Genomic DNA, 48,597 nt, shown 5'->3' on the forward strand with positions numbered 1-48,597 from the left:
TCTATCAGAGTCAGTCCCGCTCGCTTTCCAGGTTCTTCGCTTTCGCGTTTTCCCTTTCCGGCGATTCCGACTCTATCAGAAGTTTTCCACCGGATTTCCCGGCTTCAGATTCCTGGATGAGGAGTCGAGTGTGCCACCTCGGAATTCAATTCCTGGGGCGAGAAAGATTTTAAACCATCTCTGCCCGAACTTGTCCAGTTCGTGGCAACCGTTCAAATCTACCTCCCCACAGCAACCGTGTCAACAGTCTTTGCGGGACGACGAGAGACTAGCAGCTCAGCGGGGTCGTACGCACATCAGGCCGCCGTGGGGAGCGTCGCCGTCTGGTCCGCGGCCTCCACGTCGCCCACCTCGCCAGCTCGGGAGGCCCGGCCGCCCAGGACGTAGACGTAGAGGAGGAAGGCGGCCTCGGCGGCGATGCCGATCGTGATGCGGGCCCAGGTCGGGAGGCCGGACGGGGTGACGAAGCCTTCGATCAGGCCCGAGACGAACAGGACCGCCGCGAGGCCGATGGCCATGCCGAGGGCCGCGCGGCCCTGTTCGGCGAGGGCCGCGCGGCGGGTACGGGGGCCCGGGTCGATGACCGTCCATCCCAGGCGGAGGCCCGTGCCCGCGGCGACGAAGACGGCCGTGAGTTCGAGCAGGCCGTGCGGAAGGATCAGGCCGAGGAAGACGTCGAGCCGGTCGGCGGAGGCCATCAGGCCGATTCCGACGCCCAGGTTGGCCATGTTCAGGAAGAGGATCCAGAGCACCGGGAGCCCCAAGAACGCGCCCAGGACCAGGCACATCGCGGCGGCCTGGGCGTTGTTCGTCCACACCTGGGCCGCGAACGAGGCCGCGGGGTGGCTGGAGTAGTACGTCTCGTACTCGCCGCCCGGCTTCGTCATCTGCTTCAGCTCCGAGGGGGCCGCGATGGCCGCTTGGACCTCGGGATGGGTGGCTATCCACCAGCCCATGAGCACGCCGACGGCCACGGACAGCAGCGCCGTCGGTATCCACCAGCGGCGGCTGCGGTAGACGGCGGCCGGGAAGCCCGCGGTGAAGAAGCGGGCCGCGTCGCGCCAGCCGGCCCGGCGGGCGCCCGTCACCGTGGCGCGGGCGCGGGCGACGAGCTGGGTCAGGCGGCCCGTGAGCATGGGGTCCGGGGCGCTCGACTGGATCAGGGAGAGGTGTGTGGAGGTGCGCTGGTAGAGGGCGACGAGTTCGTCGGCTTCGGCGCCCGTCAGTCGGCGGCCGCGGCCCAGGAGCTGCTCCAGGCGGTCCCATTCCGCCCTGTGGGCCGTCACGAAGACGTCGAGATCCATCCGGTTACCGCTCCCCTGCCCCAGGTCCCCTGCTGCTGCCTACTCGTACTGTGGTCAGCTTGGCAGACTGGGTGCCGATGGGGCGGGGCAGGTCACGTGAAAGGTGTGCTGCGGTGAGCGATCTGGTGACGGGGGACGCGGTCGTCCTGGGTTTGCGGCCGGCGAGGCTGCCGAGCCGGGCACTGGCGTTCGTCCTCGACCTGGTCGTGTACTTCACCGGCTACATGATCATCTCGTTCGGACTGGTACTCGCGACGGCCTCGCTCGACGACGCCGCCCGAGCGGCCGTGACCATAGCGAGCTTCATCCTGGTGCTGGTCGGGGTGCCGATCGCGGTGGAGACGCTGAGCCACGGGCGGTCGCTGGGCAAGCTGGCGTGCGGGCTGCGGGTGGTTCGGGAGGACGGCGGGCCGATCCGGTTCCGGCATGCGCTGGTGCGCGGGGCCATGGGGGTCGTGGAGTTGCTGGCGACCTTCGGGTGCGTGGCCTGTATCGCCTCGCTGGTGTCGGAGCGGGGGCGGCGGCTCGGGGATGTCTTCGGCGGGACGCTGGTGATCCGCGAGCGGGTGCCCGGGGCCCGGGTGATGCCGGTGCCCGCGCCGCCGCCGTGGCTGGCGGGGCGGTTCACCGGGCTCGATCTGTCGGCGGTGCCGGACGGGCTGTGGCTGGCGATACGGCAGTACCTGACGCGGATGAACCAGCTGGACCCGACGGTGGGGGCCTCGATGGCGGCGAAGCTGGCGGATGAGCTGGTGGCCCGTACGGGGGCGCCGGCGCCGGCGGGGGTGCCGGCTGCCGCGTTCCTGATGGCGGTGGTGCACGAGCGGCAGTCGCGGGACGCGGCGCGGGCCTTCGGCGCCGCGGCTGCCCCGGGGGCCGCTTACGCCGCGGCTCCCGCTGCCGCTCCGGTTCCGTACGCCGGGCAGGCCGGGCAGGCCGGGCAGTACGCGCCTTCCATGCCGGTGATGCCTGCTGTTCCGCCCGCCGCCACCGCGGCGGCGCCCGTCGCGCCGGTCGCTCCGGCGCGCGTGGCGCCCGCACAGCCTCCCGCGACCGGGTTCGCGCCGCCTGCCTGAGCTACTCCTCGAAGGCCGTGGGCGGGGTTTCCAGGTGTTCGAGTTCGATGCCGGGGGCCGAGAGGACCACGTCACCGGCGATGTGGACGGTGTGGACCTCCCCGGTGTCCAGGGCGCTGACCTGGTACTCGTCCACCAGGAGCGGGCCGCTGTCCGTGGGGTGTTCCTCGCGCTTGCGCAGGGCCCACGCCTGGTCGACCGTACGGGGGGCGAGGACCGGGTCGGTGAGGGCGACGAGCCGGACCCGGGTGGCGGGGGCGCCGGGGGTCAGGCGCAGCAGGCGGGCCGTCGCGATGAGGAAGGCCGGGGAGGTGCCGGTGAAGCCGGGGGCGTGGACGTTTCCCTCGGTGGCCTCGGTGCCGGTGGGGTCGGTGCGGACCCAGGTGACGCCGTCGATGGCGGCGCCGCGGACCTGCCAGCTCGCGGCGTTGGCCTCCAGGCGGATGGGGCGGCCGAGTTCGTCGATGGCCAGGTCGATCGAGCCGCGGTGGTCGCCGTTCGGGGCGGTGAGCTGGGAGACGTACCGCCAGCCGGAGGGGCCGGGGGCGCAGTGGAAGTGCTCCTCGCCGAGCGGGGTGCGGTCGTGCGGGTCGTGGAGCGAGTAGCGGCCGCGGGGCATTGCGTACGTCCCCAATCAAGGATCAAGGGGGCAAGGGATCACGGGTGTCTTGCCAGCGTATGGGGCAGGCCCCCGGCACGTGTGCCGGGGGCCTGCTCGGTGCTGTGGATCCGCGGGGATCAGTAGCGGTAGTGGTCCGGCTTGTACGGGCCCTCGATCTTGACGCCGATGTAGTCGGCCTGCTCCGGGCGGAGGGTGGTGAGCTTGACGCCGAGGGCGTCGAGGTGGAGACGGGCCACCTTCTCGTCGAGGTTCTTGGGGAGCACGTAGACGTCGGTGGGGTACTCGGCCGGCTTCGTGAAGAGCTCGATCTGGGCCAGGGTCTGGTCCGCGAAGGAGTTCGACATGACGAAGGACGGGTGGCCGGTCGCGTTACCGAGGTTCAGCAGGCGGCCCTCGGAGAGGACGATGAGGACCTTGCCGTCGGGGAACTTCCAGGTGTGGACCTGGGGCTTGACCTCGTCCTTGACGATGCCCTCGATCTTGGCCAGGCCGGCCATGTCGATCTCGTTGTCGAAGTGGCCGATGTTGCCCACGATGGCCTGGTGCTTCATCTTGGCCATGTCGGCGGCCATGATGATGTCCTTGTTGCCGGTGGTCGTGATGAAGATGTCGGCGGTCTCGACGACGTCTTCCAGCGTGGCGACCTGGAATCCGTCCATCGCCGCCTGGAGCGCGCAGATCGGGTCGATCTCGGTGACGATGACGCGCGCGCCCTGGCCGCGCAGCGACTCGGCGCAGCCCTTGCCGACGTCGCCGTAGCCGAAGACGACCGCGACCTTGCCGCCGATGAGGACGTCGGTGGCGCGGTTGATGCCGTCGATGAGGGAGTGGCGGCAGCCGTACTTGTTGTCGAACTTCGACTTGGTGACGGCGTCGTTCACGTTGATCGCCGGGAAGAGCAGGGTGCCCTCGGCCATCATCTCGTAGAGGCGGTGGACGCCGGTGGTGGTCTCCTCGGTCACGCCGCGGATCTCGGACGCGAGCTGCGTCCACTTCTGCGGGGTCTCGCCGAGGGTGCGGTTGAGCAGGGTGAGGATGTGGCCGTACTCCTCGGAGTCCGCCGTGGAGGGGTCCGGGGCGGAGCCGATCTTCTCGAACTCGACGCCCTTGTGGACGAGGAGGGTGGCGTCGCCACCGTCGTCGAGGATCATGTTCGGGCCGCCGGTGGGGGTGTTCGGCCAGGTCAGCGCCTGCTCCGTGCACCACCAGTACTCCTCCAGCGTCTCGCCCTTCCAGGCGAAGACGGGGACGCCCTGCGGGTTCTCCGGGGTGCCGTTCGGGCCGACGGCGATGGCGGCGGCCGCGTGGTCCTGGGTGGAGAAGATGTTGCAGGAGGCCCAGCGGACGTCGGCGCCGAGGGCGACGAGGGTCTCGATGAGGACGGCGGTCTGCACCGTCATGTGCAGGGAGCCGGTGATGCGGGCGCCGGCCAGGGGCTGGGTCGCCGCGTACTCCTTGCGGATCGACATCAGGCCCGGCATCTCGTGCTCGGCCAGGGTGATCTCCTTGCGGCCGAAGGCGGCAAGGGAGAGGTCTGCGACCTTGAAGTCCATGCGTGCTGCTCCTCATGGTTCGAGAGGGTGGGTACGGCTGAGCCGCGCACCGGCCGTGCGTGAGCAGGGCGGTGCACCGAGCACAGTCCGTCGGGGGCCCTCTCTCCCCTCGGCCGGTCACGAGGACCGCCCGACCGCCATCAGCAGCGACGCCTGACACTGGCTCCGAATCTACACCGATCGGCGCAGCCTGCCCCAGTCGAACGGCGACCCTGAGGGACGAAGATCTCCTTACGATGCCAGGCAGTACACCGGAGGGGGCTGGATGGAACACGGGCCGGGGCGCAGGCGCGGGATCGCGGCGGGCGTCCTGCTGCTGCTCGCAGCGGTGTTGTTCGGCGGGGTGCGGGTGGCGATGGCGGTGGATCCGCCGGCCCGTTTCACGGAGGGCCGGCAGGCCGGCTTCACGATGACGCCGACTTACACGGACGGGGAGACCACCTATCTCGTGCCGGTCGGAGGGGGCGGGCCGCGGCGGGGGGACATCGTCCTCGCCTCGGTGCCGTGGTCCCTGGAGAAGACCCAGATGAACCGGGTCGTGGCGGTGGGCGGGGACCGGATCCGGTACTCGATGGGCGGCAAGGAGCACCAGCAGGTGCTGTTCCTCAACGGGAAGCCGCTGGAGGAGCCGTATCTGGAGGGGTGGAAGTACCCGTCCACCGTGGCCTTCGACGTGACGGTGCCGCAGGGTCAGGTGTTCCTGATGGCCGACAACCGGGTCAACTCCGACGGCTCGCAGTTCGCGAACAATGGTCCTGTTCCGGTGAGCGCGGTGGTCGCCAGGGTGGTGGTGTACCCGATGGCGCTGGCGGCGGTGTGGGCCCAGGCGGCGGCCGGGCTACTGCTGCTCGTGGGCGGCGGGCTGGGCGGCGCGGCATGGCGGGCGCGCGGGCGGGCGGTGCGCGCGCGGACCCCGGCGGCTCCGGCGGATCGCGTGGACGTGGCCGCGTAGCCGCGTGGCGCGCGTGGCCGGCGCGGTCGGCGTGGGCCCGTAGCCGCGTAGCAGCGCGGTGGCCGGCGTGGGCCGCGTAGCCCGCCTCGACACCGCGAAGGCCCCCGCGGCTGCGGGGGCCTTCGTGCTGGGCGTACGCGGGTCAGGTCACTTCCCGCCGGCCTCGGCGGCCTCGGCCTTGTAGATGTCCGGCTCCAGGTAGATCACACGGGCAATCGGGACCGCCTCGCGGATGCGGGCCTCGGCGGCGTTGATGGCGTCGGCCACCTCGGTCGCCGTGTCGTCGTACTGGACGGCGATCTTGGCGGCGACCAGCAGCTCCTCGGGGCCCAGGTGCAGCGTGCGCATGTGGATCAGGCGGGTGACGGTGTCCCCGTCGACGACGGCGGCCTTGATCTTCTCGACGTCCTCGGTGCCCGCGGCCTCGCCCAGCAGCAGGGACTTGGTCTCGGCGGCCAGCACGACGGCGATGACGATCAGCAGGACGCCGATGCAGAGGGTGCCGATGCCGTCCCACACGCCGTCACCGGTGGCCAGCGCGATGCCGACGCCGCCGAGGGCGAGCACCAGGCCGACGAGCGCGCCGAAGTCCTCCAGCAGGACCACCGGCAGCTCCGGGGCCTTGGCGCGCTTGATGAACTGGCCCCACGACAGCGAGCCGCGGATCTCGTTCGACTCCTTGATCGCCGTGCGGAAGGAGAAGCCCTCCGCGATGATCGCGAAGACGAGCACGCCGACCGGCCAGTACCAGGCCTCGATGGCGTGCGGCTCCTTGATCTTCTCGATGCCCTCGTAGATGGCGAACATGCCGCCGACGGTGAAGAGCACGATGGAGACGAGGAAGGCGTAGATGTAGCGTTCACGCCCGTACCCGAAGGGGTGTTGGGGCGTCGCCTCGCGCTGGGCCTTCTTGCCGCCCAGCAGCAGCAGTCCCTGGTTTCCCGAGTCCGCCAGCGAGTGGACGCTTTCCGCGAGCATCGACGACGAGCCGCTGAAGATGAATGCCACGAACTTGGCTACAGCGATGGCGAGATTGGCGGCGAGTGCCGCCACGATCGCCCTGGTACCGCCCGACGCGCTCATGGGTGCTCGATGTCCCTTCCTTCGGTACGGCATCCCTGGCCGGGGCGCCGCGCTACGGCCGCACATTGTTGCAGCCGCCGATACGGACGGTACGTCAGACCACCACGGTGGCACGGAAAACTGTGCCGGTTCCGGACAGTTCGGGCTTTTCGGACGCCGGGACGAAGACGGACTCGCCCGGGGAGAGAGTCAGTTCGCCGGCCTTCGGGGAGCCCGCGGTGCACAGAAGGATCTGCGGGGCCCCGGACGGGAGGGTACGGGCGCCCGATCCGGGGGCCAGGACGAAGCGGGAGAGGCGGAATTCGTCGATGGGGGTCTCATACACCTCTTCGCCGTTGCCCTCGGGCCGCAGCACGGCCGGGTCGCCCGGCTCGAACTTCACGATCTTCAGCAGCTCCGGCACGTCCACGTGCTTCGGGGTGAGCCCGGCGCGCAGCACGTTGTCGGAGTTGGCGAGCAGTTCGACGCCGAGGCCGTCGATGTAGGCGTGCGGGATGCCGGCGCCGAGGAACATCGCCTCGCCGGGCTGGAGTTGGACGTGGTTGAGCAGCATGGCCGCGATCACGCCCGGGTCGCCCGGGTAGTCGTGGACGAGTGTGGCGTACGGCTTGTACGGGTCCCCGAGGCGTTCGGCGGCGGCCGCGGCCTCGGTGACCGTACGGGCCATCTCCACGCGGTCCGCGGTCAGTACGGCGGTGAGCATCTCGCGCAGGGCCGCCTCTTCGGGGTGGGCCCGCAGCAGGTCGACGTAGGGCTTGAGCGAGTCGACGCCGAGGCCGGCGAGCAGATCGGCGGCCTCCTGCGGCGGGCGGAATCCGCACAGCCCGTCGAAGGGGGTGAGCGCGCAGATCATCTCGGGCTTGTGGTTGGGGTCCTTGTAGTTGCGGTGGCCCGCGTCGACCGGGATGCCGCGGCGCTCCTCGTCGGCGAAGCCCTCCTTGGCCTGCGCCAGATCGGGGTGGACCTGGAGGGAGAGCGGGGCGCCGGCGGCGAGGAGCTTGAACAGGAAGGGGAGCCGGGGGCCGAACTTGGCGACGCAGGCCCCGCCCAGTTCGCCCTCGGGGTCGGCGGCGATGACGTCCGTCAGGGTGACCTCGCCCGCGCCGCGGTCGATACGGGAGGGGGCTCCGGGGTGGGCGCCCATCCACATCTCGGCCTGGGGCTCACCCGTGGGCTCGACCCCGAGGAGCGCGGGAATCGCGGTGGTGGATCCCCACGCGTAGGGGCGGATCGTGTTCGTCAGGCGGTCCATCGTCGTCTTCCTGGATGAAGGGCCGGGCACGGACGTGCGCTCAGCCGTGTCCCCTGGACGCCAGCGCCAGGTAGGCGGTGGCGAAATCCGTGACGGCGAGAAGTTCGGCGAGCTGTTCCAGCTCGACGCCTTCCTCCGGTTCGAGTTCGCTGATGGCCGTGTCGTGGCTGAGGGCCAGCTCGCGCGCGGCCGGGGCGGCGGTGAGGCCGCCCGTCGGCCGGTCACGCAGCAGGACGATGCGGGCCCGGAGGGCCTGGGGCTCCTCCACCCGGTCACGGAAGAAGTCCTCGGGGTCGGCGCCCGCGGCGAAGGCGCCTGCGAGCAGGACCCCGTGGGCGGGCAGCGCCTCGGGGAGTTCGTGGGCCAGCGCGGGGCGGCCGGCGAGCTCGGCGAGGGTGGCGGCGAAGCGGCGGCCGGCCGGGCCGGCTCCGGCGCCCTCGCTCCAGATGAGCGGGAGGGAGTCGGCGAGCTCGGCGGCGAGGGTCTTGGCCGGGTTGGAGTACGTGGCGATGGCGGGCCCGCAGCGCTCGGCGGTCCGGTCGAGCCGGTCCGCGACGAGCTGGAGGGTGTCCGGGGCGGCGGAGATCAGCCCGAGCTTGTCGAGGAGGACCAGCAGCGGGGTCAGCAGGGCCCACAGGGCACCCGGCCCGGCCGCGGCGGACTCGTCGTACTCCTGGTACGGGGCCCGTGCCATCGGTACGAAGACCCCGTGCGCGCCGTCCACCGCCTCGCTCAGCGGTGACCGCTCGGGCGCGACGGCGACGACGGTGCAGCCGCGCCGGTAGGCCTGCTCGGCGAGGACGGCGAGGCCGGGCTCGGTGCCGTCGGTGGTGGCGATGAGCAGCAGGTCGACGGGGCCGGCCCAGCCGGGCAGCGCCCACCGCAGCGCTCCGGCGGCCTGCGCTACTCCGCTGGGGTGCAGCCGGGTGACCGGGGCGGAGGCTCCGGCGAGCGCGCCGAGCAGGTCGGCGACTCCGCTGGCGGCGGTCCCGGGCCCGGCGATGAGCAGGGCTCGGGGCCTGCCGTCGGGGCGCAGGTCGGCGAGCCCGGCCTCGGTCGCGTGCCGGACGGCGGTGCGCACTCTTGCCCCGGCGTCGGCGGCGCCGCGGAGCAGGCCGCGGCGGTCGGCACGGGCGAGATCGTCCGGTGCGTCGAGGAGCGACTCGTCGAGCATGGCGGCCTCCGGCAGTGTTCGTGACGGACCGAGGAGTGTGGCGGAACCGGTTTCGGCTTCTGGGGCGGGGCCCGGGCGGTGCGGCCGAGGCCTTGCCTCAGGCCGGGCGGCGGGCCTCGTCCACGAGGAGCACGGGGATGCCGTCGCGGACCGGGTAGGCGAGCCCGCAGTCCTGGCCGGTGCAGATCAGCTCGGGAGCCGTCTCGTCGGCCGACTTGTCCTCAAGGGGCGAGTGGCAGGCGGGGCAGGCGAGGATCTCCAGAAGACCGGCTTCGAGCGGCATGGGGCGCTTCCCTTCGAACATGCGGATTGGGCGAGGTCAGCGTACCGCCGGGCGCGGTGCGGTGCGCGGCCCGGCGGCGCCGGTGTCAGGCCCGGACCAGCGCGAGGACCTCGTCGCGGATCTTGGCGAGGGTGGTCTGGTCGCGGGCCTCCACGTTCAGGCGGAGCAGGGGCTCCGTGTTGGAGGCGCGCAGGTTGAACCACCAGTCGGCGGCCGTCACGGTGAGGCCGTCGAGCTCGTCGAGGGTGACTCCGTCGAGGGCGCCGTACTCCGCCTTGACGGCGGCGAGCCGCCCGGCCTGGTCGGCGACGGTCGAGTTGATCTCGCCGGAGCCGGCGTAGCGGTCGTAGGAGGCGACCAGCTCGGAGAGCGGGCCGTCCTGGCCGGCGAGGGCCGCGAGGACGTGGAGCGCGGCGAGCATGCCGGTGTCCGCGTTCCAGAAGTCCTTGAAGTAGTAGTGCGCCGAGTGCTCGCCGCCGAAGATGGCGCCGGACTTGGCCATCTCCTCCTTGATGAAGGAGTGGCCGACGCGGGTGCGGACGGGGGTTCCGCCGTTCTCCCTGACGACCTCCGGGACGGACCAGGAGGTGATCAGGTTGTGGATCACGGTGCCGGTGCCGCCGTTGCGGGCCAGCTCGCGGGCGGCGACGAGCGCGGTGATCGCGGACGGGGAGACGCCCTCACCGCGCTCGTCGACGACGAAGCAGCGGTCGGCGTCGCCGTCGAAGGCGAGTCCGAGGTCGGCGCCCTCGGCCTTCACGCGGGCCTGGAGGTCGACGATGTTCTTCGCGTCGAGGGGGTTGGCCTCGTGGTTCGGGAAGGTCCCGTCGAGCTCGAAGTACATGGGTACGAGGTCCAGCGGGAGGCCCGCGAAGACGGTGGGGACGGTGTGGCCGCCCATGCCGTTGCCCGCGTCGACGACGACCTTGAGCGGGCGGATGGCGGCGAGGTCGACCAGGCCCTTGAGGTGTTCGGCGTAGCCGGTGAGGGTGTCCTGCTCGGTGATGGTGCCGGGGACGGTGCCCGCGGGGACGGCGGGCGCGCCCTCGTCGGTCCACTTCTCGGCGAGCTCGCGGATGGTGGCGAGGCCGGTGTCCTGGCCCACGGGGGCCGCGCCGGCGCGGCAGAGCTTGATGCCGTTGTACTGGGCGGGGTTGTGCGAGGCCGTGAACATGGCTCCGGGCAGGTTCATCGACCCGGAGGCGTAGTACAGCTGGTCCGTGGAGCACAGCCCGATCAGGGTGACGTCCACACCGCGGGCGGCGGCGCCGCGGGCGAAGGCTCCGGACAGGGCGGGCGAGGAGGGGCGCATGTCGTGTCCGACGACGATCGCCGTGGCTCCGGTGACCTCGACGAACGCAGCACCGAACAACTCTGCCAGGGACTCGTCCCACTCGTCCGGGACGACGCCGCGTACGTCGTATGCCTTGACGATGTTCGAAAGATCTGCGGCCACTGCCTGCCCTCCTGAAGGTCCTGTGCGCTGAAGCAAACCTACCGTGCAGGGGGTGCCGTTTTTCGGATGATCGGGTGTCAGGAATCCGGCGAGCGGAGGACGCGCAGGTGTCCGCGACGGGACTGCCCGTTGGCGGGGCCCTTGGCGGTGGGGCCGCCGCCCGGGCCGGCGCCGGCCTCGGCCGCGCGGTCGTGCGGGCGTGCGGCCTCGCGGACGGCGTTGGCCAGGGCTTCCAGGTCGTCACCGCTCGGGCGCGAGGGCGCCGAACCGTCGGACAGGCGTACGACGTCCCAGCCGCGGGGGGCGGTCAGGCGCTCCGAGTGCTCGGCGCACAGGTCATAGCAGTGGGGTTCGGCGTAGGTGGCGAGCGGGCCGAGAACTGCGGTCGAATCGGCGTAGACGTACGTCAGTGTTGCGACGGCAGGGCGGCCGCACGCAGTGCGCGAACAGCGACGTACAAGGCTCACGACGTTGGACGGTACCGCACTCTTGACCGGGCCGCGACGACTCTCCCCCGGGTCACTCCCCCGTGTCGTGGCGTGAACTCGCCCAAGGGGGCCTGAAAGGTGTGGAACCTTGGCCGGATTGATCGGGGTGTGGCAGCGGGCCGTGGCCGGGGCGGGGACGCGGGTGAGGGCTACCCTGCGGGGGTGACGGACAGCCCTCTGCCTCCCAGCCCTGCCGGACCTGCCGGATCCTCTGCGCTTGGGCCTGTTGGGCCGGTTGGGCCTGTTGGCCCGGCCGGTCCTAATGGGCCTGGCGGGCCTGGCGGGCCTGCTGGGCCTGACGGGCCTGCGGGTCCTGGCGGGCCTGCGGGTCCTGGCGGTCCTGCGGGTCCTGGGGGGACGCCGCGTGAGCCGTGGCCGCGGCGGCGGGACCGGCACGGGCGGGGGATGCGCGGGCCGCTGGCGCCGCCTCAGGTGCCGCTGTCGGCCAGCCGGGCGGAGCTCTTCGGGGACCTCGTACGGGATTCGGTGGAGCGGCTGGAGCGGCGCTGGCCGCAGCTGGCCGAGGTGGAGTTCGTGGTCGCGGACGTCCCTGGGCCGCCGGGCGGCCCGGACGGCGGCTGGAACGACGAGGCGGTGCCGCTGGGCGGGCTGGTGGAGGCGCGGGACGGGCGGCCGGCCCGGATCGTGGTCTTCCGGCGGCCGGTGGAGATCCGGACCAAGACGCGGGACGAGAAGGCGCTGCTCGTGCACGAGATCGTGGTGGAGCAGGTGGCGGAGCTGCTGGGGCTCTCCCCGGAGACTGTGGACCCGCGGTACGGGCAGGACTGAGCCGGGTGGCTCCGCCGGGTGGCTCCGCGGGTGGGATGTGCCGCTGCGCGGAGCCTCTCCCCGCCCCGCCCTTTCTCCGTTCCCCGGGCTCCGCCCGGACCCGGTCCTCAAACGCCGGACGGGCTGAAGCTCCCTGGGGCTCCGCCCCAGACCCCGCGCCTCAAACGCCGGCGAGGCTATTTTTAGCGCTGGCCCCCGGGAACGGCGCCGCAGCCGGACTCGCCCGGGGCCGAACCGCGGTGGGTCAGCGGGTGGGGATGGAGAGGTCCTGGACGGCCTTCGGGACCAGGACTGTGGAGTGGTCGTCCGACAGGGGCTGGACCGTGAACATCGGAACGCCCTCATGCGGGAGCGTCAGGGTGCGCGCGGCATACACCGGGCCGCCGGAGAGGGTTTCTACGGTCAGGGCGTACGGGCCCTTGCCGCCCGACGGGGCCGGGGGCGGGGACACCGCGAGGGTGGTGCCCGCCTTGACCTCGAACTCCTTGACCTCCGGCTCGCCGCCCTCGGTGCCCGGCGAAGCCGTGACGCGGACCTTCGCGTCGGCCTTGCCCGGTGCGGTGAGTGAGAGCACCGTGACGTTCTCGCCGGGCCGGTTGTCCGCGACGGTGGCCCGCGCGCCCACCGGGCCGGTCGCCGGGACGAAGCCCAGCTCCTGTTTGGCTCCGCTGCCGCGGACCACCCGTACCGCGGCGACCACCGGTACGGCCTTCTTCTCGTCCGCGGGGGCCAGCAGCAGCGACCCCGCCTCGCCGCGGGTCACGTCCTTGAGGTCGACGCTCGCGGTCATGCCCGCCTTGACGTGCAGCTGCTCGTTGCCCGCCGGGCTGATCGAGCCGCCCGGGCCGGCCAGCCGGAGCGTCAGGTCGGCGTCCTCCTCGCCGGGTGCGAACGCGACCAGCTTCACGGAGGTGGCGTCCGCCGGGATCCCGGGGAGCACCAGGGAGCCCGCCGGGTCGGCCGAGGCGGGCAGCCAGTCGGCGCCGACCCCCTCCTCGGCGACCTGCACCGAGGCGCCGACCCGCCCCGAACGGGTCGTCACATGGGCGGTGATGTCATCGAGCTGGGTCTCGGGGGCGAGCGTGGACAGCAGCACCTTCTGGCTCGACCTGGGGGCGATGGTGATGCTCTTGTCGCGGCCCGGCTCGGTCTTGACCGGGCCCTCCGGGCCGAAGAGCTTCACGTCGACCTCGGCCGCGGTGTCGTCCGGGTTGGTGAGGTGTACGTAGTCCTCGCGCCCCTTGGCAGTGCTCGCGGCGGGGAACCAGAAGTCGGTGCCGGGCACGGTGCAGCCGACGCCGAGCACACCGCGCGCGCGGCCGACCGACACCTTGGTGGTCTGCTGGACGGTCCAGCCCGGGGCGAGGGAGCCCTCGGCGATGCCCGTCAGCGCGGGCGCCTCGGACCCGGAGGAGGCGGCCCCGACGGGCTTGCCCGGCTCCTTGGGCTCCAGTACCACCTTGGCGTCCTTGGTCGCGCCCAGCAGCCGGGCCGCGCCCTTGCCGGCGTCCGCGCCCTTGCCGGGGGTGAAGGACGTGTACGCGGTCTCGGCGATGTCCGAGGCGCTGGGCGCCGGGCACACCAGCACGGACCGCTCCACCGGCATCCGGGCCGCCGCGGACTTCTTGCCCTCGGCGGCCGGGGCGCCGGGCGCGGTGAGGGCGGCGATGCCGGTGACCGCGGCCAGCGCGGCGGCGACGGCCGCCAGCGTCATGGGTGCACGCTGCTGCTTCACTGCTGGGGGCTCCCGTCCGGACGCGGGTCGTGCTGTCCGTAGGTGTCGTACGGCGCGTACGGCTCGTACGGGTGGGGGTGCTGCGGGTCCGGAACCGGCTGCTGCTGCTGTGGCTGGTCGTAGCCCTGCTGGGGGTACTGGTACGGCTCGTACTGCTGCTGTTCGTATTCCTGCTGGGGCTGGGGCTGCGGCTGGGAGCCGTCCTGCCGGCCGTACGCGTAGCCCTCGTCCCCGTACGCCTGGTACGCGTACGCGTCGTCCCCGTACACCGGCTGCGCCGGGATCTCCGCGTACGGGTCCGCGGCGGCGGCGTCCTCCGCGGGCGTGGGTGCGGCCGGGGCCGCGGCTTCCGCCTCCGCGCGGAGCCGGCGGGCGCGGCGGCCCTCGCCGGGCTCGCCCGGGCCGGGCTGCGCCGGGATCGCGGCCTCCTCCTCGGGGAGGTCGTCGTCGAGCCGGGTCCGGCGGCCGGGCAGGGCCATGACCAGCAGCACCAGCGCGAGCAGGCCCTGCGTCCAGTGCCAGGCGGTCCGGGTGAAGGAGTCCTCGTGGACGAGGTCGAGGCGGCCGCCGGCGGCGGGCAGTTCGAAGCCCTGTGCCCAGCCGTCGACCGTCTTCGGCTTGAGCGGCTTGCCGTCGAGCGTGGCCTGCCAGCCGGAGTCGGCGCGGTCCGCGATGCGCAGTACGCGACCTGCCTCGCCCGCCTCGATCTTGGTGTGGGCCTCTACGGGGCCGGAGGCGACCGGGATCGGGGCCTGGCCTTCCTTGCCGGAGAGGATCACGGCGCGCGGCAGCGGCGGGTCGACAGCCCACAGGGCGGTGCCGTCGGGCTGGTGGCGGCGGGTCAGGCCCGGGGTGGCGTCGAGGGTGCGGCGCACCTGCTCCTGGGCGCCCGCGCGGATCATGACGTAGCGGATGGCGAAGCCGCCGAGCTGGCTGGACTGGTCGGCTCCGGAGCCCGAGACCAGGCTGGAGACGGCCTTGTCGAGGCGGGAGTCGCTGCCGGCCTCGGCCGCGAGTTCGGCGTCGCCGAGGTGCACGCCGGAGCCGCGGACCAGGGTGTAGGAGACGCCGGCGGGCGAGTCGCCGCCGAGGATCAGGGTGCGGTTCTGGTTGCGGTCGCCGCTCTCCTCGGCGACGAACGCCGGGACCTGGACGGGGTCGCGCCGCTCCAGCGGGCCGGCGGCGCCGCTGAGCATCCAGCCGGCCGCGCCGAGCAGCGGGCCCGCGGCGGCGGCGAGGGCGATGAGCGCGGCCAGCGGCTGGCGCCAGCCGAAGCTGCTCGCGGCGACCCGCTCCTTGGCGCCGTCCGCGCCGAGCACCGCGGCGGCCAGCAGGGCCAGGCCGTAGACGAGGGTGGCGGGGCCGGCCCAGGTGGTGCGGTTGACGAGGACGGCGAGGAGCAGCGCGGCCAGGGCGGCGGCCCAGGCGGTGCGGACGGCGAACTGCCGCTCTGCCCGCATCAGGGCGGCCAGGGCGGCGAGCACGATGCCGATGAGCAGTACGCCGCCGGCCGCCTTGGGGCCGCCGGGGCTGAGGCCGAGGAGGTCCAGGGCTCCGGCGGAGCCGGCTCCGTAGGGCAGGCCCGCCTCGTGCAGGAAGCGGCCGGGGTGCGTGAGCAGGCCCAGGGACCAGGGGGCGAGCACGAGGAGCGGTACGGCGAGGGTGGCGAGCAGCCGGGGGCCGTACGTCTTCCACTGCGCGCGGCGCAGGACGAGCGCGGCGGCCCCGAGGGCGGCGGCCAGCGGCCACACGACGGGGGTGAAGGTGGTGGCCAGGGTCAGCAGCAGGGTGTACGTCCACACCGCGCGCCAGCTGCCCTTGCCGCCCTCGGCGTCGCCGAAGGCGAAGGCGGCGACGGCGGCGCGGGCGATGAGCGGCAGCAGTACGGCGAGGACGGCCGTGCCGAGGCGGCCTCCGGCGAGGGCTCCGGTGACGGCGGGCAGGAAGGCGTAGGCGATGGCGGCCCAGGCGCGCAGCAGCCGGGATTCCACGAGCGGCCGGGAGGCGAAGTAGGCGGCGAGCCCGGCGAGCGGGACCGAGCAGACGAGCAGCAGGGTCAGCGCGGCCTGGGTGGAGCCGAACAGCAGGGTGGAGATGGCGCCGAGGACGGCGAGGTAGGGCGGTGCGCCGACGGTGGAGCCGGTGCCGACGGCCTGCCAGTCGCCGGTGTAGCCGCGCCAGAGGTCGAGTCCGCTGCCGGGGGCGGGCAGCAGGGCGCCGCCCATCAGGGTGCCGCCGGCGAGCAGGGGGCGGCAGGCGACGACGGAGACCAGCAGGAGGAGGGCGAAGAGGACGGGCGCGGGCTTGCGGGCGATCCGCTTGAGGCGCGCGAACTGCTCGATGTCCAGGTAGTCGGCGTCGTCGCCGCCGGGGCCGGATTCGACGGCTCCGCCGTGCCGGCCGGCGGTGGTGTCGGTGTCGCGGTCGCCGCCGAAGTAGCCGGCGAGCTGTTCGACGTTGGCGCGGAAGGTGGCTCCGGGGGGCGGGAACAGCGGGCGCAGTTCCTTGCCGGGGACGGCGGGGCGGCCTCGTCTGCGTCTCGCGCCGAGGATCCGGCCCGGGCGGAGCAGGGTGGCGAGGAGGCCGGTGATCTCGTCGACGGCCTGGCCGGGGGCCTTGCCGATGAGGTAGCCGAGGGCCCGCAGCACGGTGCCGACGAGGACGCGCAGCAGGACGTACGGGAGTGCGCGGCCGGGGCTGTTGGCCAGCATCGTGTAGACGGCGCCGGCCTTGTCGACGCGGTGCGGGCTGGCGGTGCCGCGGCCGGCGCAGTCGACGGTGCGGCGTTCGCGGGCGGAGGCCTCGGCGTGCCGCATCACGGCGTCGGGGGCGACGAGGACTACGTGGCCGGCGCTCTGGGCCCGCCAGCAGAGGTCGACGTCGTCGCGCATGAGCGGGAGGCGGCGGTCGAAGCCGCCGAGGGCGTCGTAGACGTCGCGGCGCACCAGCATGCCGGCGGTGGAGACGGAGAGGACCGGCCGGATCTGGTCGTGCTGGCCCTGGTCCTGTTCACGGCGGTCGAGGCCGGTCCAGCGACGGCCGCTGCGGGCGATGGTCACACCGGCTTCGAGGAGCTGCTTCTTGTCGTACCAGCCGCGCAGCTTGGGGCCGATGACGGCGGCGTCGGGGTTCTCGTCGGCGACGCGCAGCAGTTCGGTGAGGGCGTCCGGCTCGGGGGCGCAGTCGTCGTGGAGCAGCCAGAGCCACTGGACGGGTTCACCGTGGGGGAGTTCGGGGAGGTCGTACGCGTCGTCGCGCCAGGTGCGGCTGACGGGGTCCCAGCCGCTGGGGCGCTTGAGGTACGGGAGGTCCTCGGGGGTCAGGGTGCCCGCGGTGCGGGTGGCCTCGTCGACGGCGGCACCGAATCCGGTGCGGCGGGCGAGGTGCAGGACGCGGTCGGGGCCGAGGGCCTCGGTGAGCAGCCGCGCGGAGTCGTCGGCGCTGCCGGTGTCGGCGGCGACGTGGCTCTGCGCGGGGCGTTCCTGACCGAGGAGGCCGGCGAGCGTGTGGGGCAGCCAGCGGGCGCCGTCGTGCGCGACGATGACCGCGGTGACGACGTGCCGGGGGAACTCGGGTGTGGCGGCAGCCTGGTAGGAGGCCGTCGACTGGCTGTGCAGGGACATCGCGCTACTGGCCCTCCGGCCTGGGGGGGCTCCCCGACGAAGTCCGGGGAGGGGGTCCGGGGGTGGTGTGCCCTCGGAGGCTGCTGGACAGCGCCCCACACTAACGGCTGGGAACACAGCGGTCCGCCTCCTGCGGGGAAGGTGCGGGAGGCGGACCGTTTGCTCTGATCGGTTGCGATGCTGCTGACGTGCGTTGCAGTGCGGCTGACCTGGGTTGCGGTGCGGGCTGCGGTATGCCGTCGGCGCCGGACAAACGGCGCTCGGCCCGTCTCAGACCGCGGCCTTTTTCAGCCGGCGGCGCTCGCGCTCGGACAGACCGCCCCAGATGCCGAAGCGCTCGTCGTTGGCGAGGGCGTACTCAAGGCATTCGGAGCGGACTTCGCAGGCGAGGCAGACCTTCTTGGCCTCGCGGGTGGAGCCGCCCTTCTCGGGAAAGAAGGACTCGGGGTCGGTCTGGGCGCACAGAGCGCGCTCCTGCCATCCGAGCTCTTCGTCCGCTTCCTCGACCAGCAGTTCCTGAAACAGCTCGGTCATGTGCGCCCCTCGCTCTGTCTGTGCGTCCCCGTGGTGTTGTCGTTACTGATCGCTACGTAACGACACGAGTGAAATTACAAGTGGGCCGCTCCAGCGCAGTCAAGCCGAGATCTGCTATTGGGCCCCTTATTCACTCTGCGGAACCAAGGCTATACAGAAAGTGTTCATATCGCCAAAAATCGTGACACATGCCACTGGTGCCCCACTGTGCCCCGCCTTCACCCGCAATCGACGTATCACTCTCTGGTGTGGTTGCGATTCGGCCGGAGAAGCGGCGCAGATCACATTCCGGTCACGAGATGGCGAGGCGGGTTTGGGCGGGGCGCTGTGCGACTTGGAGCGCCACATCCCCTTACGTGCCATGCACAAACCTTTCTCCGTGCACAGCAACCGGATCAGATGAAACTTTTCCCTCAAACCGGACATTGAGTTGACAGTCCGGCCCTTAAGCCGGTCTCCTTGTCCCCATGTCAGTGACCGCAGCCGCCACCCGGACCCCCATTCGTGGGTTCCTGTGCGCTGCCCAGGTTCGCTGTTGCTGTTGCAGCTGTTGATGCCTTCGGAGCTTCGGCTCCCCTGAGCTCCGGCCACCCCCACAGCGACCGCCAGCACCACTGACATCCGTCGAGGACTCCCCCACGATGAACAGCACCCCGATGAGCGTCGAGAGCGACCTCCAGATCGCCGGCGACATCCTCTCCGTCCAGCACCTCCTCCAGCCCGCCCGCGAGCACCCGGCCACCGTCGCCGAGTTCGCCGGCCTCGCCCGCTCCATCGCCGAGGACCGCGAGAGCTGGCAGCACCTGGTCCGGTACGACGCCACCACCCGCTGGTACCACCGGCTGCGCACCGGCCCCGGCTACGAGGTCTGGCTGCTCAGCTGGGTCCCCGGCCAGGGCAGCGGCCTGCACGACCACGGCGACGCCTCCGGCGTGTTCACCGTCCTGGAAGGCGAGCTCACCGAGCGCAGCGCGCGCGGCCCGCTCGCCCTCGGCGCCGGCTCCCAGCGGGTCTTCGCCCCCGGCTACGCCCACGAGGTCGTCAACGACACCCTCGACGGCGCGGTCAGCCTGCACGTCTACTTCCCCGGCCTGACCGAGATGCCGATGCACAACTGCTCCCCGGCCCGGCCGGAGACCCTCTCCGTCTGATCGTCGGGCGCCTGACAGACTGCGCTGCATGCGCATTGTTGTTCTGGCCGGCGGTATCGGCGGCGCCCGTTTCCTCCGCGGACTCAAGTCGGCGGTCCCCGAGGCGGACATCACGGTCATCGGCAACACCGGTGACGACATTCACCTGTTCGGGCTGAAGGTGTGCCCCGATCTGGACACGGTGATGTACACCCTCGGCGGTGGCATCAACGAGGACCAGGGCTGGGGCCGCACCGACGAGTCCTTCACCGTCAAGGAGGAGCTCGCGGCATACGGGGTCGGACCCACGTGGTTCGGCCTCGGCGACCGCGACTTCGCCACCCACATCGTCCGTACGCAGATGCTCGGCGCGGGCTACCCGCTGAGCGCCGTCACCGAGGCGCTCTGCGACCGCTGGCAGCCCGGGGTGCGGCTGCTGCCCATGTCCGACGACCGGGTCGAGACCCATGTCGCGATCACCGAGGCCGGCTCCGGAGAGCGCAAGGTCATCCACTTCCAGGAGTACTGGGTCCGGATGCGCGCCGCGGTGGACGCCGAAGCCGTCGTCCCCGTGGGCGCCGAGCAGGCCAAGCCCGCGCCGGGCGTACTGGAGGCCATCGCGGCCGCCGATGTGATCGTCTTCCCGCCGTCCAACCCGGTGGTCTCGGTGGGGACGATCCTCGCCGTGCCCGGCATCCGGGAGGCCGTGGCCGCCGCCGAGGCGCCGGTGGTCGGCCTCTCCCCCATCGTCGGGGGCGCTCCGGTGCGCGGGATGGCGGACAAGGTGCTGGCCGCGGTGGGCGTCGAGTCCACCGCCGCGGCGGTCGCCCTGCACTACGGGACCGAGCTGCTGGACGCCTGGCTGGTGGACACCGCCGACGCGGACGCGGTCGCCGAGGTGGAGGCGGCCGGGATCACCTGCCGCGCGGTGCCGCTGATGATGACCGACCTGGCCTCCACCGCGGAGATGGCCCGGGCGGCGCTGGAACTGGCGGAGGCCTCGCGGTGACGGTTCCCTCGTCTGCCTCGTCTGCCTCGTCTGCCTCGTCTGCCTCGGCTCCCTCCTCTGCCTCCTCTGCGTCGTCTCTCTCGGCTCCCTCGTCTCCCTCGGCTCCCTCGTACGAGGTGCGCGCCGTCGCCGGGATGCCGGAGGTCCGGCCCGGCGACGACCTGGCGCGGCTGATCGCGGACGCGGCGCCCGATCTGCGGGACGGGGACGTCCTGCTGGTCACGTCGAAGATCGTCTCGAAGGCCGAGGGCCGGATCATGGCGGCCGATTCGCGCGAGGCCGCGATAGACGCCGAGACGGTACGGGTGGTCGCGCGCCGGGGTCCCCTGCGGATCGTGGAGAACCGGCAGGGGCTGGTCATGGCGGCGGCGGGGGTCGACGCGTCGAACACCGCCCCCGGGACGGTGCTGTTGCTGCCCGAGGACCCGGACGCCTCGGCCCGCGCCATCCGCGAGGGGCTGCGGGCGGCGCTCTCGGTGGACGTGGGCGTGGTCGTGACGGACACCTTCGGGCGGCCGTGGCGTACCGGGCTCACGGATGTCGCGATCGGCGCCGCCGGGGTACGGGTCCTGGACGACCTGCGGGGCGGCACGGACGCGCACGGCAACCCGCTGAGCGCGACGGTGGTGGCGACGGCCGATGAGCTGGCCGCGGCCGGGGACCTGGTCAAGGGCAAGGCGGCCGGGCTGCCGGTGGCGGTGGTGCGGGGGCTGGCCCACGTACTGGGCGAGGAGTCCTCGGCGCGGGACCTTGTCCGCTCGCCGGCCGACGACATGTTCCGGCTGGGCACCTCGGAGGCGGTACGGGAGGCCGTGGCGCAGCGGCGTACGGTGCGGGCCTTCACGGCGGAGCCGGTGGACCCGGGCGCGGTGCGGCGCGCGGTGGCGGCGGCGGTGACCGCCCCGGCTCCGCACCACACCACGCCGTGGCGGTTCGTCCTGCTGGAGTCTGCGTCGGCGCGGCTGGAACTGCTGGACGCGATGCGGGACGCGTGGGTCGACGACCTGCGGCGGGACGGCAAGTCGGAGGAGTCCATCGCGAAGCGGGTCCGCCGCGGGGACGTTCTGCGGGCCGCCCCGTACCTCGTCGTCCCCTGCCTGGTGATGGACGGCGCGCACGACTACGGGCACGCGCGGCGGGACACGGCGGAGCGGGAGATGTTCGTGGTCGCGATGGGCGCGGGCGTGCAGAACTTCCTGGTCGCGCTGGCCGGGGAGCGGCTGGGGTCGGCGTGGGTGTCGTCGACGATGTTCTGCCGGGACGTGGTGCGCAAGGTACTGGGCCTGCCGGAGGACTGGGACCCGATGGGAGCGGTCGCGGTGGGCCACCCGGCCGAGCCCCCGCGGGAGCGGGCGGGACGAGCGGCGGAGGACTTCATCGAGGTCCGGTAGGTCCGGTAGGTCCGGTGGGTCCGGTAGGTCCGGTAGGTCCGGTGCGTCCGGTAGGTCCGGTGGGTCCGGTGCGTCCGGTAGGTCCGGTGGGTCCGGTAGCCCGCCACGGGGGCTGAGCCCGTCAGAGGCGGGCGATGTCGGTGCGGGGCATGCGGGGGGTGCGGCGGGGTGGGGCGTGGCCGGCCAGGAGGATGAGGCGGGCGGCTCGGTGGCGTTGGCCCGCGTACGGGGCCAGGAGCTCCAGCATGGCGGCGTCGTCCGTGTCGCGTTCGCCGATGAGGGCGTAGCCGACGATGCCGGGGAGGTGGAGGTCGCCGGTGGTGACGGCGTCGGGGGCGCCGTTGCTGCGCTGGAGGGTCTCGGCCGAGGTCCAGGGGCCGATGCCGGGGATGGCCTCCAGGCGGGCGGTGGCCTGTGGGAGGTCCATGGCCGCGGCCTCCTCGACGCGGTGGGCGACCCGGGCGGCGCGGACGATGGTGGCGGAGCGCTTGGAGTCGACCCCGGCCTTGTGCCAGCCCCAGGACGGGATCAGGGCCCAGGCGCGGGCGGTGGGGGCGACGTAGAGCTCCTGCGGGCCGGGCGCGGGCTCGCCGTACTGGCGGACGAGGCGGCGCCAGGAACGATAGGCCTCGTCGCTGGTGACCTTCTGCTCCAGGATGGTCGGGATCAGCGACTCAAGTACGAGTCCGGTCCTGGTCAGCCGCAGGCCGGGGCGGCGGCGATGGCTGGCGTGCACGAGCCGGTGGCGTGGGACGAAGACGGTGGGGTCGTCGTCGGCGCCGAGCAGGGACGGGAGTTGGCCGAGCATCCAGTCGGCGCCCGGTCCCCAGGCCTCGGCATGGATCGCCTCGCCGGGTGAGGGCTGGGTGACGCGGAGGGTGGCGGGGCCCTGGGGGGTTTGGCTGGCGCGCCAGACCGAGCCGTCGGGGGTGGTGCGGAAGGTGGGGTCGGCGGGGCCGCGTCGGAGAGGGCCGAGGGTGAGACCGAGGTCGACGGGGCCGTCGGGGGTCCAGACGCGGGGCTTTGCCGGGGCTCCGGGTGGGGCGGGGGTGCCGGCGGCGGCTTGGCCCTGGGGCACGGTGGTGCGGCCGCCGCGGACTGCGGTGCGGGTGAGGGGGTCGAAGCGGCCGGCCATGCCCTTGAGCGTAGCCCGGCGGGGGCGGGGGNNCGCGCCTCACGCGCCGGCGGGGCTGGACCGGCCGCTGGGCTCCGCCCCTGGCCCCTCTCGCGGCTCCCTGCCGGGGGGTCCCTCTTCGCCTCGATACCGGCCAGCTCCAGCTGCGGGTTCCGGTGCCCGGGGCGGTGCCGGATGTGCCTGCGGCACAGGGTCGCCGCTGCGCGGGGCCTTCTCCCCGCCCCGCCCTTCCTCCGTTCCCCGGGCTCCGCCCGGACCCGCGCCTCAAACGCCGGCGGGGCTGAAAGACCCTGGGGCTCCGCCCCAGACCCCGCGCCTCAAACGCCGGCGGGGCTGGATTTCTCAGCCTCGCCGGCGTTTGAGGCGCGGGGGGCCGGGGGCTGGCCCCCGGCAGCGGCGCCGCAGGCGGGCGGGGTCGGTGTACCGCCGGGGGCTAGCGGCCCTGGAGTTTGGCTGAGGTTGTTCGGGTGGAGGGGAGTTGGCTGTAGAGGAGTTTGCCGGGGCATTCCGTGGCGAAGCCGTCCCGGTGGCCTGAGATGACGTTCATCGAGACGGCCTGGCCCTTGGGGTAGAGGTTGCCGCCGCCCGAGGTGAGGGTGGTCTTCGCGCGCGGGTCCCGTCCGAACAGGCCGAGCTTCCACGCCGTGAGCTGGGCGACCGCCTGCACCGCGACGTTCGGCGGGGTCGTCGTGGAGTACGTGCCGAGCACGGCGATGCCCATGCTGTTCGTGTTGAACCCCATGGTGTGCGCGCCGAGCACCGCGTTCACGACGCCGCCCGCGCGGCCCTCGTAGATCGTTCCGCACTTGTCGACGGCGAAGTTGTAGCCGAGGTCGCGCCAGCCCATGCTGATCACGTGGTACCGGTACAGGCTGCGGAGCACCGCCGGGGCGTCCGTGCAGGCGTAGTTGTTGCCGGAGGCGCTGTGGTGGACGAAGGCCGCCTTGACCGTGCTCGTGTAGACGAAGCCCTTCTCGCGCAGGGTCTCGTCCGCACCCCACCCCTTGCGGGTGACGATTCCCGGGCGCGGGCCGATGAACGGGCGCGCGGCCGCGCTGAGCGTGCCGTCGCTCGCGGCGATCGCGTCGGCGGTCGTGTCGGCCTTGTTGAGCGGCGCGATCTCGTTCGCGCCCAGCGGGGCGAGCGGGACGTTGGCGGAGGAGGACTCCGTCATCTCCATCGTCATGCCCGGGACTGTCGTCGGCGTGCCCTTGCCGTTGCCGGCCGGCTTCCGCGCCGGGGCGCCTGCTGGGTCGTCGCCCTTCGGGGCACCTGTTGGGGCGCCCGCCGGGTCGTCCTTCCGGGCGCCCGCCGGGGCGCCCGCCGGGTCGTCCTTCCGGGCGCCCGCCGGGGCGCCCGCCGGGTCGTCCTTCCGGGCGCCCGCCGGGGCGCCCGCCGGGTCGTCCTTCCGGGCACCTGCCGGGGCGCCTGCCGGGTCGTCCTTCCGGGCACCTGCCGGGGCGCCTGCCGGGTCGTCCTTCCGGGCGCCCGCCGGGTCGTCCTTCGGAGCGCCTGGCGGGTCGTTCTTCGGAGCGCCCGTTGAGGCGTCCGTCGGGGTGCCCGGCGAGGCGCCCGTCGAGCTGCCCGGCGAGGCATCCGCCGAGGTGCCGTTCTTGGCGTCCGCCGCCGCCGGCGCGGGCGCCGCGCCCGGGTCGACCAGTTCGATGCGCATACCCGACGGGAGGTGGTTCACCGTACGGGTGCCGGATTCCGCCTGGACGCGGACCTCCACTCCGTCGGACGCGCCGACCCACAGCGGGGCGGTGCTGCCGCGGACCCGGCCGTTGCCGCGTTCCGCTGCGTCGGGGTCGGCGGCGTGCTCGCTGTTGTGGGTTTCGAGGTCCTGCCAGCCGGACCAGTTCTCCGTCCCCACGGCGCGGGTGCGGACCTGGACGCGGCCGATCAGCTGGGTGTCCACGTCGTCCCAGACGACGCCGACCAGCGAGAAGGTCTTGACGTCGCGCGCGGTCAGGCCCTGCGTCTCGGGCAGGCCGGGCGAGGCGCTCATGCCGGGGACGCCGGGGGTGCGCTCCGCCGACGGCCCCACGGGGACCAGCGGCAGCGACTGAGTGGACCCGCCGGGGGTCACGGGGGCGGCCGCGCTCGTGGACGGAGTGGCCAGGGCCGGAGTAGGGAGCGCGAGCGGCAGGGCCAGTGCTGCAGCCGTCGCGACGCCGATCGAGGAAACAAGGAATCCACGCATGAAAAGGATGTTGAGTACGCACACACCTGAGCGCCATTCGAAAACTGACGGTTTGTCGGAATTGGGGTCGACCTGCCTCGTCTGGACGGGGGAGGCCGTGCCCGCCGTACGGGGGACCGGGCCGCGTAACCTGTCCCGGGTGAACGCCACTGACCGCACCCCTGCCGACCTGCTGCGATCCGCGCTCGCCGCCGATCCGGGCCGCCCGCTCGTCACCTTCTACGACGACGCCACGGGCGAGCGCGTCGAATTGTCCGTCGCCACCTTCGCCAATTGGGTGGCCAAGACCGCCAATCTGCTCCAGGGAGACCTGGGCGCCGAGCCCGGCAACCGGCTCGCGCTGCTGCTCCCCGCGCACTGGCAGAGCGCCGTCTGGCTGCTCGCCTGCGCCTCGGTCGGGGTCGTCGCCGAGGTGGGCGGGGACCCCGCCGACGCCGACCTGGTGGTGAGCGGGCCCGGCACCCTGGAGGAGGCCTCGGCCTGTTCCGGCGAACGGGTCGCGCTCGCGCTGCGGCCGCTGGGCGGACGGTTCCCGCAGCCGCCCGCCGGGTTCGCGGACTATGCGGTGGAGGTGCCGGGGCAGGGCGACCGGTTCGCCCCCTTCGCGCCCGTGGATCCGCACGGCCCCGGGCTGGTGGTCGGGGGCGAGGAGCTCTCGTACGTACGGATCACCGAGCGCGCCCGCGAGGACGCGCTGAAGCTCGGCCTCGGCGAGGGCTCGCGGGTGCTGTCCGGGCTCGGCTACGACACCTGGGACGGGCTCTCGGCCGGGCTGTTCGCGGCCCTGGCCACGGGCGGCTCCGTCGTGCTGTGCCGGAACCTGGACCGGCTCTCCGCGGACGGCCTGGCGCAGCGGATCGAGAGCGAGCGCGTCACCCACACCGTGTAACCCGCCCGTCACCCATACCGCTCAACGGCAACAACAGGCGATTTGTCACCCACATGGCCCTAGCCAGGGGCCTGCCCCCGGGCCGCTTCGGCATCCCGGGGGCAGGATCGGCACCAGGCCCGTGCCCACCCGTACGGCGCGCACCTGCACAGCCCAGCGCGGAGCGGCGAGGGGACGGAACGCGAGTGAAGGACAGCGCAGGCATACCGGGCGGCACCCAAGCGGCCGGAGGCACCTCGAAGCCCCCGCGAAACCGCCGGCGCCGCCTCCTGCGCTGGATCGGGCTCGGGCTGGTCCTGCTGGTCCTCGCCGGGGTGGCCGGCGGCTGGTGGGTCTACAACAAGCTCGACGGGAACATCACCGAGGACGCCTCGGCGGAGGCCGAGCTGCGGCGCTACGAGCGGGAGCGCCCGACGCGCCTCGGCGACGGCGCCCAGAACATCCTGCTGATCGGCTCGGACTCGCGCTCCGGCACGGAGAACGCGAAGTACGGACGGGACGGCGGCACCCAGCGCTCGGACACCACGATCCTGCTGCACCTGCCGGCGGACCGCAGGAGTGCGACGGCGGTGTCCATACCCAGGGACCTGATGGCGGAGATCCCGAGCTGCCTCCAGCCGGACGGCAGCCGCACCACCGAGCAGTTCGGGCAGTTCAACTGGGCGTTCCAGTGGGGTGGGGCCGCCTGCACGATCCGGACGGCGGAGCGGCTCAGCGGGATCCGGATCGACCACCACGTGGTGGTGGACTTCGGCGGGTTCAAGAAGATGGTCGACGCGATCGGCGGGGTGGAGGTCTGCCTCAAGCAGCCGATGGACGACCCCGAGGCCAGGCTGAAGCTGCCCGCCGGGCGCCAGACCCTCCAGGGTGAGCAGGCCCTCGGCTTCGTCCGCGCCCGCTACAGCCTGGGCAACGGCAGCGACACCGAACGGATGGAGCGCCAGCAGCAGTTCCTCGGCTCGCTGGTGAAGAAGGTGCAGAGCAACGGCGTACTGCTGAATCCGGGGCGGCTGTATCCGCTGCTGGACGCGGCGACTTCCTCGGTGACCACGGACCCGGGGCTGGCCTCGCTGCGGGGCCTGTACGAACTCGTTCGGGGCGTACGGGACATACCGACCGACCAGATCAAGTTCCTGACCGTGCCCCGCCGCCCGTACACCGTGAACCCGAACCGGGACGAACTGCTGGAGCCGGACGCGGCCCTGCTGTTCGAGCAGCTGCGGATGGACAAGCCGGTGAGCGTGGCCCCCGCCGCACCCGAGAGCCCGCCCGCGGGGACCGGCGCGAGCCCCGCACCCGTCCCCACCTTCACGGGAACCACGGCGGGCTTCCCCGGTTGCCGGTAAAGGCAATCCCAAAAGCCGGTGCCCGAACCGACCTGGTTGGGGCGTTTACCCCGTAATAAGGGGAGTGGAATTTGTCACCAGCATGGTTTGCAGCTGACCTGGCCGGATAAGGTGAGCGATCCGGTGCCCAGACCAGCACAGAGGCCGTGCACCAGCAGCCGGATCGTTGACCGAGCGCCTGGGGGAGGCGCGTCGTGAGGCACCGACGGAGGATTCGAGCAACCGTGGATGCGCAAAGCCGTGGACGGGCCGACGAGATCGACCCCGCAGACCAGTGGGTCCTCAATCCCCGCACCGGCAACTACGAACTGCGACTGGACAGCTCCGCTGCGCAGCAGCAGCCGTCCGTCGGCGCCCCCCGCAGAGCCCCCCAGGCTCCCAAGGCACCCGAGGCACCCGAGCCCTCGCCCGTCGTGCCCAAGCCGCGCCGCGGCGACGGCCCGCCCGGTGGCCGGCGCGGAGGCCGCTCCCGCAGGGGCGGAGGCGGCGGCAGGGGCAGGAAGGCGCTGGTCATCACCGGCGGGACGCTGGCGTTCCTGCTGGTCGCCGGTTCGGTGGCGGGGTACTTGTACTACGACCACCTGAACAGCAACCTCAACGTCATCGACACCGGAACCGCGGGCAGCGGCGGCTTCAAGAAGGACCAGGCCGTCAACATCCTGGTCATCGGCACCGACAAGCGCAGCGGCGCCGGCAACGAGGGCTACGGGGACGCGAACAGCGTCGGCCACGCCGACACCACGATCCTGTTCCACGTGGCCAAGGACCGCAGCAACGCCACCGCGCTGTCGATCCCGCGCGACCTGATCACCAACATCCCGGCCTGCCCCACGAAGCAGCCCGACGGCTCGACGAAGGAGATCCCCGCAACAAAGGGGACCCGCTTCAACAACAGCCTCGGGCAGGAGGGCCGCGACCCGGGCTGCACGATGCGCACGGTCAAGGAGCTCACCGGGGTCACCGTCGACCACTTCATGATGGCCGACTTCAACGCCGTCAAGACGCTCAGCACGGCGGTCGGCGGCGTGCCGATCTGCCTGGCGAAGGCCGTCGACGACGAAGAGGGCTCCCACCTGAAGCTGCCCGCCGGCGAGCACCGGCTCCAGGGTGAGGAAGCCCTGGCGTTCGTCCGCACCCGGCATGCCTTCGGCAACCAGAGCGACCTCGACCGCATCAAGATCCAGCAGCAGTTCCTCAGCTCGATGATGCGCGAGATGAAGTCGAAGAAGACTCTGACCAGTCCGAAGAAGTTCCTGTCCCTCGCGGAGGCGGCCACCAAGTCGCTGAGCGTGGACTCGGGCATAGGGTCCATCGACCGGCTCACCGATCTGGCGAGCGAGTTGAAGGACATAGATCTCAAGAACATCACCTTCACCACGCTCCCGGTGATCGACAATCCGGCGGAGAAGGTCAAGGCCACCGTGGTCGTCAATCCCGCCCAGGCCGATCCGCTGCTGCAGATGATCCGGGGGGACGTCTCGCTCACGGAGGTCGAGAAGAAGGAGAAGGCCGCGAAGGAGGCGGCCGACGCGCAGGAGAAGAGCAAGCAGGAAGCGCTGCTCCAGGGCGACCGCGCGCAGGCCAGGGACGTCCGGGTGGACATCTACAACGGCGGCGGCCCCGCGGGTTCCGCCTCCACCACCCTGACCTGGCTGCAGAACAGCAAGGGCGTCTCCAGGGCGAGCAACCTGGGCAACGCGCCGGCCAAGGCCGACGCCACGCAGCTGGAATACGCCCCCAACCAGGCCGGCCAGGCCCGGGCGCTGGCGGACATGATGGGGCTGCCGGCCTCGGCTCTGAAGATCGGCTCGGCGGACGCCGCACCGAGGACTCCGATGAAGCTGACACTCGGCGCGGACTTCAAGGGGGCGGGGGTCTCGCTGACGGCGCCGCAGCAGGCACCGGAGGACATCCAGCGGGTCGAGGCGGACAAGGCGATCTGCGCCAAGTGACCGTCGGTTGACGGACCACCGCCGTCGTTGACGGAGCATCGCCGGCGAAACCGGCACCATACCGACCAATCAGTATCTTGAGGGGGGACGCGTGAGGCACAGCAGCGTGCGGGGGGAGGGGGCGCCCGATCAGGCCACCGGCGGTATATCCGGCGGCGGTTCGGGGGCGCCCGGCGCGGTGCCCTCACCACGGGACGGCACGGGCGGTACGGGCGGTACGGGCGGTACGGGCACCTCCCGGCGCGGCCCGGGCGGCCCGGGCGGCCGCGGGCGTACGCCCCGGCGGCGCCGGCGGCGCGTGCTGCTCTGGACGGCGTCCGTCCTGGCGTTCCTCATACTCGGGACATCGGCGGCCGGTTACCTCTACTACCGCTACCTCAACGGCAGCATCCAGACGGACGCCCTGAACCTGGGCGACACCAAACTGGGCGGGTCCAAGCCCAACGCCTTCGGGCAGACCCCGCTGAACATCCTGCTCATCGGCTCGGACGCCCGCGACGACGCGGCGAACCAGGCCCTGGGCGGGGCCAAGAACACCTTCAACGGCCCGCCCCTCGCGGACGTGCAGATGCTGCTGCACCTGTCCGCCGACCGCAGCAACATGTCCGTGGTGTCGATGCCGCGCGACACCTTGCTGATGATGCCCAAGTGCACCGAGCCGGGACCCAACGGCAAGGTGCACCCGGCCAGCAGGGGGCTCGTGCAGACCAACGAGTCCCTCAGCCGGGGCGGCCCGGGCTGCACGGTCGCGGCCTGGACCGAGCTGACCCGCATACCCATCGACCACTTCATGATGATCGACTTCAAGGGCGTGGTGTCGATGGCGGACGCCATCGGCGGCGTCCCGGTCTGCGTCCAGCAGAACGTCCACTCGCGCACCAAGGAGGGCAAGGGCTCCGGCCTGAAGCTGCCCAAGGGCGAGAACATCATCCAGGGCGAGCAGGCCCTCCAGTGGCTGCGCACCCGCTACGGCTTCGAGGACGGCACCGACCTCGGCCGCACCCACGCCCAGCACATGTACATGAACGCCATGGCCCGCGAGTTCCGCAAGAACGCCAAGCTCACCAACCCGGTGAAGCTCAACAGCCTGGCGCAGGCGGCGATCAGCGCCATGGTGGTGGACACCGGCCTCAATAAGATCGACAAGCTGTACGACCTCAGCGTGGAGCTCAAGAAGGTCCCCACCGGGCGGATCACGATGACCACCATGCCCTGGATCTACAGCCCGACGGACGACGCCCGCGTCGAGCCCAAGCCGGGTGAGGCCGAGGACCTGTTCCGGATGGTCCGTGAGGACATCCCGCTCGACGGCAAGGGCCCCGCGCAGCCCGCGGCCGCCGCCTCGGCTCCGGCCGCCTCCGGCTCCCCCGCCGCGAGCGCCGGCCCCGCCGATCCCACGGCACCGGCCGCGAGCGCCGGCCCCGCCGCGCCGCCGGCGCAGATCCGGGTCGGGGTCCGCAACGCCACGGGCGGCAAGGACGGCGCCGAGGCCAAGGCGAAGGGCCGGGCGACCGAGGTCGCCGGGCTGCTGGCCGGCAAGGGCTTCACCAGGGCCGCCGCCGACAACCAGGCCGCCGGCGAGGACACCACGGTGATCCGCTACGCGAAGCCCGACCAGGCCGGTGACGCGGCCGCCGTGGCCGCCGCCCTGGGCCTGCCGGCCGACTCGGTTGAGAAGAGCGATTCCGTCTCCGGGATCACCCTGTTCGTGGGCAAGGACTGGCGGACCGGCAACGCGCCGACCCCGCCGCCGCCGGCCCCCACCAAGGCCCCCGACTCGGCCCGCCCGCTCAACGGTGACGACGACCAGGCCTGCATGGAGATCCAGCCGGGCTTCACCTGGTAGCGGCCGTACATCCGACGAAGGGGCCCGGCGGATTCGATTCCGATCCGCCGGGCCCCTTCGTCGTACGGGAACGCGCCCCTACCGGCCCTGGCCGGCCGGCGCCGCGTCGGCGCGCACCGACGGGCGGCGGCTCGCGATGACCTTGTCGGCCAGCGCGCGCGGGCTGGTCAGGAAGCCGAAGCCCCAGCACATGTGCATGGTGGCGAGGGCCACCGGGATCTGCGCCCGGGCCTTGAGCGAGAGGCCCTTGCCGGCCGGGACGGACCCGGCAGTGATCGCCGCGAGGTAGCCCGCCGGGACGACGAAGGCCCACGGAGTGAGCGCCGCGCCGGCCACCACACCGGCCGCGATCGCGCAGACGGCGGCCGGCGGGGCCAGGTAGCGCAGGTTGATGGAGCCCGAGTGGTAGCGGGCCACCACGTGCCGCCAGCGGCCGTAGTCCTTGTACTGCTTGGCCAGCGCCCGGACGGAGGGCCGCGGGCGGTACTGGACCTTCAGCTCGGGCGAGAACCAGATGAGCCCGCCGGCCTCGCGGATGCGGAAGTTCAGCTCCCAGTCCTGGGCGCGGATGAACTCCTCGTTGTAGCCGCCCTGCTGTTCCAGCGCCTCGCGGCGGAAGACGCCCAGGTACACGGTCTCGGCCGGGCCGGCCTGGCCGCCGGTGTGGAAGGCGGCGTTGCCGACGCCGATCTTCGACGTCATCGCAGCGGCGACGGCGTCCTCCCAGGCGTTCTCGCCCTCGGCGTGCATGATGCCGCCGACGTTCTGCGCGCCGGTCTCCTCCAGGAGGCGGACAGCGGTGGCGATGTAGTTCGGCGAAAGCATGCCGTGGCCGTCGACGCGTACCACGATCGGGTGGCGCGAGGCCTTGATGGCCGCGTTGAGGGCGGCCGGGGTGCGTCCGGTGGGGTTCGGGACGGTGTGGACGCGGGGGTCTTCGCGTACGAGCTCGGCGGCGATCTCGTCGGTGCGGTCCGTGGACGGCCCGAGCGCGATCACCACCTCCATCTCGCCTGCGTACTCCTGTCCGAGGATGTGCCGGACGGAGTCGCGCAGGTGGCGCTCCTCATTGAGCACCGGCATGATCACCGAGACTGCGGGCTGCTGGGCGGGCATGTCGTCCTTCGAGGTCGGGTACCGGTGTCACGTTACCGCGTACGGGGGAAATGGGTGCGCGCCGGACGAGCGGTACGGACAGAGGCTGATCGTATGGGCCTACTGTTCTGACAATCCGATCTAACGACTCTGTTTGCCTCTGCTTGTCGTTGTTGTCGTTGTTGTCGTTGCTCGTAGCCGTTCATCGCTGGCTTTGCCCCTGCTGATCCCGCGGAGGTGTCCGCCGTGCCCCAGCCGCACCGTCCCACCCGTCCCGCCAGGCCACCTCAGCCGCAGCGTGCGCGGCGGAGCGGCGGTCCGGCCCGGCGCCGGGTCGACAAGCCCCGGTGGGGGGTTCGGATCGCGGCCGGGGTGTCGGTGGTCGTGCTGGGCTCGGGAGCCATCGGGCACGCCGTGATGACCGGGCTGGACACCGGGATCGAGCGGGTAGACCCGTTCAAGGACATGAAGAACCGCCCGCCGGCCGGGCACGGGGTGAACTTCCTGCTCGTAGGCACCGACGGGCGGGAGAAGATCAGCCCGGACGAGAAGCGCGAGTACCGGCTGGGCGGGGCGCCCTGCCACTGCACCGACACGATCATGCTGGTGCACATCTCGGCGGACAAGGAGCGGGCCAGCGTGGTCAGCCTGCCCCGGGACAGCTACGCCGAGGTGCCCGCGCACCGGGACCTGGTGACGGGGAAGGCGCACAAGGCGCACCCGGTGAAACTCAACGCGGCGTACGCGGAGGGCGGGCCCGGGCTGACCGTGCGCACGGTCGAGAGCATGACCCGGGTGAAGATCGACCACTACCTGGAGGTCGACTTCACCAGCTTCATGAAGACCGTGGACGCGGTGGGCGGCGTGGACATCTGCACCGCCAAGACCATGCGCGACACCCACACCGGCTTGGAGCTGCTGCCGGGCACGCACCGGCTCACCGGCGGCCAGGCCCTGCAGTACGTGCGCTCGCGCCATGTGGACGGGGCCGCGGACCTCGGCAGGATGCAGCGCCAGCAGCGGTTCATGGCCGCCCTGATCGAACAGGCGACCGGCAGCGGGGTGCTGCTGAACCCGGTGAAGTTCAAACAGGTCAGCTCCACGCTGCTGGGCTCGGTGCGGGCCGACCGGGGCTTCGGCTCGGAGCAGATGCTGGCGCTGGGCCAGGCCATGCGGGACTTCAGCCCCTCGTCCTCCGAGTTCGCCTCGGTCCCCGTCGGCAACCCCTCGTACAAGGTCAAGGGCACCGGCTCGACGGTGAAGTGGGACGAGCCGAAGGCCGCGAAGCTCTTCGAATCGCTCCGGGACGACCGGCCGCTGGCGCCCGCCCGGCCGGGGCGGGCCGCCGCCCGTCCCGCGGCGGTGCCCGTGGACGTGGCCCCGCAGCAGATCCGGGTCCAGGTGGAGAACGGGACCCGGATCGACGGGCTGGGCGGCCGGGTGGACGCGGCGCTGCGCGACACCGGCTTCGACACCACCCGGGCCCCGGGGAACGGCGCCAGCCGCGAGGTCAAGCGCACGGTGGTCGCGTACGACCCGCGGTGGGACCGCTCCGCGCGGACGGTGTCGACCGCGCTGCCGGGCAGTGAGCCGCGGGCGGTGGCGGGCCAGGGGCGGACGGTGCTGGTGATCGCGGGCGCGGACTACAGGAAGGTGGTCCCGGTACGGGCCGAGGACCCGTACCAGGGCGAATTCGGTGTGGTCACGGGCGATCAGGTGGTCTGCGGCAAATAGCGCGGGCCGCCGTCGGTCGCCTCGGCCGCCGGGCCGCCCCGGCCGCCCCCTGTCGCCCCCGGCCGCCCCCGGCCGCCCCGGCCGCCCCGGCCGCCCCGGCCGCCCCGGCCGCCTCGGCCGCCCCGGCAGTCTCAGTCGTCGAGCCCCTCGGCCGAGCGGCGCTCGCGCAGCTCCTTGATCGCCTGGCGCCGGGCGAGGCGGTGGGTGCGGCGGATCTGCGCCTCCTGGTAGCGGCGCTTGTCCTGCTCGGTCTCGGGGAGGACGGGCGGGACGGTGCGCGGCTTGCCCTCGGCGTCGACCGCCGTGAAGACGAGGTAGGCGCTGCCGACCTGGGTGGGCGGGGTGGACTCGTTCCACCGCTCCGCGAGCACGCGTACGCCGATCTCCATCGAGGAGCGGCCGGTCCAGTTGCACTGCGCGCGCACGTGGACCAGGTCCCCGACCCGGACCGGGGCGAGGAAGGCCATCTCGTCCATGGACGCGGTGACCGCCGGACCGCCCGAGTGGCGGCCGGCCACGGCACCGGCCGCGTCGTCCACCAGTTTCATGATCACGCCGCCGTGCACCGTGCCGAGGAGGTTGGTGTCGTTCGCGGTCATGATGTGGCTGAGGGTGGTCCGGGCAGCCGATGTCGGCTTGCCGGGAAGATCGCCCGGTATCTCTGTCATACAGCCACCTTAGAGGCGTCCGCGATGCATCAGCTCTGCAACAGCACCGGTACGAACCTCCCCCCGGGCTGTCGGACGACACGCCCGGCCAGGCATCCTTGGGCGCATGAATGACTGGCCAGAAGGGTGGACCGGCGACCGAGACGACCGCGGCCGCCGCGATGACGGGTACGGACGCGGCAGCGCCCAGGCACAGCCGGAGGGCGCGCAGCGGATGCGGCACGTCCAGCGGCAGCGGCCTCCGCAGCCCCCGAGCCACCCGGCGGGACCGGCGGCGCCGCCCGCCCGGCGTCCCGGCGTACCGCCGCAGCAGGCGCAGAGCCCGGACGGGTACGGCGGCTACGACAGCGGATACAACACCGGCCAGGTCTACGGGTCCCCCGCAGGCGCTCCGCCGGCCGGACCGGGAGGCCCCGGCGGCCCCGGTGGTCCCGGCGGCCCGGGCCGCCCGGCGCGGGCGCCCGGCCCGGCCCCGGACTGGCGCAGGCGGATCAAGATCGGCTCCATCGTGCTGGTCTCCGCGCTGCTGGTCACCACCGTCGGCACCTACTTCTGGGCCGACTCCAAGGTGCGCCGCGAGGTCGACCTGTCCAAGGTCATCGAGCGCCCCAAGGAAGGCGACTGCACGACGTACCTCATCGTCGGCTCCGACAGCCGCGAGGGCATGTCCGCCGAGGAGAAGAAGAAGCTCCACACGGGCTCGGCCGAGGGCAAGCGGACCGACTCGATGATGATCCTGGCGGCCTGCTCCAGCGGGAACACGATGGTGTCGCTGCCCCGCGACTCGGACGTGGAGATCCCCTCCTTCGTCGGCTCCGAGTCCGGGAAGAAGTTCCCGGGCAAGGGCAAGCGGACGAAGCTGAACGCCGCGTACGCGGAGGACGGCCCGGAGCTGCTGGTGCGCACGGTGGAGTTCAACACCGGCCTGCGCATCGACCACTACGCGGAGATCGGCTTCGCGGGTTTCGCGGGCATCGTGGACGCGCTCGGCGGCGTCGACATGAACATCGAGAAGGGCTTCAAGGACGAGAAGTCGGGCGCCGACTTCAAGGCCGGCGAGCAGACCCTCAACGGCGAGCAGGCGCTGGCCTTCGTACGCACCCGGTACGCCTTCGCCGAATCGGACCTCCAGCGGACGAAGAACCAGCAGAAGTTCCTGTCCACGCTGGCCAGTCAGGCGGCCACGCCGAGCACGATCCTCAACCCGTTCAAGCTGTACCCGGTACTGGGCGCGGGCCTGGACACGCTGATCGTGGACAAGGACATGTCCCTGTGGGACCTGGGCGACATGTTCTTCGCGATGAAGGGCATCAGCGGCGGCGAGGGCGTGTCGATGAACATGCCGATCTCGGGCGAGCGCGGCGGCAACCTGATCTGGGACAAGGCGAAGGTCCAGCAGCTGGTGAAGCAGATCCAGAACGACGAGAAGGTCACGGTCACCTCCAACCGCTGACGGACAGCCGGCCCAGGAGTGGGCCGAAGGCATAGACCTTCGGGGTGAGTTGGCCCACTCCCCACGGAGGCCGGTGGACAGCGGGCGGGGCTGTCGTAAGACTGTTGCGCTGCAAGCGCCTGGTGGGGAGCCCGGGGTTGGCCGCCCCGCGGGTGCGTCCGGGCATCCGGGCAGGCGTCCGACCTGCCCATGGAGCGTTCATGTCCTTGCACCCGTTCCCGCGTGTCGTCAACGCCCCACGGCGGGAGGGTGAGCGGGCGGCGCAGCAGCCGGTGGCGGTTCCCGGGGGCGTGCTGCCGCGGTTGCGCGTCCTGGACGGGCTGCGGATCGCCGCGGCCGTGGCGGTGCTGCTCCACCACTACACGCGCGAGCAGCTCTGGGGGCGCGAGGCGTTCGGCTGGCTGACCGTGGCCGGGCGCTACAGCTGGATCGGCGTCGAGCTGTTCTTCATGATCAGCGGCTTTGTCATCTGCATGTCCGCCTGGGGCCGGCCGCTCGGGGCGTACCTGCGCGGCCGGGTGGTCCGGCTGGCGCCCGCGTACTGGTTCTGCGTCCTGCTGACGATGGCCGTCCTGCTGGCCGCCGGGAAGCCGTTCGGCGGCGCCGGGCCGGGGCTGAGCCAGGTCGTCACCAACCTGACGATGCTCCAGACCCCGCTCAAGAGCACCTCGCTGGACGCCTCGTACTGGACGCTCTGGTCCGAGGTGCGGTTCTACCTGATCTTCGCCGTCGTCGCCTGGACGGGCCTGACGTACCGCAAGGTCCTCAACTTCTGCTGGATCTGGACGGTCGCCTCGCTGCTGGCGCCCACTTCGGGGCTGCCACTGCTGGAGAACCTCGCGAACCCGGTCTACTCACCGCTGTTCATCTCCGGCATCTGCTTCTACCTCATCCGCCGCGAGGGCCCCCGGGTGGGGGAGCCGTGGGTCCTGCTGGCGTTCTGCTGGATGCTGATGCAGCGCTGGCTCAACGACATCGTGCACTGGAACACCGTGGACGGCGACCGGCTGTCCTGGGAGATGTGCCTCGCCGTCGTGACCCTGTGCTACGCGGCGATGGCCGCCGTTGCCCTGGGGTGGCTGGACCGGATCGACTGGCGCTGGCTGCCGGTCGCCGGGGCGATGTCGTATCCGCTCTACCTGCTCCACCAGCAGATCGGCATCACCCTGCTCGCCCGGTGGAGCCACGACGTCGAGCCCTGGACGCTGCTGCTCTCGGCGACGGCCGTGATGCTGGTGGCCAGCTGGCTGATCCAGCGGTTCGTGGAACGGCCGGCCTGCGCACGGCTGCGCCGCGTGCTGGAGAAGCGGCCCGCGCGGCGTGGCGGAGGGGAACGGTCAGCGGTCCGAGGAGAAGCGGACCGAGCCTGACGGCAGCTCGGTCTCGCACCAGACCCGCACCCCGGCGCGGAGTTCGTTGTCGGCCCCCACGATGGCGCCGTCGCCGATGACCGCGCCGTCCAGCACCGTGCGCGAGCCCACCGAGGCACGGGCGCCGACCAGGCTGGAGCGCACCCGGGTGTCCGCGCCGATGATCGCGCCGTCCAGCACGATGGAGCCCTCTACGACCGCTCCCGCCTCGATACGGGCGCCGGCGCCGACCACGGTGCCGCCGGAGAGCTTCGCCCCGTCGGCCACGTTGGCCCCCGGAAGGACCAGGGCCTCGCCGCGGGGGCCCGGTACGGCCGGGGAGGACACGACGCCGCGTACGAGATCGGCGGAGGCCTGGACGAAGGACTCGGGCTTGCCGAGGTCCAGCCAGTACGTGTCCTCGGTGACGCCGTGCAGCAGGGCGCCCGAGGCCAGCAGGCCGGGGAAGGTCTCGCGTTCGACGGAGACGGGGCGCTCGGCCGGAATGGAGTCGATCACGCTGCGGCGGAAGACGTAGCAGCCGGCGTTGATCTGGTCGGTGATGATCTCCTCGGGCGTCTGCGGCTTCTCGGTGAAGGCCAGCACCCGCCCGTCGGGGTCGGTGGGGACCAGGCCGAAGGCGCGCGGGTCCTCGACCCGCACCAGGTGCAGGGAGACGTCGGCGTCGGCCACCCGGTGGGACTCGACCAGGCCGGCGATGTCCAGGCCGGTGAGGATGTCCCCGTTGAAGACCAGGACGGGGTCGTCCGGGCCGCCGGTCAGCCGCTGGGCGGCGTTGCGGATGGCGCCGCCGGTGCCCAGGGGCTCGTCCTCGACGACGTACTCAAGGGTGATGCCGAAGGCGGTTCCGTCCCCGAAGTAGGGCTCGAAGACCTCGGCGAGGTAGCACGTGGCCATCACGATGTGCGTGACACCGGCGGCAGCGGCCCTGGCTATCTGGTGGGCGAGGAACGGAACACCGGCCGCCGGAACCATCGGCTTGGGGGTGTTGACCGTCACGGGGCGCAGGCGCGTTCCCTGTCCGCCGACCAGCAGGATCGCTTCCGTCATAGGTTTCCCCCCAAGCGGATCGGTCGTAAGGAGCCCCAAACTTAGCCCATCGTGAGCACGGCAGAGGCCGGAGGCGACTTCCTGGAGCCGCTTCCGGCCTCGGGCCGTACTGAGGGATCGTCAGAGCAGTTCAGGCCAAAGGGCTACGGCAGGTTGCGCGCCATGACGATCCGCTGCACCTGGTTCGTGCCTTCATAAATCTGCGTGATCTTGGCGTCGCGCATCATGCGCTCCACCGGGTAGTCACGGGTGTAGCCGTAGCCGCCGAGCAGCTGGACGGCGTCCGTGGTGACCTCCATGGCGACGTCGGACGCGAAGCACTTGGCCGCGGCGCCGAAGAAGGTGAGGTCTTCCTTGTCGCCTCCGGCGGAGACGCGCTCCGACTTGGCGGCGGCCGCGTACGTCAGCTGGCGGGCGGCCTCGATCTTCATGGCCATGTCCGCGAGCATGAACTGCACGCCCTGGAAGTCGCCGATCGGCTTGCCGAACTGCTTGCGCTCCTGGACGTAGCCCTTGGCGTAGTCCAGGGCGCCCTGCGCGATGCCGAGGGCCTGGGCCGCGATGGTGATGCGGGTGTGGTCCAGGGTCTTCATGGCGGTGGCGAAGCCGGTGCCCTCGGCGCCGATCATGCGGTCGGCGGGGATCCGCACGTTGTCGAGGTAGACCTCGCGGGTCGGGGAGCCCTTGATGCCGAGCTTCTTCTCGGGCGCACCGAAGGAGACGCCTTCGTCCGACTTCTCGACGACGAAGGCGGAGATGCCCTTGGAGCGCTTCTCCGGGTCGGTGACGGCCATGACCGTGTAGTACTCGGAGACGCCCGCGTTGGTGATCCAGCGCTTGACGCCGTTGAGCACCCAGAAGTCCCCGTCGCGCACGGCGCGGGTCTTCATGCCGGCGGCGTCGGAGCCCGCGTCGGGCTCGGAGAGGGCGTACGAGAACATCGCGTCGCCCTTGGCCAGCGGGCCGAGGTACTTGGCCTTGAGCTCCTCGGAGCCCGAGAGGATCACCGGGAGCGAGCCGAGCTTGTTCACGGCCGGGATCAGGGAGGAGGAGGCGCAGACGCGGGCCACCTCCTCGATCACGATCACGGTGGCGAGGGCGTCGGCGCCCGCGCCGCCGTAGGTCTCGGGAACGTGCACGGCGTGCAGGTCGTTGGCGACCAGCGCGTCGAGGGCCTCCTGCGGGAAGCGGGATTCCTCGTCGACCGCGGCGGCGAACGGCAGGATCTTCGCCTCGGCGAGCGAGCGGACGGACTCGCGGAGCATGTCGTGCTCCTCGGCCGGGCGGTACAGGTCGAAGTCGGCAGAACCCGCCAAGATTTCTCACTCCCCAGGGTGATGCGTGCTGCGTGATGCTAACTACCGTTAAGTAACCCAAGCTTAGTGGCCGGGGTCCCGGCAGCGATATGTAACGCGTACGTGAGCTGCGTGACAGCTGGTCGCCGCCGCCGTCGCGGAGGCGATGATTCCCCGGGAGCGTCCCCCCTCGAACGGCCGACTATGCTCGGTGGCCGCAAACGCCCCGCCACCTCTGGAGCACGCATGGCCCTCAAGATCACCGTGATCGGCACCGGCTACCTCGGCGCGACGCACGCCGCGGCGATGGCGGAGCTGGGGTTCGAGGTGCTCGGGCTGGATGTGGTGCCGGAGAAGATCGAGATGCTCGCGGCGGGCCGCGTCCCCATGTACGAGCCCGGGCTGGAGGAGCTGCTGGCCGCGCATGTGGCCGGGCTGCCGGGGTCGACCGGGCGGCTGCGCTTCACCACATCGTGGGAGGAGGTCGGCGCCTTCGGCGACGTCCACTTCGTCTGCGTGAACACCCCGCAGAAGCATGGTGAGTACGCGTGCGACATGTCGTACGTCGACGCGGCGATGGAGTCGCTGGCCCCGCACCTGACGCGGCCGGCGCTGGTGGTGGGCAAGTCCACGGTGCCGGTGGGCTCGGCGGAGCGGCTCGCGGCGAAGCTGGCGGCGCTGGCCCCGGCGGGCGACGAGGTCGAGCTGGCCTGGAACCCGGAGTTCCTGCGGGAGGGCTTCGCCGTGCAGGACACCCTGCACCCGGACCGCGTCGTGATCGGCGTGCAGGGCGACCGGGGCGAGAAGCTGCTGCGGGAGGTGTACGAGACCCCGATGGCGGAGGGCACCCCGCTGGTGGTGACCGACTTCCCGACGGCGGAGCTGGTCAAGACCGCCGCCAATTCCTTCCTGGCCACCAAGATCTCGTTCATCAACGCGATGGCGGAGGTGTGCGAGGCCGCCGGCGGTGACGTGGTCAAGCTGGCGGAGGCCATCGGCTACGACGAGCGCATCGGGGCGAAGTTCCTGCGGGCCGGGATCGGCTTCGGCGGCGGCTGCCTGCCGAAGGACATCCGGGCGTTCATGGCGCGTGCGGGCGAGCTCGGGGCCGACCAGGCCCTGACCTTCCTCCGGGAGGTCGACTCCATCAACATGCGGCGCCGCGGCCACATGGTGGAGCTGGCCCGCGAGGCCGTGGGCGGCTCCTTCCTCGGCAAGCGGGTCGCGGTCCTCGGCGCCACCTTCAAGCCGGACTCGGACGACGTCCGCGACTCCCCCGCCCTGAACGTGGCCGGGCAGATCCACCTCCAGGGCGGACAGGTCACCGTCTACGACCCCAAGGGCATGGACAACGCCCGCCGCGTCTTCCCGACGCTGGGGTACGCGGACTCCGCCCTCGCGGCGGCCCGCGGCGCGGAGGTCGTCCTCCACCTCACCGAGTGGCGCGAGTTCCGCGATCTCGACCCGGTCGCCCTGGGCGAGGTCGTCACCGACCGCCTCATCCTGGACGGCCGCAACGCGCTCGACCCGTCGCTGTGGCGCACCGCCGGCTGGACCTACCGCGCGATGGGCCGCCCCCGCGCGTGAACCTGCGGGGCTTGGGCGGCTTGGGCGGCTTGGGCTGCTTGAGCTGTTTGGGCTGCTTGGGTGGGCCTTGCGTGGCGGGCTTGCGGGGGCTCCGCCCCCGCCCCCCGCGCCTCAAACGCCGGCGAGGCTGAAGTGTCGCTCCGCACAGGGGCAACCTCAGCCTCGCCGGCGTTTGAGGCGCAGGTGCCGGTTCAGGCCTCGGCGGTGCGGGCTCGGTAGGTGCGCATTTTGGCGCGGCTGCCGCAGACGGACATCGTGCACCAGCGGCCCCGGCCTGCCGGGCTGCGGTCGTAGTACGCCCACTGGCAGTCCTCCGCCGCGCACGCCTTCAGGCGGGGCCAGGTGCCCGCCGCCAGGGATTCGGCGACGGCCTGCGCCATGCGGGTCGTCAGGGTGGGCGGGCCCGTGGGGGTCAGGGACGCGACGCCGTCCGGGGTGAGCGTGACCGCCAGCGGGGCCCCGGACAGCAGGCGGTTCAGGGTGGCCAGGGAGCCGGGCGGCTGGGGGTGGCCCGCGTGGGCCAGCAGCGCGCCGCGCAGGGCCTCCCGTAGCTCCACCGCCTCCGCCAGCACCGGGCCGGACAGGCCGAACTCGCCCGCCAGCCGGTCCTCGCCGGTGTCCACGCTCAGCGTGTTGACGAGGGCCTCCACCAGCGCGAGACCTCCCGGAGCCGGTGCTCGTCCACTCATGGACACGACGTTACCTCTTGGATTCGTGAAGAGGTAACGCGTAGGGTGGGGCTGTTGTCCGTTACCGGTTACACGCCTGTGCCGGTAACCCGATGCAAGGAGTGCGCCATGGCCATCGCCAAGCTCGGCACCGTCGTCCTCGACTGTCCCGACCCGCTCGCCCTCGCCGCCTTCTACGGCGAACTGCTCGGCGGGACACCCGCTCGCCGGCACGAGTCCTGGGTGGACCTCGCCGGGTACGAGGGGACGCCGCTCGCGTTCCAGCTGGCCCCGGGCCACGTCCCGCCGAACTGGCCCTCCCCCGACGGCTCCCAGCAGTTCCACCTGGACCTGACCGTCGAGGACCTCGATGCCGCGGAGGAGCGGATTCTGGCCCTCGGCGCGAAGCCGCTCGACGCCGACGACAAGAGCCGTTCCTGGCGCGTGTACGCCGATCCGGCAGGTCACCCCGTATGCCTCTGCGCCTGCTGAACAGGCCCCGGAACCGGTGCGATAACTGATTGGACACGGTCGGGGCGAGGGAGTGACCAATCGGTAGACTCCCCGGCGATGAACACCAGAAGCGACCTCCGGAACCCGTCCACGGAGTCCACGTCCGCGCCGGCCCGGCGGGAGCTTCGGGGCCGTGGCGCGCTCCTCGGCATCGCGGGTGCCTGGGCGGCCACCCGGGCCGTGATGGTCCTCATGCTGGTGTGGAGCTTCAACAGCTCCAACGTCGTCCGCGTCGAGGTCACGGCGACCTACCACAACTGGTACAACGTGCTGGTCACCGGCACGATGCCGCACAACGACATCATGTGGCAGTACCCGCCCGCGGCCGCCGCGATCTTCCTCTCGCCCGACCTGCTGCCCTTCCTCACCTACTTCCAGGCCTTCGTCGCCCTCACCGTCCTCTGCGACGGCCTGATCCTCGTCGGCCTCTGCCGCGCCGCCCGCCGCTCCGACGGCAGCATGGCGGGTGCGCTGCTGTGGCTCGGCGGGCTGCCGCTGCTGATGGCGACCCCCTTCGCGCGCTACGACGTACAGGTCACCCTGCTCGCCGTGGGCTCACTGCTGTGCCTGCGCTTCCGCCCGAAGCTCGGCGGTGTCGTCGCGGGTATCGGCGCGATGGTCAAGGTGTGGCCGCTGCTGGCCCTGCTCGGCACCCCGCGCGGCAAGTCCACCAAGGACGCCGTCATCGCGGCCGCCCTGTCGTGCGCCGCGCTTCTGGCCGTCTTCGCGCTGCTCTTCCGGGACACCCTCGGCTTCCTGGGCAACCAGGGGGACCGGGGGATCCAGATCGAGTCGCTCGGCGGCTCCGCGCTGATGTTCCTGCGGCTGATCGAGGTCTGGCCGGGCGAGATCACCTTCCAGTACGGCGCCTTCGAGTACACCGGCCCGTACGTCGCCGCCATCGCGCGGTTCTCGCTCGCGCTGACCGTGGCCGGCTTCCTGCTTCTGCTGCTGTGGCGCGTCAAGGCCAGGCGCTGGACGAGTGCGACCCCGCTGGATGCCGCCCTCTGCGCGATCATGGTGTTCACGGTCACCAGCCGCGTCCTCAGCCCTCAGTACCTCATCTGGCTGCTCGGCCTCGCGGCCGTCTGCCTGACCTCGAAGCACACCACACAGCGCCCGATCGCGTGGCTGGTGGTCATCGCGACCGGGCTCACCAATCTGATCTTCCCGGTCATGTACGGCACGGACATCCTGGCGAACACGGCGCTCGGCACGTTCCTGCTGTGTGCCCGCAACGGCATCCTGCTCTACGCCACCGTGTGGTCCGGCGTCCGGCTGTGGAAGGCGACCGTCCCGCCCGCCGCCTAGGAGTCTGATGAAGATCTTGAAAACGCGCCCGGCTTGCACCGGTTCAACCCGATTGGCATTTACCGGCAATATGGGGTGAATCGGCCGGTCGGAGTAAGATCTTCAAGAGCCTCCTAGGGGGTGTCCGGCGGATCATGGCCGGGCGACCCTGATCCGCCGGACACCCCCTAGGGCGTCCGGCGGTGCTGTGCGGCGCGGGCCGTGAACTCCGCATCCCGTATCACCCTTTGGGCGTTGTCCCAGGTCAGCAGGGCCACGTCGGCCTCCGGCCAGCCCCTGTCCAGTAGTTCCGCGACCAGCCTCGGGTAGCCCGAGGGATCGGTGAGGCCCGCGGGCCGGGGGATGCCCGGCTCGGCGCCGAAGGCGGCGCCGAGCCCGACGCAGTGCGGGCCCGCGACGGCCCGTACATGGTCCACGTGGTCCGCCACCGCGTGCAGGGAATCCCCGGTCCGCGCGGTGTCGAAGGTGACCATCGCCAGCCCGCCCGCCTCGCGCAGCGCGAGCAGCACCTCGTCGGTCACGTTCCCCGGATGCGGGTTGAGCGCGGCCGCCGCGGTGTTCGAGATGATCACCGGGGCCTTGGAGGCGCCCGCGATCTGGCAGGCCGCCACCGGCGAGCAGCCGGTGAGGTCCAGCAGCATCGCCAGCCGGTTCGTCTCGCGGACCACCTCGTGGCCGAAGGCCGTCAGGCCGTCCTGGGCCCAGGGCGCTCCCGCAGGCGCGAGGATCCGTACGCCCAGCGCGTGGAACGCGCGCAGCGGGCCCAGCGAGTCGGTCAGCGTACGGCCGGGTACGGGGCCGAGGAACGAGGCGATCCGGCCGCGGTTGCGGGCGTCCGCCAGGTCTTCGGCGCTCAGCGCGAGGCGCAGGCTGTCGGGGTAGCGGCGCATCAGGGTCAGCGCCACGTCGATCTGTTCCAGGGTGTCGGACACCACCTGGTCGGCGTCCGCGGACTCGCGCGCCCGCCCCGACGGCACGAGCAGCGACCAGAACTGGGCACCCACTCCCCCGGCGCGCAGCCGCGGGATGTCGGTGTCGACCCCGCCGTCCGGGGTGTCTATGTCGTGATACGGGCTCTGGCGCAGGGTCCAGACCAAGGTGTTGCACCCGTCGGCGACGGGATGCACGGACAGCAGTGCGGCAGCCCGTTCGAGGGCTCCGGCCGCCACCGCGGGGGTGGCGGGGACGTCTTCGGCTCCGAGGGAGCCGGGGCCCACCGCGGCGGGCGCCGTGTGAGGGTCATCCTGCAGGTCGGCCATGGCATTCGCTCCGGTCTCGGCGGCAGCAGGGAGAGATGCCACCGTGCCATGCGGGACGACCGGGCCGCCCGGCGAATGTGGCATTCGGGTGAAACCCGCGGGTCACACCGCCCCCACCCGCCGGGCTGCCCGTCAGACGGCCGTGTTCAGCACCGCGTTGGACGGTCCCCGGGACGCCGAGCACTCACGCGCCACGGCTTCCGCGTCGCGCAGCGCCCGTACCGCGTTCGACCAGGTCAGCTTGGCCAGGTCGGCCCGCGACCAGCCGCGCGTCAGGAGCTCCGCGATCAGGTTCGGGTACCCGGATACGTCGTCCAGCCCGGCCGGCGTGAAGGCCGTGCCGTCGTAGTCCCCGCCGATGCCGATGTGGTCGACGCCGGCCACCTCGCGCATGTGGTCCAGGTGGTCGGCGACCGTCGCGGCCGTCGCCACCGGACGTGGGCGCCGCGCCTCGAAGGCCCGGTGCAGGGCCATCGCCTCGGGGGTGGTGTCGAGGTGGTGCAGGCCGTGCGCGCGCAGGTTCTCGTCCGCGGCCAGGGTCCACTCGACGGCCGCCGGGAGGATGAACTTCGGCACGAACGTGGCCATCGCCACCCCGCCGTTGGCCGGCAGCAGCGCCAGCACGTCGTCCGGGATGTTGCGCGGGTGGTCGCAGATCGCCAGCGCCGAGGAGTGCGAGAAGACCACCGGCGCGGCCGAGACCGCGAGGGCGTCCCGCATCGTCGTCGCGGCCACGTGCGAGAGGTCCACCAGCATGCCTATGCGGTTCATCTCGCGGACGACCTCGCGGCCGAAGTCCGTCAGGCCCCCGTGCCGCGGCTGGTCCGTCGCCGAGTCCGCCCAGTCGATGGTGTTGTTGTGCGTGAGCGTCATGTACCGCACGCCGAGGCGGTGCAGGGCCCGCAGGGTGGCGAGCGAGTTGTTGATGGAGTGCCCGCCCTCGGCGCCCATCAGGGAGGCGATCCGGCCGTCCGCCCGCGCCGCCTCCATGTCGTCCGCCGTCAGCGCCCGTACCAGGTCGCCGGGGTAACGGGCGATCAGCTGGTCGACCGCGTCCATCTGCTCCAGGGTGGCGCTGACCGCCTCGTCGCCGGTGAGCTCAGTGCTCACGTACACCGACCAGAACTGCGCGCCGACCCCGCCGGCCCGCAGCCGGGGGATGTCGGTGTGCAGGTACTGCGACTGGTCGCCGGCGATGTCCCGCCGGTCGAGGTCGTAGCGCACCTGCTTGCGCAGCGCCCAGGGGAGGTCGTTGTGGCCGTCGACGACCGGGTGCTCGGCCAGCAGCTCACGCGCCTCGTCCAGGCGCTGCGCGGCGCTCACTTGCCGAACCCGAAGGACTCCGCGCCCGCGACCTTGGTCCGCAGCCGCTTGCCCTTCTCGGTGGCCTGGTCGTTGAGCTCCTGCTGGAACTCCTTCATCCGGGCCATCAGCTCCTTGTCGTGGGCCGCGAGCATCCGCACGGCCAGCAGGCCCGCGTTGCGCGCCCCGGCGACCGAGACGGTGGCGACGGGAACCCCGGCCGGCATCTGGACGATCGACAGCAGCGAGTCCATGCCGTCGAGGTACTTCAGCGGCACCGGGACGCCGATGACGGGCAGCGGGGTGACCGAGGCGAGCATGCCGGGCAGGTGGGCCGCCCCGCCCGCGCCCGCGATGATCGCCTTCAGGCCGCGGTCGGCGGCCCGCTCCCCGTACTCGACCATCTCGCGCGGCATCCGGTGCGCGGAGACCACGTCGACCTCGTAGGGGATCTCGAACTCGTCCAGGGCCTGGGCGGCGGCCTCCATGACGGGCCAGTCCGAGTCGGAGCCCATGACGATGCCGATGACGGGACCTGCGGTAGCGGTGCTCATGCGGTGATCGTTCCTCTGAGGTAGCCGGCTGCGTGACGTGCGCGCTCCAGCACATCGTCCAGGTCGTCGCCGTAGGTGTTGACGTGGCCGACCTTGCGGCCGTGTTTCACGTCCTTGCCATACATGTGGATCTTCAGCTGCGGGTCGTGGGCCATGCAGTGCAGGTACGCGGCGTACATGTCGGGGTAGTCCCCGCCGAGCACGTTCGCCATGACCGTCCAGCGGGCCCGGGGGCGCGGGTCGCCCAGCGGGAGGTCCAGGACCGCGCGGACGTGGTTGGCGAACTGGGAGGTCACCGCGCCGTCCTGGGTCCAGTGGCCGCTGTTGTGCGGGCGCATCGCCAGTTCGTTGACCAGGATCCGGCCGTCGGTGGTCTCGAACAGCTCCACGGCCAGGTGGCCGGTCACGCCGAGCTCCTTGGCGATCCGCAGGGCGAGGGTCTGGGCCTCGCCCGCCAGGGCCTCCGAGAGGTTCGGGGCGGGGGCGATCACCGTGTCGCACACGCCGTCGACCTGGATGGACTCCACCACGGGATAGGCCACGGCCTGGCCGTGTGGGGAGCGGACGATGTTGGCCGCGAGCTCGCGGACGAAATCGACCTTCTCCTCCGCGAGGACCGGGACACCGGCCCGGAAGGGGGCCTCGGCGTCCTCCACGGTCCGCACGAACCACACGCCCTTGCCGTCGTACCCGCCGCGGACGGTCTTGAGGATGACGGGGAAGCCTCCCACCTCCTCCGCGAAGGCCTCCACGTCCACCGGATCGCGCACGATCCGGTGGCGGGGGCTGGGCACGCCGATCTCGTCGAGCTTGGCGCGCATCACCCCCTTGTCCTGGGCGTGCACCAACGCGTCGGGCCCCGGGCGGACGGGGATGCCGTCCGCTTCCAGGGCCCGCAGGTGCTCGGTGGGTACGTGCTCGTGATCGAAGGTGATCACGTCGCAGCCGCGCGCGAAGGCGCGCAACGTCTCCAGATCGCGATAGTCGCCGATGACGACATCGCTCACGACCTGGGCCGCCGAGTCCTGTGGGGTGTCACTGAGGAGCTTGAATCTGATACCGAGGGGGATACCCGCCTCGTGGGTCATGCGGGCGAGCTGTCCGCCGCCGACCATGCCGACTACCGGGAACGTCACTCCTCCAGGGTATCCGCCGATATTCCGCCATCCGGACGGGACCCTGGCGCAGACCCGGCGTAGGCCGTGTGCCGTGTGTCGCACGCGGCCCGAAGGCACAGACGGGGCACCGGGGGGACACTTAGCATGACGGGTCGGGGAACACGCGTGACGCCTGGAAGAGAAGCATCGGCCGACGGACAGGGACTGGACCGACTCATGACCACGCCGAAGAACGGATCCGCCCGCGACCGTGTACGCGGTCTCGCCCGGGAGGTCGCCAAGTTCGGGGCGGTCGGCGGCCTGGGTGTGCTGGTCAACCTGGGTGTCTTCAACCTGATCCGCAGCACGACCGATCTCCAGGTCGTGCGCGCGAGCGTCATAGCCACCATGGTCGCCATCGCCACGAACTACCTCGGTTTCCGCTACTTCGCCTACCGGGACCGCGCCCAGTCCGGCCGGACCCGCGAGCTGGCCCTGTTCGTCGCCTTCAGCGTGATCGGCCTCGTCATCGAGAACGGCGTGCTGTACACGGCCACGTACGGTTTCGGCTGGGACACCCCGCTGGCGACCAACGTGTTCAAGTTCCTCGGGATCGGCGTCGCCACCGTCTTCCGCTTCTGGTCCTACCGGACCTGGGTCTTCAAGGCCCTGCCCCCGCCGGCCCCGGCCCCGCTGGTCGTCGAGCAGCGGGACACCCAGGGCGCGCAGTCCCGTACGCCCGAACCCGCGGGCAAGTAAGCGCACGAAGCGGGCGTACGGGCCTCCGCGCATCGCCCCGCTAGTGCCGTGGCCGGA

39 protein-coding genes and 1 pseudogene are annotated in these 48,597 nt (G+C 72.1%); 17 read left to right on the plus strand and 23 right to left on the minus strand.

Features of this window, described 5'->3' with window-relative positions:
- Positions 1 to 296 precede the first annotated feature (296 nt).
- Positions 297 to 1,304, minus strand: coding sequence for a stage II sporulation protein M (locus J7I97_RS31835; protein WP_214941997.1), 1,008 nt, complete (start codon positions 1,302 to 1,304; stop codon positions 297 to 299).
- Positions 1,305 to 1,417: 113 nt separating this feature from the next.
- Here J7I97_RS31835 and J7I97_RS31840 point away from each other — a divergent pair, with 113 nt between their 5' ends.
- Positions 1,418 to 2,380, plus strand: a complete 963-nt coding sequence (locus J7I97_RS31840; RefSeq protein WP_214942000.1) for an RDD family protein — start codon at positions 1,418 to 1,420, stop codon at positions 2,378 to 2,380.
- A gap of 1 nt (position 2,381) precedes the next feature.
- Here the strand turns inward: J7I97_RS31840 and J7I97_RS31845 are convergent, their stop codons facing one another.
- Positions 2,382 to 2,999, minus strand: coding sequence for a hypothetical protein (locus tag J7I97_RS31845; RefSeq protein ID WP_214942003.1), 618 nt, complete (start codon positions 2,997 to 2,999; stop codon positions 2,382 to 2,384).
- Between the two features lie 119 nt (positions 3,000 to 3,118).
- Positions 3,119 to 4,555: an adenosylhomocysteinase gene (ahcY, locus tag J7I97_RS31850; RefSeq protein WP_214942006.1), complete on the minus strand. Its 1,437-nt coding sequence runs from the start codon at positions 4,553 to 4,555 to the stop codon at positions 3,119 to 3,121.
- A 265-nt stretch (positions 4,556 to 4,820) separates the two neighbouring features.
- Between ahcY and lepB the strand changes: the two genes are divergently transcribed.
- On the plus strand, positions 4,821 to 5,507 hold the full coding sequence (lepB, locus tag J7I97_RS31855) for a signal peptidase I (RefSeq protein WP_214942009.1): 687 nt from the start codon (positions 4,821 to 4,823) through the stop codon (positions 5,505 to 5,507).
- 147 nt (positions 5,508 to 5,654) lie between these two features.
- Here the strand turns inward: lepB and J7I97_RS31860 are convergent, their stop codons facing one another.
- From J7I97_RS31860 to J7I97_RS31885, 6 genes are all read right to left on the minus strand, one after another.
- A complete protein-coding gene (locus tag J7I97_RS31860; RefSeq protein WP_214942012.1) occupies positions 5,655 to 6,590 on the minus strand; it encodes a cation diffusion facilitator family transporter in 936 nt (311 codons plus the stop codon).
- Positions 6,591 to 6,684: 94 nt separating this feature from the next.
- Complete coding sequence (manA, locus tag J7I97_RS31865; protein WP_214942015.1) at positions 6,685 to 7,842, minus strand: mannose-6-phosphate isomerase, class I; 1,158 nt, start codon at positions 7,840 to 7,842, stop codon at positions 6,685 to 6,687.
- 40 nt (positions 7,843 to 7,882) lie between these two features.
- Entirely contained in the window at positions 7,883 to 9,016 is a 1,134-nt protein-coding gene (locus J7I97_RS31870; RefSeq protein WP_214942018.1) for an SIS domain-containing protein, read from the minus strand.
- A gap of 97 nt (positions 9,017 to 9,113) precedes the next feature.
- A complete protein-coding gene (locus J7I97_RS31875) occupies positions 9,114 to 9,299 on the minus strand; it encodes a Trm112 family protein (protein ID WP_037797711.1) in 186 nt (61 codons plus the stop codon).
- 85 nt (positions 9,300 to 9,384) lie between these two features.
- Positions 9,385 to 10,755: a phosphomannomutase/phosphoglucomutase gene (locus J7I97_RS31880; protein WP_214942021.1), complete on the minus strand. Its 1,371-nt coding sequence runs from the start codon at positions 10,753 to 10,755 to the stop codon at positions 9,385 to 9,387.
- Between the two features lie 77 nt (positions 10,756 to 10,832).
- On the minus strand, positions 10,833 to 11,222 hold the full coding sequence (locus J7I97_RS31885) for a DUF3499 domain-containing protein (RefSeq protein ID WP_214942024.1): 390 nt from the start codon (positions 11,220 to 11,222) through the stop codon (positions 10,833 to 10,835).
- A gap of 426 nt (positions 11,223 to 11,648) precedes the next feature.
- Between J7I97_RS31885 and J7I97_RS31890 the strand changes: the two genes are divergently transcribed.
- A complete protein-coding gene (locus J7I97_RS31890) occupies positions 11,649 to 12,032 on the plus strand; it encodes a metallopeptidase family protein (RefSeq protein ID WP_214942027.1) in 384 nt (127 codons plus the stop codon).
- 244 nt (positions 12,033 to 12,276) lie between these two features.
- Here J7I97_RS31890 and J7I97_RS31895 read toward each other — a convergent pair whose 3' ends face one another.
- The 3 genes from J7I97_RS31895 to J7I97_RS31905 form a co-directional block, all read right to left on the minus strand.
- A complete protein-coding gene (locus J7I97_RS31895; RefSeq protein WP_214942030.1) occupies positions 12,277 to 13,746 on the minus strand; it encodes a DUF5719 family protein in 1,470 nt (489 codons plus the stop codon).
- Between the two features lie 17 nt (positions 13,747 to 13,763).
- Positions 13,764 to 17,390 (minus strand): glycosyltransferase family 2 protein, encoded by a 3,627-nt coding sequence (locus J7I97_RS31900; protein WP_214942033.1) that lies wholly within the window; start codon positions 17,388 to 17,390, stop codon positions 13,764 to 13,766.
- Positions 17,391 to 17,660: 270 nt separating this feature from the next.
- Positions 17,661 to 17,924: a WhiB family transcriptional regulator gene (locus J7I97_RS31905; RefSeq protein ID WP_003983763.1), complete on the minus strand. Its 264-nt coding sequence runs from the start codon at positions 17,922 to 17,924 to the stop codon at positions 17,661 to 17,663.
- Between the two features lie 656 nt (positions 17,925 to 18,580).
- On the opposite strand from J7I97_RS31905, the gene J7I97_RS31910 reads away from it, so the two are divergent.
- The 3 genes and pseudogenes from J7I97_RS31910 to J7I97_RS31920 all read left to right on the plus strand — a co-directional run.
- On the plus strand, positions 18,581 to 19,075 hold the full coding sequence (locus J7I97_RS31910; RefSeq protein WP_214942107.1) for a cysteine dioxygenase family protein: 495 nt from the start codon (positions 18,581 to 18,583) through the stop codon (positions 19,073 to 19,075).
- Positions 19,076 to 19,103: 28 nt separating this feature from the next.
- A complete protein-coding gene (cofD, locus tag J7I97_RS31915; RefSeq protein ID WP_214942035.1) occupies positions 19,104 to 20,063 on the plus strand; it encodes a 2-phospho-L-lactate transferase in 960 nt (319 codons plus the stop codon).
- Positions 20,064 to 20,167: 104 nt separating this feature from the next.
- Positions 20,168 to 21,454: pseudogene (locus J7I97_RS31920) on the plus strand (coenzyme F420-0:L-glutamate ligase); the annotation flags it as partial.
- A gap of 121 nt (positions 21,455 to 21,575) precedes the next feature.
- Here the strand turns inward: J7I97_RS31920 and J7I97_RS31925 are convergent.
- Both J7I97_RS31925 and J7I97_RS31930 read right to left on the minus strand, forming a co-directional pair.
- Complete coding sequence (locus J7I97_RS31925; protein WP_214942042.1) at positions 21,576 to 22,589, minus strand: DNA-3-methyladenine glycosylase; 1,014 nt, start codon at positions 22,587 to 22,589, stop codon at positions 21,576 to 21,578.
- Between the two features lie 433 nt (positions 22,590 to 23,022).
- Positions 23,023 to 24,792 (minus strand): N-acetylmuramoyl-L-alanine amidase, encoded by a 1,770-nt coding sequence (locus J7I97_RS31930; protein WP_214942045.1) that lies wholly within the window; start codon positions 24,790 to 24,792, stop codon positions 23,023 to 23,025.
- A 139-nt stretch (positions 24,793 to 24,931) separates the two neighbouring features.
- Between J7I97_RS31930 and J7I97_RS31935 the strand changes: the two genes are divergently transcribed.
- From J7I97_RS31935 to J7I97_RS31950, 4 genes are all read left to right on the plus strand, one after another.
- The gene (locus J7I97_RS31935) at positions 24,932 to 25,681 is read left to right on the plus strand and encodes a TIGR03089 family protein (protein WP_214942048.1); all 750 of its coding nucleotides are present in this window, start codon (positions 24,932 to 24,934) and stop codon (positions 25,679 to 25,681) included.
- Between the two features lie 185 nt (positions 25,682 to 25,866).
- Entirely contained in the window at positions 25,867 to 27,027 is a 1,161-nt protein-coding gene (locus tag J7I97_RS31940) for an LCP family protein (protein WP_214942051.1), read from the plus strand.
- 224 nt (positions 27,028 to 27,251) lie between these two features.
- Positions 27,252 to 28,979 carry an LCP family protein gene (locus J7I97_RS31945; protein ID WP_214942054.1) on the plus strand — a complete coding sequence of 576 codons (1,728 nt, stop codon included), beginning with the start codon at positions 27,252 to 27,254 and terminating at the stop codon, positions 28,977 to 28,979.
- 91 nt (positions 28,980 to 29,070) lie between these two features.
- Complete coding sequence (locus J7I97_RS31950) at positions 29,071 to 30,825, plus strand: LCP family protein (RefSeq protein WP_308369232.1); 1,755 nt, start codon at positions 29,071 to 29,073, stop codon at positions 30,823 to 30,825.
- A 78-nt stretch (positions 30,826 to 30,903) separates the two neighbouring features.
- Here the strand turns inward: J7I97_RS31950 and J7I97_RS31955 are convergent, their stop codons facing one another.
- Entirely contained in the window at positions 30,904 to 31,941 is a 1,038-nt protein-coding gene (locus J7I97_RS31955) for a glycosyltransferase family 2 protein (RefSeq protein ID WP_214942056.1), read from the minus strand.
- A 225-nt stretch (positions 31,942 to 32,166) separates the two neighbouring features.
- Here J7I97_RS31955 and J7I97_RS31960 point away from each other — a divergent pair, with 225 nt between their 5' ends.
- Positions 32,167 to 33,654 carry an LCP family protein gene (locus J7I97_RS31960; protein ID WP_214942059.1) on the plus strand — a complete coding sequence of 496 codons (1,488 nt, stop codon included), beginning with the start codon at positions 32,167 to 32,169 and terminating at the stop codon, positions 33,652 to 33,654.
- A 131-nt stretch (positions 33,655 to 33,785) separates the two neighbouring features.
- Here the strand turns inward: J7I97_RS31960 and J7I97_RS31965 are convergent, their stop codons facing one another.
- Positions 33,786 to 34,322 carry an acyl-CoA thioesterase gene (locus J7I97_RS31965; RefSeq protein WP_214942062.1) on the minus strand — a complete coding sequence of 179 codons (537 nt, stop codon included), beginning with the start codon at positions 34,320 to 34,322 and terminating at the stop codon, positions 33,786 to 33,788.
- Positions 34,323 to 34,428: 106 nt separating this feature from the next.
- On the opposite strand from J7I97_RS31965, the gene J7I97_RS31970 reads away from it, so the two are divergent.
- The gene (locus J7I97_RS31970) at positions 34,429 to 35,775 is read left to right on the plus strand and encodes an LCP family protein (RefSeq protein WP_214942067.1); all 1,347 of its coding nucleotides are present in this window, start codon (positions 34,429 to 34,431) and stop codon (positions 35,773 to 35,775) included.
- A 200-nt stretch (positions 35,776 to 35,975) separates the two neighbouring features.
- On the plus strand, positions 35,976 to 37,145 hold the full coding sequence (locus J7I97_RS31975; RefSeq protein WP_214942070.1) for an acyltransferase: 1,170 nt from the start codon (positions 35,976 to 35,978) through the stop codon (positions 37,143 to 37,145).
- Here J7I97_RS31975 and J7I97_RS31980 read toward each other — a convergent pair.
- Complete coding sequence (locus tag J7I97_RS31980; protein ID WP_214942073.1) at positions 37,113 to 38,195, minus strand: NDP-sugar synthase; 1,083 nt, start codon at positions 38,193 to 38,195, stop codon at positions 37,113 to 37,115. The genes J7I97_RS31975 and J7I97_RS31980 overlap by 33 nt on opposite strands.
- Positions 38,196 to 38,338: 143 nt before the next feature.
- Positions 38,339 to 39,511, minus strand: a complete 1,173-nt coding sequence (locus J7I97_RS31985) for an acyl-CoA dehydrogenase family protein (protein WP_214942077.1) — start codon at positions 39,509 to 39,511, stop codon at positions 38,339 to 38,341.
- Between the two features lie 225 nt (positions 39,512 to 39,736).
- Between J7I97_RS31985 and J7I97_RS31990 the strand changes: the two genes are divergently transcribed.
- Positions 39,737 to 41,077, plus strand: coding sequence for a UDP-glucose/GDP-mannose dehydrogenase family protein (locus tag J7I97_RS31990; protein ID WP_214942079.1), 1,341 nt, complete (start codon positions 39,737 to 39,739; stop codon positions 41,075 to 41,077).
- 191 nt (positions 41,078 to 41,268) lie between these two features.
- On the opposite strand, the gene J7I97_RS31995 is transcribed toward J7I97_RS31990, so the two are convergent.
- Positions 41,269 to 41,766 carry a CGNR zinc finger domain-containing protein gene (locus J7I97_RS31995; RefSeq protein WP_214942082.1) on the minus strand — a complete coding sequence of 166 codons (498 nt, stop codon included), beginning with the start codon at positions 41,764 to 41,766 and terminating at the stop codon, positions 41,269 to 41,271.
- A gap of 108 nt (positions 41,767 to 41,874) precedes the next feature.
- On the opposite strand from J7I97_RS31995, the gene J7I97_RS32000 reads away from it, so the two are divergent.
- Entirely contained in the window at positions 41,875 to 42,237 is a 363-nt protein-coding gene (locus tag J7I97_RS32000) for a VOC family protein (protein WP_214942085.1), read from the plus strand.
- Positions 42,238 to 42,315: 78 nt separating this feature from the next.
- Positions 42,316 to 43,569, plus strand: coding sequence for a glycosyltransferase family 87 protein (locus J7I97_RS32005; RefSeq protein WP_214942088.1), 1,254 nt, complete (start codon positions 42,316 to 42,318; stop codon positions 43,567 to 43,569).
- Between the two features lie 167 nt (positions 43,570 to 43,736).
- Here the strand turns inward: J7I97_RS32005 and J7I97_RS32010 are convergent, their stop codons facing one another.
- From J7I97_RS32010 to J7I97_RS32025, 4 genes are all read right to left on the minus strand, one after another.
- Positions 43,737 to 44,828 (minus strand): membrane dipeptidase, encoded by a 1,092-nt coding sequence (locus J7I97_RS32010; RefSeq protein WP_214942092.1) that lies wholly within the window; start codon positions 44,826 to 44,828, stop codon positions 43,737 to 43,739.
- Positions 44,829 to 44,960: 132 nt separating this feature from the next.
- Positions 44,961 to 46,151 (minus strand): dipeptidase, encoded by a 1,191-nt coding sequence (locus J7I97_RS32015; RefSeq protein ID WP_214942096.1) that lies wholly within the window; start codon positions 46,149 to 46,151, stop codon positions 44,961 to 44,963.
- The gene (purE, locus tag J7I97_RS32020) at positions 46,148 to 46,684 is read right to left on the minus strand and encodes a 5-(carboxyamino)imidazole ribonucleotide mutase (RefSeq protein ID WP_214942098.1); all 537 of its coding nucleotides are present in this window, start codon (positions 46,682 to 46,684) and stop codon (positions 46,148 to 46,150) included. Before purE ends, J7I97_RS32015 begins: the two co-directional genes overlap by 4 nt.
- Complete coding sequence (locus J7I97_RS32025) at positions 46,681 to 47,820, minus strand: 5-(carboxyamino)imidazole ribonucleotide synthase (RefSeq protein WP_214942101.1); 1,140 nt, start codon at positions 47,818 to 47,820, stop codon at positions 46,681 to 46,683. Before J7I97_RS32025 ends, purE begins: the two co-directional genes overlap by 4 nt.
- Before the next feature lie 198 nt (positions 47,821 to 48,018).
- Here J7I97_RS32025 and J7I97_RS32030 point away from each other — a divergent pair, with 198 nt between their 5' ends.
- Complete coding sequence (locus tag J7I97_RS32030; protein ID WP_214942104.1) at positions 48,019 to 48,540, plus strand: GtrA family protein; 522 nt, start codon at positions 48,019 to 48,021, stop codon at positions 48,538 to 48,540.
- Positions 48,541 to 48,597 lie beyond the last annotated feature (57 nt).

It is taken from the genome of Streptomyces sp. ISL-87 (genome assembly GCF_018614095.1).
GTDB lineage: Bacteria > Actinomycetota > Actinomycetes > Streptomycetales > Streptomycetaceae > Streptomyces.

What these genes read in the sequence shown, in the direction of transcription:
- J7I97_RS31835 (WP_214941997.1), bottom strand. Translation starts at nt 1,304, where the DNA reads ATGGATCTCGACGTCTTCGTGACGGCCCACAGGGCGGAATGGGACCGC.
- J7I97_RS31845 (WP_214942003.1), bottom strand. Translation starts at nt 2,999, where the DNA reads ATGCCCCGCGGCCGCTACTCGCTCCACGACCCGCACGACCGCACCCCG.
- ahcY (WP_214942006.1), bottom strand. Translation starts at nt 4,555, where the DNA reads ATGGACTTCAAGGTCGCAGACCTCTCCCTTGCCGCCTTCGGCCGCAAG.
- lepB (WP_214942009.1), top strand. Translation starts at nt 4,821, where the DNA reads ATGGAACACGGGCCGGGGCGCAGGCGCGGGATCGCGGCGGGCGTCCTG.
- J7I97_RS31860 (WP_214942012.1), bottom strand. Translation starts at nt 6,590, where the DNA reads ATGAGCGCGTCGGGCGGTACCAGGGCGATCGTGGCGGCACTCGCCGCC.
- manA (WP_214942015.1), bottom strand. Translation starts at nt 7,842, where the DNA reads ATGGACCGCCTGACGAACACGATCCGCCCCTACGCGTGGGGATCCACC.
- J7I97_RS31870 (WP_214942018.1), bottom strand. Translation starts at nt 9,016, where the DNA reads ATGCTCGACGAGTCGCTCCTCGACGCACCGGACGATCTCGCCCGTGCC.
- J7I97_RS31875 (WP_037797711.1), bottom strand. Translation starts at nt 9,299, where the DNA reads ATGCCGCTCGAAGCCGGTCTTCTGGAGATCCTCGCCTGCCCCGCCTGC.
- J7I97_RS31890 (WP_214942027.1), top strand. Translation starts at nt 11,649, where the DNA reads ATGCGCGGGCCGCTGGCGCCGCCTCAGGTGCCGCTGTCGGCCAGCCGG.
- J7I97_RS31895 (WP_214942030.1), bottom strand. Translation starts at nt 13,746, where the DNA reads ATGACGCTGGCGGCCGTCGCCGCCGCGCTGGCCGCGGTCACCGGCATC.
- J7I97_RS31900 (WP_214942033.1), bottom strand. Translation starts at nt 17,390, where the DNA reads ATGTCCCTGCACAGCCAGTCGACGGCCTCCTACCAGGCTGCCGCCACA.
- J7I97_RS31905 (WP_003983763.1), bottom strand. Translation starts at nt 17,924, where the DNA reads ATGACCGAGCTGTTTCAGGAACTGCTGGTCGAGGAAGCGGACGAAGAG.
- J7I97_RS31910 (WP_214942107.1), top strand. Translation starts at nt 18,581, where the DNA reads ATGAGCGTCGAGAGCGACCTCCAGATCGCCGGCGACATCCTCTCCGTC.
- cofD (WP_214942035.1), top strand. Translation starts at nt 19,104, where the DNA reads ATGCGCATTGTTGTTCTGGCCGGCGGTATCGGCGGCGCCCGTTTCCTC.
- J7I97_RS31925 (WP_214942042.1), bottom strand. Translation starts at nt 22,589, where the DNA reads ATGGCCGGCCGCTTCGACCCCCTCACCCGCACCGCAGTCCGCGGCGGC.
- J7I97_RS31930 (WP_214942045.1), bottom strand. Translation starts at nt 24,792, where the DNA reads ATGCGTGGATTCCTTGTTTCCTCGATCGGCGTCGCGACGGCTGCAGCA.
- J7I97_RS31955 (WP_214942056.1), bottom strand. Translation starts at nt 31,941, where the DNA reads ATGCCCGCCCAGCAGCCCGCAGTCTCGGTGATCATGCCGGTGCTCAAT.
- J7I97_RS31965 (WP_214942062.1), bottom strand. Translation starts at nt 34,322, where the DNA reads ATGACAGAGATACCGGGCGATCTTCCCGGCAAGCCGACATCGGCTGCC.
- J7I97_RS31970 (WP_214942067.1), top strand. Translation starts at nt 34,429, where the DNA reads ATGAATGACTGGCCAGAAGGGTGGACCGGCGACCGAGACGACCGCGGC.
- J7I97_RS31975 (WP_214942070.1), top strand. Translation starts at nt 35,976, where the DNA reads ATGTCCTTGCACCCGTTCCCGCGTGTCGTCAACGCCCCACGGCGGGAG.
- J7I97_RS31980 (WP_214942073.1), bottom strand. Translation starts at nt 38,195, where the DNA reads ATGACGGAAGCGATCCTGCTGGTCGGCGGACAGGGAACGCGCCTGCGC.
- J7I97_RS31990 (WP_214942079.1), top strand. Translation starts at nt 39,737, where the DNA reads ATGGCCCTCAAGATCACCGTGATCGGCACCGGCTACCTCGGCGCGACG.
- J7I97_RS31995 (WP_214942082.1), bottom strand. Translation starts at nt 41,766, where the DNA reads ATGAGTGGACGAGCACCGGCTCCGGGAGGTCTCGCGCTGGTGGAGGCC.
- J7I97_RS32000 (WP_214942085.1), top strand. Translation starts at nt 41,875, where the DNA reads ATGGCCATCGCCAAGCTCGGCACCGTCGTCCTCGACTGTCCCGACCCG.
- J7I97_RS32005 (WP_214942088.1), top strand. Translation starts at nt 42,316, where the DNA reads ATGAACACCAGAAGCGACCTCCGGAACCCGTCCACGGAGTCCACGTCC.
- J7I97_RS32010 (WP_214942092.1), bottom strand. Translation starts at nt 44,828, where the DNA reads ATGGCCGACCTGCAGGATGACCCTCACACGGCGCCCGCCGCGGTGGGC.
- purE (WP_214942098.1), bottom strand. Translation starts at nt 46,684, where the DNA reads ATGAGCACCGCTACCGCAGGTCCCGTCATCGGCATCGTCATGGGCTCC.
- J7I97_RS32030 (WP_214942104.1), top strand. Translation starts at nt 48,019, where the DNA reads ATGACCACGCCGAAGAACGGATCCGCCCGCGACCGTGTACGCGGTCTC.